46 protein-coding genes and 1 tRNA gene are annotated in these 45,483 nt (G+C 73.0%); 25 read left to right on the forward strand and 22 right to left on the reverse strand.

Features of this window, described 5'->3' with window-relative positions:
* Nucleotides 1-835: dienelactone hydrolase family protein (locus D0D15_RS20685; protein ID WP_482746740.1), on the forward strand; the 835-nt coding region annotated here is incomplete at its 5' end.
* 381 nt (nt 836-1,216) lie between these two features.
* Here D0D15_RS20685 and D0D15_RS20690 read toward each other — a convergent pair.
* The gene (locus tag D0D15_RS20690; protein ID WP_094008367.1) at nt 1,217-2,209 is read right to left on the reverse strand and encodes an SDR family oxidoreductase; all 993 of its coding nucleotides are present in this window, start codon (nt 2,207-2,209) and stop codon (nt 1,217-1,219) included.
* Nucleotides 2,210-2,313: 104 nt separating this feature from the next.
* On the opposite strand from D0D15_RS20690, the gene D0D15_RS20695 reads away from it, so the two are divergent.
* Both D0D15_RS20695 and D0D15_RS36360 read left to right on the forward strand, forming a co-directional pair.
* Nucleotides 2,314-3,312, forward strand: a complete 999-nt coding sequence (locus D0D15_RS20695; RefSeq protein ID WP_233157491.1) for an acyl-CoA dehydrogenase family protein — start codon at nt 2,314-2,316, stop codon at nt 3,310-3,312.
* Between the two features lie 142 nt (nt 3,313-3,454).
* Nucleotides 3,455-3,628, forward strand: a complete 174-nt coding sequence (locus tag D0D15_RS36360; protein WP_167481527.1) for a hypothetical protein — start codon at nt 3,455-3,457, stop codon at nt 3,626-3,628.
* Nucleotides 3,629-3,735: 107 nt separating this feature from the next.
* Here D0D15_RS36360 and D0D15_RS20700 read toward each other — a convergent pair whose 3' ends face one another.
* The gene (locus tag D0D15_RS20700) at nt 3,736-4,311 is read right to left on the reverse strand and encodes an NUDIX hydrolase (protein ID WP_094008366.1); all 576 of its coding nucleotides are present in this window, start codon (nt 4,309-4,311) and stop codon (nt 3,736-3,738) included.
* 80 nt (nt 4,312-4,391) lie between these two features.
* Between D0D15_RS20700 and D0D15_RS20705 the strand changes: the two genes are divergently transcribed.
* Together D0D15_RS20705 and D0D15_RS20710 are read left to right on the forward strand one after the other, a co-directional pair.
* Nucleotides 4,392-6,401, forward strand: coding sequence for an acyltransferase family protein (locus D0D15_RS20705; RefSeq protein ID WP_094008365.1), 2,010 nt, complete (start codon nt 4,392-4,394; stop codon nt 6,399-6,401).
* Between the two features lie 166 nt (nt 6,402-6,567).
* The gene (locus D0D15_RS20710; RefSeq protein ID WP_233157490.1) at nt 6,568-6,939 is read left to right on the forward strand and encodes a hypothetical protein; all 372 of its coding nucleotides are present in this window, start codon (nt 6,568-6,570) and stop codon (nt 6,937-6,939) included.
* Here D0D15_RS20710 and D0D15_RS20715 read toward each other — a convergent pair.
* Together D0D15_RS20715 and D0D15_RS20720 are read right to left on the reverse strand one after the other, a co-directional pair.
* Nucleotides 6,926-7,339 (reverse strand): STAS domain-containing protein, encoded by a 414-nt coding sequence (locus D0D15_RS20715; RefSeq protein WP_094008363.1) that lies wholly within the window; start codon nt 7,337-7,339, stop codon nt 6,926-6,928. The genes D0D15_RS20710 and D0D15_RS20715 overlap by 14 nt on opposite strands.
* A gap of 76 nt (nt 7,340-7,415) precedes the next feature.
* Nucleotides 7,416-8,618, reverse strand: coding sequence for an MFS transporter (locus tag D0D15_RS20720; RefSeq protein WP_094008362.1), 1,203 nt, complete (start codon nt 8,616-8,618; stop codon nt 7,416-7,418).
* Nucleotides 8,619-8,765: 147 nt separating this feature from the next.
* Here D0D15_RS20720 and D0D15_RS20725 point away from each other — a divergent pair, with 147 nt between their 5' ends.
* Genes D0D15_RS20725 through D0D15_RS20755 form a run of 7 tightly spaced genes read left to right on the forward strand, consistent with a single transcriptional unit; the run spans nt 8,766 to nt 14,989 of the window.
* Nucleotides 8,766-9,833: a FecCD family ABC transporter permease gene (locus tag D0D15_RS20725; protein WP_094008361.1), complete on the forward strand. Its 1,068-nt coding sequence runs from the start codon at nt 8,766-8,768 to the stop codon at nt 9,831-9,833.
* Nucleotides 9,833-10,615, forward strand: coding sequence for an ABC transporter ATP-binding protein (locus D0D15_RS20730; RefSeq protein ID WP_094008360.1), 783 nt, complete (start codon nt 9,833-9,835; stop codon nt 10,613-10,615). Before D0D15_RS20725 ends, D0D15_RS20730 begins: the two co-directional genes overlap by 1 nt.
* The gene (locus D0D15_RS20735; protein WP_369806839.1) at nt 10,612-11,598 is read left to right on the forward strand and encodes an ABC transporter substrate-binding protein; all 987 of its coding nucleotides are present in this window, start codon (nt 10,612-10,614) and stop codon (nt 11,596-11,598) included. The genes D0D15_RS20730 and D0D15_RS20735 overlap by 4 nt, the downstream gene beginning before the upstream one ends.
* A complete protein-coding gene (locus tag D0D15_RS20740; protein ID WP_167481528.1) occupies nt 11,595-12,350 on the forward strand; it encodes a class I SAM-dependent methyltransferase in 756 nt (251 codons plus the stop codon). Before D0D15_RS20735 ends, D0D15_RS20740 begins: the two co-directional genes overlap by 4 nt.
* Nucleotides 12,347-13,150: a Rossmann-like domain-containing protein gene (locus D0D15_RS20745; protein ID WP_094008357.1), complete on the forward strand. Its 804-nt coding sequence runs from the start codon at nt 12,347-12,349 to the stop codon at nt 13,148-13,150. Before D0D15_RS20740 ends, D0D15_RS20745 begins: the two co-directional genes overlap by 4 nt.
* A complete protein-coding gene (locus tag D0D15_RS20750; RefSeq protein ID WP_094008356.1) occupies nt 13,147-14,082 on the forward strand; it encodes a GHMP family kinase ATP-binding protein in 936 nt (311 codons plus the stop codon). The genes D0D15_RS20745 and D0D15_RS20750 overlap by 4 nt, the downstream gene beginning before the upstream one ends.
* Nucleotides 14,003-14,989, forward strand: a complete 987-nt coding sequence (locus tag D0D15_RS20755) for a pyridoxal-phosphate dependent enzyme (RefSeq protein ID WP_094008355.1) — start codon at nt 14,003-14,005, stop codon at nt 14,987-14,989. Before D0D15_RS20750 ends, D0D15_RS20755 begins: the two co-directional genes overlap by 80 nt.
* Before the next feature lie 315 nt (nt 14,990-15,304).
* On the opposite strand, the gene D0D15_RS20765 is transcribed toward D0D15_RS20755, so the two are convergent.
* A complete protein-coding gene (locus D0D15_RS20765; protein ID WP_094008404.1) occupies nt 15,305-15,982 on the reverse strand; it encodes a GNAT family N-acetyltransferase in 678 nt (225 codons plus the stop codon).
* Between the two features lie 16 nt (nt 15,983-15,998).
* Nucleotides 15,999-17,000, reverse strand: a complete 1,002-nt coding sequence (locus D0D15_RS20770; protein WP_115944672.1) for a Gfo/Idh/MocA family protein — start codon at nt 16,998-17,000, stop codon at nt 15,999-16,001.
* Between the two features lie 59 nt (nt 17,001-17,059).
* Between D0D15_RS20770 and D0D15_RS20775 the strand changes: the two genes are divergently transcribed.
* Nucleotides 17,060-18,031 (forward strand): magnesium transporter CorA family protein, encoded by a 972-nt coding sequence (locus D0D15_RS20775; RefSeq protein ID WP_094008353.1) that lies wholly within the window; start codon nt 17,060-17,062, stop codon nt 18,029-18,031.
* 30 nt (nt 18,032-18,061) lie between these two features.
* Here the strand turns inward: D0D15_RS20775 and D0D15_RS20780 are convergent, their stop codons facing one another.
* The gene (locus D0D15_RS20780) at nt 18,062-18,598 is read right to left on the reverse strand and encodes a L,D-transpeptidase (RefSeq protein WP_094008352.1); all 537 of its coding nucleotides are present in this window, start codon (nt 18,596-18,598) and stop codon (nt 18,062-18,064) included.
* 161 nt (nt 18,599-18,759) lie between these two features.
* On the opposite strand from D0D15_RS20780, the gene D0D15_RS20785 reads away from it, so the two are divergent.
* On the forward strand, nt 18,760-19,218 hold the full coding sequence (locus D0D15_RS20785; protein ID WP_094008351.1) for a carboxymuconolactone decarboxylase family protein: 459 nt from the start codon (nt 18,760-18,762) through the stop codon (nt 19,216-19,218).
* A 17-nt stretch (nt 19,219-19,235) separates the two neighbouring features.
* On the opposite strand, the gene D0D15_RS20790 is transcribed toward D0D15_RS20785, so the two are convergent.
* From D0D15_RS20790 to D0D15_RS20815, 6 genes are read right to left on the reverse strand one after another with little or no spacing between them, the layout of a single operon-like run.
* A complete protein-coding gene (locus D0D15_RS20790; protein ID WP_244214975.1) occupies nt 19,236-20,714 on the reverse strand; it encodes an aldehyde dehydrogenase in 1,479 nt (492 codons plus the stop codon).
* Nucleotides 20,701-21,432 (reverse strand): alpha/beta fold hydrolase, encoded by a 732-nt coding sequence (locus tag D0D15_RS20795; RefSeq protein WP_094008349.1) that lies wholly within the window; start codon nt 21,430-21,432, stop codon nt 20,701-20,703. Before D0D15_RS20795 ends, D0D15_RS20790 begins: the two co-directional genes overlap by 14 nt.
* Nucleotides 21,429-21,980 carry an amino acid synthesis family protein gene (locus D0D15_RS20800; RefSeq protein ID WP_094008348.1) on the reverse strand — a complete coding sequence of 184 codons (552 nt, stop codon included), beginning with the start codon at nt 21,978-21,980 and terminating at the stop codon, nt 21,429-21,431. Before D0D15_RS20800 ends, D0D15_RS20795 begins: the two co-directional genes overlap by 4 nt.
* Nucleotides 21,981-22,571 (reverse strand): amino acid synthesis family protein, encoded by a 591-nt coding sequence (locus D0D15_RS20805; protein WP_115944674.1) that lies wholly within the window; start codon nt 22,569-22,571, stop codon nt 21,981-21,983. It abuts the gene before it with no gap.
* Nucleotides 22,568-23,701, reverse strand: coding sequence for an LLM class flavin-dependent oxidoreductase (locus D0D15_RS20810; protein WP_094008346.1), 1,134 nt, complete (start codon nt 23,699-23,701; stop codon nt 22,568-22,570). Before D0D15_RS20810 ends, D0D15_RS20805 begins: the two co-directional genes overlap by 4 nt.
* A 25-nt stretch (nt 23,702-23,726) precedes the next feature.
* Nucleotides 23,727-24,371, reverse strand: coding sequence for a GntR family transcriptional regulator (locus tag D0D15_RS20815; RefSeq protein WP_094008345.1), 645 nt, complete (start codon nt 24,369-24,371; stop codon nt 23,727-23,729).
* A gap of 143 nt (nt 24,372-24,514) precedes the next feature.
* Here D0D15_RS20815 and D0D15_RS20820 point away from each other — a divergent pair, with 143 nt between their 5' ends.
* Nucleotides 24,515-25,000, forward strand: a complete 486-nt coding sequence (locus D0D15_RS20820; RefSeq protein ID WP_094008344.1) for a flavin reductase family protein — start codon at nt 24,515-24,517, stop codon at nt 24,998-25,000.
* Nucleotides 25,001-25,026: 26 nt separating this feature from the next.
* The gene (locus tag D0D15_RS20825; protein WP_094008343.1) at nt 25,027-26,583 is read left to right on the forward strand and encodes a BCCT family transporter; all 1,557 of its coding nucleotides are present in this window, start codon (nt 25,027-25,029) and stop codon (nt 26,581-26,583) included.
* 27 nt (nt 26,584-26,610) lie between these two features.
* Here D0D15_RS20825 and D0D15_RS20830 read toward each other — a convergent pair whose 3' ends face one another.
* The 4 genes from D0D15_RS20830 to D0D15_RS20845 are packed head-to-tail and all read right to left on the reverse strand — an operon-like array spanning nt 26,611 to nt 30,885.
* Nucleotides 26,611-27,492, reverse strand: coding sequence for a carbohydrate ABC transporter permease (locus D0D15_RS20830; RefSeq protein ID WP_094008342.1), 882 nt, complete (start codon nt 27,490-27,492; stop codon nt 26,611-26,613).
* Entirely contained in the window at nt 27,489-28,427 is a 939-nt protein-coding gene (locus D0D15_RS20835) for a carbohydrate ABC transporter permease (protein WP_115944675.1), read from the reverse strand. The genes D0D15_RS20830 and D0D15_RS20835 overlap by 4 nt, the downstream gene beginning before the upstream one ends.
* 1 nt (nt 28,428) lies before the next feature.
* Complete coding sequence (locus D0D15_RS20840; protein ID WP_094008340.1) at nt 28,429-29,466, reverse strand: ABC transporter ATP-binding protein; 1,038 nt, start codon at nt 29,464-29,466, stop codon at nt 28,429-28,431.
* 3 nt (nt 29,467-29,469) lie between these two features.
* Entirely contained in the window at nt 29,470-30,885 is a 1,416-nt protein-coding gene (locus D0D15_RS20845) for an ABC transporter substrate-binding protein (RefSeq protein ID WP_198958365.1), read from the reverse strand.
* Nucleotides 30,886-30,986: 101 nt separating this feature from the next.
* On the opposite strand from D0D15_RS20845, the gene D0D15_RS20850 reads away from it, so the two are divergent.
* Entirely contained in the window at nt 30,987-32,153 is a 1,167-nt protein-coding gene (locus D0D15_RS20850; protein ID WP_094008339.1) for a metallophosphoesterase, read from the forward strand.
* On the opposite strand, the gene D0D15_RS20855 is transcribed toward D0D15_RS20850, so the two are convergent.
* Nucleotides 32,150-33,676 carry an Nramp family divalent metal transporter gene (locus D0D15_RS20855; protein ID WP_094008402.1) on the reverse strand — a complete coding sequence of 509 codons (1,527 nt, stop codon included), beginning with the start codon at nt 33,674-33,676 and terminating at the stop codon, nt 32,150-32,152. The genes D0D15_RS20850 and D0D15_RS20855 overlap by 4 nt on opposite strands.
* A gap of 59 nt (nt 33,677-33,735) precedes the next feature.
* Nucleotides 33,736-34,959 (reverse strand): MFS transporter, encoded by a 1,224-nt coding sequence (locus tag D0D15_RS20860; RefSeq protein ID WP_425266794.1) that lies wholly within the window; start codon nt 34,957-34,959, stop codon nt 33,736-33,738.
* Between the two features lie 50 nt (nt 34,960-35,009).
* On the opposite strand from D0D15_RS20860, the gene D0D15_RS20865 reads away from it, so the two are divergent.
* Both D0D15_RS20865 and D0D15_RS20870 read left to right on the forward strand, forming a co-directional pair.
* Nucleotides 35,010-35,462 carry a winged helix-turn-helix transcriptional regulator gene (locus tag D0D15_RS20865; RefSeq protein ID WP_094008337.1) on the forward strand — a complete coding sequence of 151 codons (453 nt, stop codon included), beginning with the start codon at nt 35,010-35,012 and terminating at the stop codon, nt 35,460-35,462.
* 25 nt (nt 35,463-35,487) lie between these two features.
* Nucleotides 35,488-35,718 carry a hypothetical protein gene (locus tag D0D15_RS20870; RefSeq protein WP_162830623.1) on the forward strand — a complete coding sequence of 77 codons (231 nt, stop codon included), beginning with the start codon at nt 35,488-35,490 and terminating at the stop codon, nt 35,716-35,718.
* Nucleotides 35,719-35,725: 7 nt separating this feature from the next.
* Here D0D15_RS20870 and D0D15_RS20875 read toward each other — a convergent pair whose 3' ends face one another.
* Nucleotides 35,726-36,325 carry a TetR/AcrR family transcriptional regulator gene (locus D0D15_RS20875; RefSeq protein ID WP_094008336.1) on the reverse strand — a complete coding sequence of 200 codons (600 nt, stop codon included), beginning with the start codon at nt 36,323-36,325 and terminating at the stop codon, nt 35,726-35,728.
* A gap of 105 nt (nt 36,326-36,430) precedes the next feature.
* On the opposite strand from D0D15_RS20875, the gene D0D15_RS20880 reads away from it, so the two are divergent.
* On the forward strand, nt 36,431-37,480 hold the full coding sequence (locus D0D15_RS20880; protein ID WP_094008335.1) for an NAD(P)-dependent alcohol dehydrogenase: 1,050 nt from the start codon (nt 36,431-36,433) through the stop codon (nt 37,478-37,480).
* 39 nt (nt 37,481-37,519) lie between these two features.
* Here D0D15_RS20880 and D0D15_RS20885 read toward each other — a convergent pair whose 3' ends face one another.
* Entirely contained in the window at nt 37,520-38,536 is a 1,017-nt protein-coding gene (locus tag D0D15_RS20885; protein WP_094008334.1) for a LacI family DNA-binding transcriptional regulator, read from the reverse strand.
* A gap of 137 nt (nt 38,537-38,673) precedes the next feature.
* On the opposite strand from D0D15_RS20885, the gene D0D15_RS20890 reads away from it, so the two are divergent.
* The 5 genes from D0D15_RS20890 (at nt 38,674) to D0D15_RS20910 (ending at nt 45,279) form a co-directional block, all read left to right on the forward strand.
* Nucleotides 38,674-40,014 (forward strand): MFS transporter, encoded by a 1,341-nt coding sequence (locus D0D15_RS20890; protein ID WP_198958364.1) that lies wholly within the window; start codon nt 38,674-38,676, stop codon nt 40,012-40,014.
* A 34-nt stretch (nt 40,015-40,048) separates the two neighbouring features.
* Nucleotides 40,049-42,091: a hydantoinase/oxoprolinase family protein gene (locus D0D15_RS20895; RefSeq protein WP_094008333.1), complete on the forward strand. Its 2,043-nt coding sequence runs from the start codon at nt 40,049-40,051 to the stop codon at nt 42,089-42,091.
* Nucleotides 42,088-43,725, forward strand: a complete 1,638-nt coding sequence (locus D0D15_RS20900; RefSeq protein ID WP_094008332.1) for a hydantoinase B/oxoprolinase family protein — start codon at nt 42,088-42,090, stop codon at nt 43,723-43,725. Before D0D15_RS20895 ends, D0D15_RS20900 begins: the two co-directional genes overlap by 4 nt.
* 490 nt (nt 43,726-44,215) lie before the next feature.
* A complete protein-coding gene (locus D0D15_RS20905) occupies nt 44,216-44,953 on the forward strand; it encodes an HAD-IA family hydrolase (protein ID WP_233157488.1) in 738 nt (245 codons plus the stop codon).
* A gap of 83 nt (nt 44,954-45,036) precedes the next feature.
* Nucleotides 45,037-45,279: a hypothetical protein gene (locus tag D0D15_RS20910; protein WP_094008331.1), complete on the forward strand. Its 243-nt coding sequence runs from the start codon at nt 45,037-45,039 to the stop codon at nt 45,277-45,279.
* 98 nt (nt 45,280-45,377) lie between these two features.
* Here the strand turns inward: D0D15_RS20910 and D0D15_RS20915 are convergent.
* Nucleotides 45,378-45,451, reverse strand: a tRNA-Leu gene (locus tag D0D15_RS20915).
* Nucleotides 45,452-45,483: the final 32 nt, after the last annotated feature.

Genomic DNA, 45,483 nt, shown 5'->3' on the forward strand with positions numbered 1-45,483 from the left:
GGTGGTCGCGGTGCCGGTCGGGGCGCGGCAGGCGGTGACGGCGCTGCGGGCGGACGCCGACGACGTGGTGTGCCTGGAGTGCCCGGCGGCGTTCATCGCGGTGGGGCAGTGGTACGAGGACTTCACGCAGACCCCGGACGAGGAGGTCGCGCGGCTGCTGGCGGGCGAGCCCGGCGATCCGGACGCGGCGACCGGCGACGAGGAGGTCACCGTGTTCGCCGGGGCGGTGCCGCTCGGCGGGCGGCTGACGGTGCCCGAGTGCGCGGCGGGGATCGTGGTGTTCGCGCACGGCAGCGGCAGCGGCCGGTACAGCCCGCGGGCGCGGTCGGCGGCGGAACCGCTGCACCGGGCGGGGATCGCGACGCTGCTGGTGGACCTGCTGACGCCGAGCGAGGAGACCGACCGGGCGCGGGTGTTCGCCGTCGAGCTGCTGGCCAGCCGGCTGGTGGAGGTGACGCGGTGGGTGCGCGCGCGGACCGGCCCGCCGGTCGGCTACTTCGGCACGGGCACCGGGGCCGCCGCGGCGCTGCTGGCCGCGACGGACTACCGGGTGGAGGTGGCGGCGGTCGTGGCGCGCGGCGGACGCCCCGACCTCGCCGCGAAGCGCCTGGGATGGGTCCGCACGCCGACGATGCTCATCGCGGGCGCCCGCGACGCCGCCGCGCTGGAGCTGCACCGGCAAGCGCACAGCCGGCTCCCCGGCGAGGGGCACCTGGCGGTGGTACCCGGGGCGACGCACCTGTTCGAGGAGCCCGGCACGCTCGACCAGGCGGCCCGCCTGGCCCGCGACTGGTTCCGCAGGTACCTGACACCGGTGACCATCGAGGGCGGTTAGGGCGAGCAGCTGCCCCGGCCGCGCCGACCAGGCCGCGATGCTCACGGCTGCATCGAGCGCCACGTGGCAGGGCGGTCAGCCGTGCCCCGCGCGCCGCCCGGGGGTCGGCGGCGCCAGTGGTCACGGCTCCAAGGGGGCCGAGGAGTAGCCGGCTGCGCCGAGCAGGCTGGGTGCCCAGAAGCCACGGCCATGCCGTGCCTCGCGCCGCCTCGCGGTCAGTCGTGCCCCGCGCGTAGCCCGCGGTCGGCGGCGAGAGTGGTCCCCCCAGCGTGGCGCGCTGGAGCCCGGCGGCGCCGAGCAGGGCGTGGTGCGCCGATGCTCATGCCACGACCTGCCTCGCGCCGCCTCGCGGTCAGCCGTGCCCCGCGCGCCGCCCGGGCGTCAGCGGCGCGCGCGAGCGATCACGCCGCCCAGCGTGGCGAGCAGCAGCCCGGCCGCGCCGAGGAGGCCGTGGTGCCGCGAAGCCCACGGCTGCACCATCCGCCGCACCGCGCGGCGGTCGAAGCGGCCGTGCGCGCCGAAGTCGCGGCGCTCGTCGGCGGGCGACCACAGGTTCGCCGGCTGCGCGGGGTCGCGCCGCTGCCCGGCCTGCTGCGCTCCGTAGCCCGTGCGGGCCAGGTAGCGGTCCAGCAGCCCGGGCGCGAACTTGTCGCCGAGCAGGGTGGCCACCGTCGAGCCGCCGACCCAGTACTCGCGCCGCCCGGGGTGCTCGGCGGCGTGCACGATCGCCCGCGCCGCGACCTCCGGCTGGTAGACCGGCGCGACCGGCCGCGCCCGGCGCGGCAGCCGCGACAGCACCCAGTCGAACTGCGGCGTGTTCATCCCGGGCAGCTGCACCATCGTCACCCGCACCCCGGACCGCTCGTGCAGCAGCTCGCACCGCAGCGACTCGGTGAAGCCCTGGATCGCGTGCTTCGCCCCGCAGTAGGCCGACTGCAACGGGATGCCGCGGTAGGCCAGCGCCGATCCGGCCTGCACGATCACGCCCCGGTCCCGCGGCCGCATCCGGTCCAGCGCCGCCCGCGTGCCGTGCACGAACCCCAGGTAGGTCACCTCCGTGACCCGCCGGAACTCGTCCGGCTCCACCTGCGTGAACGGCGCGAACACCCCGCTGAACGCCGCGTTGACCCACACGTCGACGGGCCCCAGTTCCGCCTCGGTCCGGCTCGCCGCACGGTCGACGGCCGCGAAGTCGGCGACGTCGACCTGGATCGGCAGCGCCCGTCCACCGGCCCGCTCGACCTCCCGCGCGGCGGCCCGCAACCCCGCCTGGCCGCGGGCGAGCAGCGCGACGTCGTCACCTCGTTCGGCGAAGGCCCGTGCCGTCGCCCGGCCGACCCCGCCACTGGCTCCCGTCACCACCACGACTCCCATGCCTCCCGGCTACCCGGGCGGCGGCGGCCCTATCCGGTGGTTTTCCGGGAAGGCGGCCGGGTAGTAACGCTGTGTTCGCATCCCCGCACGCCAGGTGGTGGCCGGTGCTGGACCACACCGTTCTGCTCGACTCGGTGATCGAGTCGACGATCGCCCCGCAGGCCGACCAGGTCGACCGCGCCGGGCGGTTCCCGCGGTCGGGGATCGGCGCGCTCGGCGAGGTCGGGCTGCTGGGACTGGCCAGCGCGTCCGCGGTGGGCGGCGGGGGCGCCGGCCTCGCGGAGACCGCGCGCGTGGTGGAGCGCGTCGCCGGGGTCTGCGGCTCGACCGCGATGGTCCTGCTCACGCACTACGCGGCCACGGCCGCGGTGGAGGCGCACGGCCGGCCCGCGGTGCGCGGCGCGATCGCCCGCGGGGAGCACCTGGCCACGCTCGCGCTCGGCGAGCCGGGCGACCGGTGCACCCTGCGGGACACCGAGCTGGACGGGGTCAAGAGCTGGGTGGTCGCGGCGGGCGAGGCGGACAGCTACGTGTGGATCTGTGGCACCGGGGTCGCGCTGGTCGGTCGCGACGTGCCGGGCCTGCTGGTCGGCGCGCCGTTCGACGGGGTCGGCCTGCGGGGCAGCGCGGCCACGTCGGTCACGGCGGACCGCGTCGAGGTTCCGGCCGGTTCGGCGCTGGGGGAGGTCCTGGAGGCTGTGCTGCCGGGTTACCTGGTGCTCGGCACCGCCTTCTCGCTGGGCCTGATCGAGGCGATGCTCGCCGAAGCGGCCGGGCACCTTCCGGGGCGGCCGGAGCTCGCCGCGCTGCGCACGCGGACCGACCTGCTGCGCGTGTTCCTCGGTGACACCGTCGCGGCGGTCACCACGGGCCGGCCCGATGCGCTGGTGCGCGCGGTGCAGGCCCGGATGGTCGCCGCGGAGACGGCCACCGACGTCGGTGACCGGCTCCTCCGGCTGTGCGGCTTTGCGGCGGCGCGCAAGGAGCTGAGCATCGAGCGCCACTTCCGGGACGCGCTCACCGCGCGGGTGATGACCCCCACGGGTGAGATGCTGGCGGAGATCATCGGCCGGGATGCCGTCGGCCAGCCGCTATTCCGTTGAGCCGGGTGTCCTCAGTGGATGGTCGGAAGATTCCGCCGCCGGGACCGGCGTGTCGGCTTGCGTGTCGTCGAACAGGTGTTCTACTGTTCGACGCGGCCGGTCGGGGAGTGACGGGCCGCGAGAGAACGGCAGGGGAGTGGCGATGGCCTACAAGATCACACACGTGTCACGCGCGCAGGAGATCCGGTTCCCGACCCAGGCGGCGGCGGAGCACTACGCCGACCGCCTCGGCGGCGGACTGGAGAAGTGGCAGGTCCGCGAAGCGGGCGCCGACCTGTCCGGCACGACGGCGACGGAGCCCGCCCAGCGCGGCTGAGCCCGCGGGGGCGGTGCCCGGCCGGGGTTGTGGTGCGGGGCGTGGCTTTCCGGGAGCGGAGCTGCCCGGCGCAACCGTGGCCGAGGCAGCTCCCGCACCACCCGGCCTCACCGCCACGCGAACACCGGCTGCTCGAAGTGCGCGACCCGCGTGGTGCGGCCGTACAGCGCGGCCTCCCGGAACTGGTACAGCACCGCGGCCGTCGGGGCGTGCACCAGGTGTCCCACCAGCGGCAGCTGGATCACCGGCCGGTCCGACTCCGGGATCGTGAGGAACCGGGGCTCCACCGCCAGCTCCCGCACCCCGATCTCGTGCACGTGCGCGACTTCCTCCGGGTTCGGGCGCAGCCGCGCCGGGCCGGGCAGTCGCACGACCACCGGCGTGATCACGTACCCCGAACGCGTCGGGTAGTCGTCCAGCAGGCCGACGCAGTCCGCCCGCTCCGCGACCACCCCCAGCTCCTCCTCGAGTTCGCGCAGCGCCGCCCCGATCGCGTCCTCACCCGGGTCGACCCGGCCGCCCGGCAGCGCGAACTGCCCGGGGTGGGCGCGCATCCCGCTCGCCCGCCGGGTCAGCCAGACCACGGAGTCGTCCCCGGACACCACGATCGCGATCGCCGCCGCGCGCCGCCCGTCCAGCGGCACGGCCACCCGCGGGAACGCCTCGATCACGTCGGTCCGCACCCCACCGACCCTAGCCGGACCGCGCCACGGCCGTGGGTAATCTCGATCTCCCCGGGAACGCCGAGCGAGGAAAGGTGCCGATGACCCCGCCCCACCAGCCGACCCGGTCCCGCTACCGCCCCGAGATCGAGGGCCTGCGCGCGCTCGCCTGCGTCCTGGTGGTCGTCTACCACGTGTGGCTGGGCCGGATCTCCGGCGGCGTCGACGTGTTCTTCTTCCTCACCGGCTTCCTGATCACCGGGCAGCTCTTCCGCGCCGGGCAGCGCGGCCGCATCGACGTCCGCGCGCTGTGGCGCCGCACGATCACCCGGCTGTTCCCGGCCGCGCTCACCGTGCTGCTCGTGGTCGTCGCGGCCGCCGCGCTCGTGCTGCCGCAGGCCCGCTGGTTCGCCACCATCCGCGAGATCTTCGCCGCCGCGCTCTACCTGGAGAACTGGCAGCTCGCCGCGAACTCCGCCGACTACTTCGCCCAGCACAGCGACGCCAGCGTGGTGCAGCACTTCTGGTCGCTGTCCATCCAGGGCCAGTTCTACCTGCTCTGGCCACTGCTGGTGGCCGGCCTCGCCGCCGCCGCGCGGGGCCGCCTGCGCCCCGCCCTGACCGGCACCCTGCTGGTCCTGACCACCGCGTCGCTGGCCTACTCCGTGTGGCTGACCGCGGAGAACCAGCCGCTGGCCTACTTCTCCGCCCTCACCCGGATCTGGGAGTTCGCGCTCGGCGGGCTGCTCGCGCTGGTCATCGACGCGATCACCCTGCCCGCGGCACTGCGCGTCGCGCTCGGCTGGCTCGGCGTCGCCGGGCTCGTCGCCTGCGGGCTGGTGCTGCAGGTCGGCACCGTCTTCCCGGGCATCGCCGCCCTGTGGCCGGTCGCCTCCGCCGCGCTCGTGCTGCTCGCCGGTACCACCGGCAGCCCCGCCGGCGCCGACCGGCTGCTCACCGCCCGCCCGCTGACCTGGCTCGGCCGGCTCAGCTTCCCGCTCTACCTGTGGCACTGGCCGGTGCTGGTGCTCTACCTGGTGTACCGCGGACGGACCGAGGTGGGCCTGCTCGGCGGCGCGTTCGTCGTCGGCCTCTCGGTCGCGCTGGCGGTCGCCACGCACCACCTGGTCGAAACGCCGGTGCGCCGGTCACAGCTGGCCGTGCGCGGCGCGTACCGGTTCGCCGTGCTGGCGATGCTCCCGGTGCTCGCCGCCGCCGGCGCCTGGCAGGTCGCGGGCCTGGCCCGCTCCGGCACGCCCGCGGCCGGAGGTCTCGACCACCCCGGCGCACTGGCCCGCACGCCCGGGTTCGTCTACCAGGGCGCCGCCGACGTGGCGCCGGTGCCGTCGCTGCTGGCGTTGCCCGGCGACTGGGCCTGGATCGACAACTGCGCCGACTCACCGCGCGGCAGCGAGCTGCGGGTGTGCACCACCACCCCGGACGGCCCGCCGGAGAAGACGCTGGTCATCGTCGGCGACTCGCACCCCACCCAGTTCATCGCGGCCCTGGAACCGGTGGCGCAGCGGCGCAACTGGCAGCTGGTGGTGATGTCCCGGGGCGGGTGCCCGTTCTCCACCGAGTCCGAGATCGACCCGGACGACCAGGCCTGCCGCGACTGGAACGCCGCGGCCGCCGACGAGATCCTCGACCTGCGGCCGGACGCGGTGTTCACCACCGCCACCCGCGACGTGCGGGCCGGGCTCACCGAACGGACCCCGCCGGGGTTCGTCGCGCAGTGGCGGAAGATCGAGGCGGCCGGCATCCCGGTGCTCGCGGTGCGGGACAACCCGCGCTACGACTACGCGCCGTCGGAGTGCGTGGAGCTGCGCGGCGCGGACGCCCCCGAGTGCAACCCGCCGCGCGCCGACTTCTACGCCGACGAGCCGCCCTGGCTCTTCCTGGACGACGTTCCCCCGAACGTGTCGTTCCTGGACTTCAGCGACTACTACTGCGACGAGGCCGTCTGCCCGCCGGTGATCGGCAACGTGCTGGTCTACCTCGACGACAACCACGTCGGCGCGACCTACCTGGGCACCATGGACACGATCCTGGAACAGGCCATCGACGCCGCGCTCGGACCGCCGGACCCGGAGCCGCCCGCGCCGGCCTGATCGGCACCACCGGTAGAGCGGGTATCCGCCGTCCGGGTGGCCGAGTGCGCCCATCCGTGTGCTGCGCGCGGCCCCTCCGCGTGATTTCATTCGGTCCAAGGTTTGATGAACCCGCACGTGGGTAGCGACGGCGGCCGTTGACCAGACAGCGGAGGTGTCCGGGTCCTTGACCGACTCACTGGAGGAGCAGACGCCCGCCACGGCGGCGGTGCGGCTCGACGGCCCGGAGGGGCTGGCCCCGTTGCGCCGGCGGGTGCGCGCGATGCTCGCCGACTGCCCGGACCCGGTCGTGATCGACGTCGTCCTGCTGGTCGACGAGCTGGCCGCGTCGGCGTGCGTCACGGCGTTCCCGCCGTTCGAGGTCCGGTTGAGCCGGACCGCGGGCGTGCTGCGGGTGGAGGTCGACGGGGTGGGCGCGCCGCCGGAGCCGGGCATCGGCACCGGGGTGCTGGACACGATCAGCACCCGGTGGGGCACCGGGCCGGACGGGGTGCTGTGGGCGGAGCGCGAACTGGGCGCCGGGCTCAGCAGGAGCTGAGCGCCTCGTCGCGGGTGGCGTAGACCGGCAGGCGCTGGTCCAGACCGGTGATCGACAGCGGGCGCGCGGTCTGCCGCGTCGGGGCGACCACCCGGACGTCGGCATGTTCACTCGCCTGGGCGAGGGCGGCCAGGCCCGCGGAGCCGAGGAACTCCACCCCGCTGAGATCGACCACCGCGACCCGTGGCCGGTGCGCGGTCAGCTCGTCGAGCGCGCGGTTGAGCGGGGCGGCGGTGGCCACGTCCACGTCGCCGGCGACCTTCAGCACGGCGATCCCGGGCACGGGCCAGAACACCTGCAGGCGCAGGGCTCCCGGCGCGGCCCGTTGCGCGGGGACCCGGGCCCCGCGCCGGACGGCCGTGGTCACGGCACCGGTGGAGTTGCGCGCCGGGTGGGTCATGACTCTCCTCCCCGTCAGCCCTGTCTGGCCTGCTCTCTTCTCGTAGGGTAATCACCCTCGCACGGCGAGCACCAGTTCAGAGACGGTCACGCGGCTGGGCGAAATGTCGCGTGCCGGGCACCAGGGCGGCCGCCGCGGGCGCGAGCAGGCACACCAGCGCGCACGCCCCGAGCACCGGTCCGGGGCCGAATTCCGCCATCGCGGGGGCGATCAGGGCCAGTCCGGCCGGGGCCAGGCCGTAGGACAGCAGGAAGTCCAAAGCGGACACTCGGGCCAGCCGGGACGGGTCGACCTCGCGCTGGATCGCGGTGAACCACGGGACGTTGAACAGTTCGATGCCCACCCCCGCGACCGCGTAGGCCGCCACGACGACCGCCGGGTGCACCGGCAGCAGCAGGCTCAGCGGGGCGGCGGCGTAGGCGGCCAGGCCGGCCAGTGCCGTCCGGCCCGCCGCCGCGGGCGTCCACCGCGCGAGCAGCAGCGCACCGGCCAGCGCGCCGAGGGTGTAGGCGGTGGTCGCCGCGGCGAGCACCGCCTCCGAGCCGTACCGGTCGCGGCTGATCAGCGGCAGCGCCACCCCGGTGGCCGAGTAGCCGGTGGCGATCACGGCGGTCAGCGCGAACAGCCCGGCGACGAACCACGGGTGGCGGCGGGCTTCGCGGATCCCGTCGGCGAACTCGGTGACCAGCGACGCGCGCGCCGCGGGGACGGCCGGGAGCGGACGCCCGGCGGGCGGGACGACCGCGGCGGCCAGCCACAGCAGCCCGGTGCCCCACAGCAGGGCCGGGACCGGCAGCACGGTCGCCAGCAGCGCGGTCAGGCTCGGCGCGACGAGGGTGGTGACGCGCACCGACAGGGTGATCGCGGCGTTCGCGCGCTGCCGGGCGTCCTCGGCGACCACCTCGGCGGTCAGGGCCTGGAACGCGGGGCGGCACGCGCCCTGCCCGGCTCCGGCGACGGCGGCCGCCACCACGGCCACGGCGAGCGAACCGCTCAGCCCGGCCCCGATCACCGGGCTGGCCACGGCCGCGGCCACCCCGGCGGCGGCGACCACGCGCCGCCGCGCGAACCGGTCGGCCAGCACGCCGCCGACCGGGACGGCCGCGAGGAACCCGATCGTACGGGCGGCGAGGAGCACGCCCAGACCGGCCGGGGTGAGCGTGGAGTCCAGAACGGCCAGGCCGAGGACGAACGGCAGCGCCCAGGTCGCCAGCCCGGAGGCCGTGGTGCCGCACCACAGGCGCAGGAACGCGGGATCACGCAGGACGGGAGCGGTCACGGCGGCGGGGTTCCTCCTCGGTCGGCGGCACATCCGGACGAGACTCTAGACGAAAATGATTATCGTTTGTAACATCGGGTCCGGTTCACGAAGAGTAAGCGGTTTCCGCCGCCGTCCTTCGACGGTGGTGACGACAAGGGGGTACTCGTGACGGTCACCGCGACCGGCGCACCGCCGGCCCGAGCCGTTCCGGGTGTGCTCGCCGTGCCCGTTCTCGTCGTCGTGCTCGGGGTGTCCGTCGTGGTGGGGGTCGCTCTCGGTCCCACCGTGATCCCGCTGCCGGACACGCTGCGGTACCTCGCCGCCGCGCTGACCGGGGGTTCCCTCGACGCCGCGGAGATCACCGGGTACTCGATCGTGTGGCAGGTCCGCACACCGCGCGTGCTGCTGGCCGCCGTCGTAGGCGCCGGGCTGTCGGTGATCGGTGTCGCCGTGCAGGCCATGGTGCGCAACGCGCTCGCCGACCCGTTCATCCTCGGCGTCTCCTCGGGCGCGTCGGTCGGGGCCAGCGCGGTGGTGTCCTTCGGGCTGTTCGGTGCGCTCGGCGTGTACGCGTTGTCGGCCGCGGCGTTCCTCGGCGCGCTCGCGGCGTCGGTCCTGGTCTACGTGGCCGCCCGCGGCCGGGCCGGCCTCACCCCGCTGCGGCTCGTGCTCACCGGTGTCGCGCTCGCCTACGGGTTCCAGGCGCTGATGAGCGTGATCGTGTTCTTCGCGCCGTTCGGCGAGGCCGCCCGCTCGGTGCTGTTCTGGCTGCTCGGCAGCCTCGGCGGGGTGACCTGGGGATCGCTGCCGGTCGCGGTGGCCGCCGTGGGGCTCGCGGTGGTGGTGCTGCTGCGGCGCAGCCGGGCACTCGACGTGCTGGCTCTGGGTGACGAGTCCGCCGCGAGCCTCGGGCTCGACGCCGACGCCCTGCGGCGGGAGCTGTTCCTGCTCACCGCCGTCGTCACCGGCGCGCTGGTCGCGGTCAGCGGCGCGGTCGGCTTCGTCGGCCTGGTCCTGCCGCACCTGGTGCGGATGGTGGCCGGACCGGGCCACCGGCGGGTGCTCGTGCTCGCGCCCCTGGCCGGGGCGATCTTCCTGATCTGGGTGGATCTGGCCTCCCGCACCCTGTTCGCGCCGCGCGAGCTGCCGCTCGGGGTGATCACCGCGCTGATCGGGGTGCCGGTGTTCGTCGGCCTGCTGCGCGGCCGCGGCTACCTGTTCGGAGGCCGCTGATGGACCTCGCCCTCGACTCGGTCACCGTCGAGGTCGCCGGCCGCAGGCTGGTCGACGCGCTCAGCCTCAAGGCCGGCGACGGCGAGGTGGTCGGGCTGGTCGGCCCGAACGGCAGCGGCAAATCCACCGCGCTGCGCTGCGTCTACCGGGCGCTGGCCCCCAGCTCCGGCGCCGTCCTGGTCGGCGGGACCGACCTGAGTGGACTGTCCACCCGGGACAGCGCGCGGGTGGTCGCCGCGGTCACCCAGGAGGCGGGCAGCGACCTGGACTTCACCGTCGCCGAGATCGTCGCGATGGGCCGGTTCCCGCACCACCCCGGCAACCGGGCGCTGAGCGAGCGCGAGCACGACCTCGTCCGCCGGTGCCTGGAGCGGACCGGCGTCGCGCACCTGGCCGGGCGCGGCATCCTGTCGCTGTCCGGCGGCGAGCGCCAGCGCGTGCTCATCGCCCGCGCGCTGGCGCAGGAACCGCGGATCCTCGTCCTCGACGAGCCGACCAACCACCTCGACGTGCGTCACCAGGTCGAGCTGCTGTCGTTCCTGCGCACCTGCGGGCTGACCGTGCTGGTCGCCCTGCACGACCTGAACCTGGCCGCGGCCACCTGCGACCGCGTCGCCGTGCTGCACGAGGGGGAACTCGCGGCCGCCGGCCCGCCCGGTGAAGTGCTCACCCCCGAGCTCGTCCGCCGTGTTTTCGGCGTGACCCCGGTGCTGGTGACCCATCCGGTCACCGGGGTCCCGCAACTGCTCTGGACGTTCACCGATCGAGGAGGAAGCCCGTGAGAGGGCGTTGGACAGCCGTGCTCGCGATCGCGGCGGTGGCACTCACCGCGTGCGGCGCGCAGGTGCGGCCCGGCGGTGACACCGGCCCGGCGCCGGTGACCGTCGAGAACTGCGGCCACGCGATCACCTACCCGCTGCCGGAGCGCGCGGTCGCCTACGACATGAGCAGCACCGAGAAGATGTTCGCGCTCGGGCTGGCCGGCCGGATGCGCGGCATCGTCATGCCCCGCACCGCCGAACCCGCCGTGGCGCGGTCACCGTACGTGGCCGACTACCGGTCGGTGGAGACCCTGAGCACCGACGTGCTCAGCTTCGAAACCGTCGTCGCCGCGCGGGCCGACTGGGTGCTGGCCGGGTGGAACTCCGGCTTCAGCGAGGCCCGCGGCATCACCCCGGCCAAACTGGACGGTGTGGGCATCCGCAGCTACCAGCACACCGAGAGCTGCTTCAACTACGGCGACCGGCCGGTCAAGGTGCCGCCGCTGGAAGCGCTCTACACCGACCTGCGGCAGATCGGGCAGATCTTCCACGTCGGCGACCGCGCCGAGGCCCTCGTGGCGGACCTGCAGGCGCGGGCCGCCGCGCTGCGGGCGAACGCGCCGGCGGGGGAGGCCGCCCGGGTGTTCATCTACGACTCCGGCACCGACCAGCCGTTCACCTCCGGCAACCAGGCCGCGCCGGACACCATCGTGTCCCTGGCCGGCGGCCGCAACATCGCCGGGAACCTGGACGCCCGCTGGACCACCATCGGCTGGGAACCGGTCGTGCAGGCCCAGCCCGAGGTGATCGCCGTCGTCGACTACGGCGACCGCCCGGTCGCGGACAAGATCGCGTTCCTCAAGTCGTTCCCGCCCCTGGCGGACACCCCGGCGGTGCGGGAGAACCGCTTCCACGTCCTCGACTACGGCGAGGCCGTGAGCGGCCCGCGCAACCTCGACGCCGCCGAAAAGCTCGCCGCCTACCTGCGTTCGATCGGACGATGACCGGAAAGGCCGGAAAGGACACTGTGGACACCGTGGACACTGCCCGGATCGACCAGCTCCCGCCGCCCCTGCCCGCCGAGCGGATCATCGCGCTCAACCAGCCGAAGGCCGACCTGCACACCACCCGCCGCTACACCTGGCGGGGATGGGAGTTCACCGCGCCGCCGGGCGTGTTCCTGCCCGGCGGGACCAGCCGCATGATCCACGAGCGGGTCCTGGACGGCACCATCGAGGTGCGCGACCGCGTCTACGCCGCCATGGGCTGCGGGCTCGGCGTCGAAGCCGTCGCCGCCGGGGTGCGCGGGGCCCGGGAGATCTACGCGATCGACGTGCACCCGGACAGCGTCGAGGCCACCCGCCGGCACTACGAGCGGATCGCCGGGCCGCGCCAGGGCACCCGGTTCGTGCCGGTGGTCGCCGACCTCTTCGACGGTTTCCCGGACGGCGTGCGGCTGGACGTCGTCACCTTCAACCCGCCCGCGGTGAGCCAGCCGGTGAGCGACGACCCGGACGTCGTGCGCAACGTGTGCGCCGGAGCCCCGCTGCTGGAGCGGTTCTTCGCGCAGCTGGCCGGACGCGACCTGCTCGCGCCCGGCGGCGAGGTGTTCGTCATCGTGTCCAACACCGCGGACCTGCGCACGATCGTGCGGGACGCGGCCGGGCACGGGTTCACCACCGAGGTGGCGCACTGCCACGACTGGCAGGACGGCGTGCTCACCTACCTGTTCCGGCTGCGGCGGGAGGCGGCGTGAGCACCGTCGGCGCCCTGACCGCCGAGGTGCTCGCCGGCAAGCACGGCCCGGACCCGGCGGAGCTGACCGTCACCAGCGTCTTCTGGCTGCACCACGGCACCCGGCTGGCCGGCGGGGACGTGACCTACCGCAACTCCTACGTCCTCGTCCGGCTGGGCGCGGCGTTCGGGGCGTGTGCCTTCGAAACCGGTGAACTGGCGCCGGAGATCTGCGCGGAGTTCTCCGGGGCGCCGCTGGACGAGCTGCTGCGCCAGGAGCTGCGTCCACTGCGGATCGCCGCGCTGGACGCGTACCTGTCGGCGGCCGCGCCGCACGAGCAGCAGCCCGCGGCGGAGCCGGTGATCCTGCCCGCCGGCACGCCCGAGGTCCGGGCCCGCGCCCGGGACGCGGCGATCGCCGGGCTCCTGGACCTCGGGCCGGGCGCGCGGGTGGGGCTCATCGGCGTGGTGAACCCGCTGGTCGCGGCGATCCGCGAGCGCGGCGGGACCTGCCTGCCGTGCGACCTGAACCTGCGCCGCACCCAGTGGGGCGATCCGGTGACGCCGGAGATGGGGAAGGTGCTCGACGTGGCGGACGCGGTCGTGGCGACCGGGATGACGCTGGGCAACGGGACCTTCGACGAGATCGTCCGCCGCTGCCGGGAGCGGGCGGTGCCGCTGGTCGTCTACGCCCAGACCGGCAGCGCCGTGGCGCGGGCGTTCCTCGGTGACGGGGTCAGTGCCCTGTCCGCGGAACCGTTCCCGTTCTCGCAGTTCAGCGCCGCGCCCACGGTGCTGTACCGGTACCGGGCGGCGGCGTGACCGGTGTGGGGTACGCGCCCGGGCACCACGGGGAGATCCTGCAGGGCGTCTTCCGCGACGGTGATCGCCGTTGCCGCGGGCTGGTCACGCTGCCCGTGCCGGGGGCGGTGACGCGCGCCGAGTTCGTGCCCCGGCCCGGTCCGCTGACGGTGGTCCCGGCCGGCCGGGTCAAGGCGCGGCGGGCCGCCGAACTGGCGGCCGCCGCGTGCGGCCGCCCGGCGGGCGGGGCGTTGCGGCTGGACAGCGGATTGCCGGTGGGGCTGGGGCTGGGATCGTCCACCAGCGACATCCTGGCCACCGTGCGGGCCGTGTCGGCGGCGTTCGGCACGGCGCTCGCCCCGGAGGCGGTCGCGCGGATCGCGGTGCGGGCCGAGCACGCCAGCGACCCGATCATGCTCGGCGGTGGTGCGGTGCTGTTCGCGCAGCGGGAGGGGCGGGTGCTGGAACGCCTCGGCCCCGCGTTGCCGGCCGCGGTGGTGGTCGGGTGCGTGACCGGCGGTGGCGCGCCGGTGGACACGCTCGCGCTGGACTTCGCCGGTGACGTGGCGGCGTTCGAGCGGCTGCGGCGGATGCTGCGGCTGGCGATCGCGACCGGGGACGTCGCGCTGCTGGGCCGGGTGAGCACCGAGAGCGCGCGGCTGAACCAGCGCGTGCTCGCCAAGGACGAACTGCCGGAACTGGAACGGATCGCGGCGCTCACCGGGGCGGCCGGCGTGCAGGTCGCGCACAGCGGCAACGTGGCCGGCCTGCTGTTCGACCCGCGCGGCGGCGGGGACCGGTTGCGCCGGTGCGTCCGCGCGCTGCGGGCCGCCGGGTTGCCGGTGACGCGCCTGTTCACGACGGAAGGGAAGGATGCACGACCACATCGCCGAGGCGATCGCGCGGCCGGCCCTGGTCCGGACCGGCGAGCGGCTCGTCTGCCTGCGGTTTGAGACGATGAAGGTGGTCTCCGCGCTGGAGGCCGTGCGGCACCTGCTGCGGACCGGCGTGGTCGCGCCGGGGGACACCCTGGTCGACAGTTCCAGCGGGATCTACGCCTACGCGCTGGCCCTGGCGTGCCACCGGTTCGGGTTGCGGTGCCACATCGTCGGATCGACCACAGTGGACCACACGTTGCGCACGCAGCTGGCGGTGCTGGGCGCGACGCTGGAGCAGATGCCGCCGGCGGCCGATCTCAAGCTCGACCAGGACCGGCGGGTGCGGCGGATCGGGGAGATCCTGCGCGCGCACCCGGACTGGCACTGGATGCGGCAGTACCACGACCGCGTGCACTACCTGGGGTACCGGGCGGTGGCTGAGGAGATCGCGCGGGAGCTGGACGCGTCGCGGCTGATCGTGGTGGGCGGGGTCGGGTCCGGTGCGTCGACCGGGGCGCTGGCGACGTGGTTGCGGTCGTCGGCGCCCGGTGCCGGCCTCGTCGGGGTGCAGCCGTTCGGGAGCATCACGTTCGGCAGCGAGCACGTCGCCGATCCGGACATCATCATCGCCGGGATCGGTAGCTCGATCCCGTTCGGGAACGTGACGCACGAGCTGTACGACACGATCCACTGGGTGGGGTTCTCCGCGGCGCTGTCCGGAAGCGTGGACCTGTTGCGCCGGCACGCGATCTTCGCCGGGCTCTCCACGGGCGCCGCGTACCTGGCCGCGCGCTGGGAACGGGACCACTCGGACCGCACGGTGGTGTTCATCGCCGCGGACACCGGGCACCGGTACGTGGACACGGTGTTCGCCCGGCACGCGGAGGCGGCGCCGGTGGCGTCCCTGGCGCCGGTGGAGCCGGTCACCCGGGCGGGCCTGGCGTTGCCGTGGTCGCGCATGCACTGGCCGGCGCCCGCGTGATGCGTTTCGGGCGGGCGCGCACGCCGAGGGAGTCCTGACTTCGTCTCAGGCGGGCGCGCCTATCCCGAGGGAGTCGGTGCCGGGGCGGAGGTGGAAACCCCGGTGCGGGGCGGAGGGCGCACATCCGCCGCCGAGGCGGCGCCGGTGGCGTCCCTGGCGCCGGTGGAGCCGGTCACCCGGGCGGGCCTGGCGTTGCCGTGGTCGCGCATGCACTGGCCGGCGCCCGCGTGACCCCGGCTCGGGCGGGCGCGCGTACGCCGACGAAGTCCGGACCCCGTCTCAGGCGGGCCCCCGCGCGCCCACGAAGTCCCCGTCTCAGGCGGGTACCCGCACCCCGACGAAGTCGATCTCCCGTCGCAGGCGGAAGCCCAGCGCCGCGTACAGGCGGATCGCGCTCGTGTTGTCCGCCGCCGCGTGGAGGAACGGGGTTTCGCCGCGTTCCCGGATTCCGTGCGCCACCGCGAGCACCAGCCGCGTCCCCAGCCCCTGCCCGCGGAACTCCGCGTCCGTGCAGACCGCGCTGATCTCGGTGTACCCCGGCGGGTGCAGGCGCTCCCCGGCCATCGCGATCAGCCGTCCCGCGCGGCGGAAGCCGAGGTAGGTGCCCAGCTCGACCGTGCGCGGCAGGAACGGCCCCGGCCGCGTTCGCTCGGCCAGCGCCAGCATGTCCGGCACGTCCGCCGCCGTCAGCCGCACCGCCTCCGGGTCCGGCGCGGTCTCCATCGGCCCGGCCACCATCTGCACGCCCGGCACGGCGAACTCCACCGCCCAGCCCGCCGGCGCCGGCAGCCGCGGCCCGGGCAGCGACAGCACACCGCCCGGCCCGGCCAGCTCGGCCAGGTCCTTCCACGCCGTTTCGTCCGCGTCGTCCGGCATGCCCGCCCACGGCGAGACCGCGGGGTCGTACCGCACCGCGGTCCCGTGCGACTCGGCGAACCGCGCGTGCGGACCGGTCAGCGACGCGTAGGCCGGGTTGTCCAGGGGAGAACTCACGCCCCGACGGTACCGGTCACCCACCCGCCGCCGGCCCCACACGTGAGCGGGGACGCACACCGAACCCGGCGGCCCGGTAGCACTCGTCGACCAGCGTCATCGTCGCGACCGCGTCCGCCAGGCCGTTGCGCGGCGGCACACCCTCCCGCACGTACGCCGCGAACGCCTCCAGCTGGTAGGAATACGACGGGCGCCGCCCGAGGTGCTCGACCCGGTCGCCCACCAGGATCCGGTCGTCGGTGTCCGGGCGCACGAAGTTCACCGCGGTCGCCGCACCTCGGGTGCCGGTCAGCCGCAGGCCGAACCGGACCTCGCCCGCGGCCATGTCGCAGCGCACGGTTCCGGCCGCCCCACCGGGGAACGCCAGCCGCGCGTCCATCGCCCGGTCCACCCCGGGCCGCCGCGCCGTCCCGCTCGCCGACTCCAGCACCGGCGCGCCGCCCGCCCACGGCGCGAGCCCGCGCAGCGCGTGCAACCCGTAGCAGCCGACGTCCATCATCGTGCCGCCCGCCAGCTCGAACGACCACCGCGGGTCGCCGTCGGCGGGCGCGGGGATCAGCAACTCGGCCTCGGCGCGGCGCAGCTCACCCAGCTCGCCGGAGTCCAGGATCTCGTGCAGCCGCGGCAGAACCGGGTGGTAGAGGTAGTGGAACGCCTCCATGACGCACACCCCGGCCTCCTCCGCCGCCTCGGCCACCTCGCGGGCCTCTTCGGCGTTGGCGGCGAAGGGTTTCTCGGTCAGCACGTGCTTCCCGGCGCGCACCGCGGCGAGGTTCCACGGCCCGTGCAGCCCGTTCGGCAGCGGGTTGTAGATCACGTCGATCTCGTCGTCGGCGAGCAGCTCGGCGTAGGAGGCGGCGACCCGTTCCACACCGTGCCCGGCGGCGAACGCCTCGGCGCGGGCGCGGTCCCGCGCGGCGACGGCCACCAGCCGGTGCCCGGTTTCGCGGGCCGGCGCGGCGATGGCGGTCCCGGCGATGCGCGCCGCGCCCAGGATGCCGATGCGGAGTGGTTCCACCGAGAAACCCCCAGGTACTCCGGTGCGCGGTCGTCCGGCGCACAGCCTAGCGTGGGGGCATGGCTCGCACCCGCGTGTACCGCCACGGCGTTCTCGAGGCCGAGAACTTCCCGGCGGCCGAAATGTCCGAGTATCTCCAGGATCCGGCGACGGTGGTGTGGCTCGACCTCGCCGCACCGACCGAGGCCGACCTGGCGACCATCAGCGAAGAGCTCGGCCTGCACCGGCTCGCCGTCGAGGACGCGGTGCACGAGCACCAGCGGCCCAAGCTCGACCGGTACTCCAGCCACGCGTTCCTGACCGCCTACGCCGTGCGGCTGGACACCGGGACCGGCGTGCTGAGTTCCAGTGAGCTGGCCGCGTTCCTCACCGATCGCGCGCTGGTGACCGTCCGCAAGGACGAGCACTTCGACATCGAGGCGGTCGTGGACCGCTGGGACGCCTCCGCCGACCTCGCCAAGGGCGGCGTCGGCTTCCTCGTGCACGGGCTGCTGGACTACATCGTGGACACCCACTTCGAGGCGGTGCAGGCGATGGACGACCAGATCGAGTCGCTCGAGGACGGGGTGTTCGCCGAGCACGTCGACCACACCGGCATGCAGCGCCGGTCGTTGCGGCTGCGCAAGAGCCTGGTGTCGCTGCGGCGGGTCGTGCTGCCGATGCGCGAGGTGGTGAACTCGCTGATGCGCCGCGACCACCACCTCGTCGACGAGATGCTGATGCCGTACTACCAGGACGTCTACGACCACGTGCTGCGTGCCTCGGAGTGGACCGAATCGTTGCGGGACCTGGTCACCACGATCCGCGAGACGCAGCTGAGCCTGCAGGGCAACCGGCTCAACCTGATCATGAAGAAGGTGACCAGCTGGGCGGCGATCATCGCGGTGCCCACGGCCATCACCGGGTTCTACGGGCAGAACGTGCCCTATCCCGGCTTCGAGCAGCCGTGGGGGTTCTGGCTGTCCACCGCCGTGATCGTGGCGCTGTCCGGCGCGCTGTACGCGATGTTCAAGCGGCGCGACTGGCTGTGAGCCGTCCGGCCTCGATGCCGGACCGGGCGGTCAGAACACCGCGACCTCGGCGCCCACCGGCAGGGCGTCGTAGAAGAGGGCGGCGTCCCGCGCCGACAGGTGGACGCACCCGTGCGACGGGGTGTCCAGGCTGCCCTCGTGGAAGGCGATCCCGCCGGGGGCGAAGAACACCGAGTGGTTCATCGGGTCGCCGAACTCGGCGCTGGTGTGCTCGGCGTCCTTCCACTCGACGCGGAAGACACCGCGCGGGGTGGCGACGGAGTCCGGGGCGCCGGGGTCGCCGGGCATGATCGCGACCGGGCCGTGGGTGACCTCGCCGTCGTGCTGGAGCCAGGCCACGCGCCGCTCCTCGTCGACGCAGGCGCGGGCGGTGTCCGGGCACAGTTCGGTGCGCGGGGCCGGCGGCGCGGTGCTGGACAGCGGCATCGGCGGCGGAACCGGACGGGCGGCGGGCGCGGCGGCGGTCTCGGCCGGCGCGGCCTCCAGCACGGCCCACCCGGCGGCGAGGGTGAGCGCGGCGAGGGTGGTCCAGCAGGCCTGGCGCGCGGGGGAGCGAAGCGGTGCCACGGCCGCACCCTAGCGAGGGTGAGCAGTCCCGGACCCGGGAATGCGGCGGATTCCGGCCGATATCCACGAATTCGGGTGAAAGATCCCCGGGCGGGGTTTGGCGGCCTCCGGTCACACTTCCGGGCGGCCATCCGTCAGACCGGTGAACCGAGGAGGACACCATGACCACACGGATGAAGAACCCGGCCTACGTACTGCCCGACGGGATGAAGGGCATCGGCACGCTGCTGAAGGCTGTCAACGACAGCGGGCTGCCCGCCGCGGTGCGCGAGTTCACCGGGCTGCGGGTGAGCCAGATCAACGGATGCGCGGCGTGCGTGTACGGGCACGTCGCCGAGGCGCGCAAGGCGGGGGAGACCGACGAGCGCATCTTCAACGTCGCGGCCTGGCGCGAAGCGCCCTTCTACAGCGACGCCGAGCGGGCCGCGCTCGAGCTGGCCGAGCACGCCACCCGCCTGGCCGACCTCTCCCGGGAGGGCGTGCCGGACCGGGTCTGGGACGACGCCGCCGACCACTTCGACGAGCGGCAGCTGTCCGGGCTGATCCTGGCGATCGCGCTGACGAACCTGTTCAACCGCATCAACGTGACCATCAAGGAACCCGCGGGCACCACCTGGTAGGGACCGGCGCGGGACCCTCACGAGCGCAGCACGAACGGGTCCCGCGCCTCCTCTTCGCCGGTGTTGATCCACACGCTCTTCACGCGCGTGTACTCGCGCAGCACCTCGGTCCCGTGCTCCACCCCGAGCCCGCTCGCCTTGAAGCCGGACCGCGGGGACATCGGCGCCATCGCCCGGTAGGTGTTCACCCACACGGTGCCCGCCTCCAGCGCCGAGGCCATCCGGTGCGCCCGCGCCAGATCCCGCGTCCACACGCCCGCCGCCAGGCCGTAGCTGGTCGCGTTGGCCAGGCGCACGACCTCCTCCTCGGTGTCGAACGGCATCACCGTCACCACCGGGCCGAAGATCTCCTCCTGGCAGATGCGCATCGCGTTGTCGGTGTCCACGAACACCGTCGGGCTGTAGAAGAACCCGTCCAGGCCGGTCTCCGGGCGCCGGCCGCCGGCCAGCAGGCGCCCGCCCTCGGCCACCCCGATCCGCACGTACTCCTCGATCTTGTCCAGCTGACCGGCGAACGCGACCGGCCCCAGCTCGGTCTCCGGCTCCAGCGGGTCGCCGATCCGGATCGTCCCGGCCCGCTCGCACACCAGCTCCAGCACCTCGTCGTACACCGCGCGCTGCAGGAACACCCGGCTGCCCGCGATGCACGTCTGCCCGGCCGCGGCGAACACGCCCGCGATGATCCCCATCGCCGCCGCGCGCAGGTCGGCGTCGGCGAAGACGATGTTCGGCGACTTCCCGCCCAGCTCCAGCGTGACCGGCACGAACCGGGACCCGCAGGCGGCGGCGATCCGTGCGCCGGTGGCCGTGCTGCCGGTGAAGGTCACCTTCGCCACGTCCGGGTGCTCCACCAGCGGCGCCCCGGCCTCGGCGCCGAACCCGGTGACCACGTTGACCACGCCCGGCGGGAACCCGGCTGCGTCGAACAGCGGCGCCAGCTTCAGCAGCGACGCCGAGGTGTGCTCCGACGGCTTCACCACGACCGTGTTGCCCGCCGCGAGCGCCGGGGCCAGCTTCGCGGCGGTGAGCAGCAGCGGCGAGTTCCACGGCGTGATCGCGCCGACCACCCCGACCGGCTCGCGCATCGTGTAGTTGAGGATGTCCCGGCTCGCCGCGGGGATCACGTCGCCGGAGATCTTGTCCGCGTATCCGGCGTAGTAGTGGAAGTACTCCGGGATGCTCGCCAGCTGCGACCGCATCTCGCGCAGCAGCTTGCCGTTGTCGAGCGTCTCGGTGCGCGCCAGCTCCTCGGCCACCGCGCCGATCTTGTCCGCCAGCCGCCGCAGCAGCCGCCCCCGCGCGGTCTGCGACAGGTCCCGCCACGACGGCGCCTCGAACGCCGCCCGCGCCGCGGCGACCGCCCGGTCCACGTCGGCCCGGGTCCCGCGCGCGGCCTCGTACCAGGGCTTCGCGGTGGCCGGGTTGACGCTCGGGAAGTACTCGCCGCCGGCCGGGGCGGTCCACTCGCCGCCGATGTAGTGGTCAAAGCTGTCCACGGTCAGCCTCCTCGGTGTGGCTCAGGATCTCCTCGGTCAGCAGGTCCGGCTCCTCCAGCGGCAGCAGGTGCCGCGCGCCGGGCACGACCACCGCCCGCGCGCCGGGGATCCGCGACGCCAGCAGACGCGTCATCTCCGGGGTGGACCCCGGATCGGCCGCGCCGGTGACCGCGAGCGTGGGCGCGGTGATCCCGCCGATCCGCGGCCACAGCCATTCGTCAGCCGTGGCGAACACGCGATAGCAGGCCAGGTACGACGCGTGGTCGTTGCCCAGCAACGTCCTGCGCAGCTCACCGGCCAGCTCCGGCTCGCCCGCCCGCCACTCCGGCGACATCCACCGGCCGATCGCGGCGTCCGCGGTCTCCGCCGGTGATCGTTGCGCCGCCGCCAGCCGGGCCCGCACCGCGGCGGCCTGCTCCGGCGTCCGGCGCGCCACCGAGCTGACCAGGGTCAGCGACCGCACCAGCCCCGGCTCCTCGACGGCGAGGCACTGCGCCACCAGCGCGCCGAGCGAGAAGCCCACGACGTGCGCGGGTTCGGTGGGCCGTACCGCCGCGGCGAGATCGGACACCGTGATCCCGCCGCCGGCCGGTGCGGCGCTGCCGTGCCCGGGCAGGTCGGGCGCGCTCACCCGGTGCCGCCGCCGCAGCGCGGGCAGGCAGCGGTCCCACATGCGGTGGTCGAGCCCGACCCCGTGCAGCAGGAGCAGCGGGCTCATTGCTCGCTGGACAGCGGCGCCAGGCGCGCGAGCGGCCTGCCCTGCGCGGCGGCGGCGAGCCCGACGACGATCTCGTCCGGGCGCGGCGCGTCGGGCACGCGGGCCTCGACGGTCTGGTGGTGCGACCGGATCGTCGCGTCGGTGACGTGCTTGAGCGGGATGTCGAACACGACCCCGGCGGGCGCGCGCTTCTCCACCGCCGGCAGCAGGGTGGTCGCCTCGGCGACCTTGCGGAAGTGGTCACCGAACTTGAGCGTGTGGATCAGGCCGGAGCCGTGCTCGATCTCGCCGTCCAGGCCCACGATCGCGGCCTTGCCGTAGGCCTCGATGGGCGCGCCGAGCGCCTCGGCCACGCGCGGCGCGAGCAGCGCGCCCAGCTCGGGGGCCACCTCGTCGATGACCGGCAGCAGGTCGGCGACGTAACCGCGGCCCGCCCACGGGTTCTCGATCACGGCCAGCACCACCGCGGTGCGGGCGACGGGGTCGACCGGCCGCTCGCCCTCGCGGTGCAGGTCCTCGGTCAGGGTGACGATCTTGCGCAGTTTCACTTAGACGCTCTCCAGGTCCTCGAGGATGTCCAGGCTCACGGCCGGATCGGTGGTGCGGTCGCCGATGCGCGCGTGCGGTCGCGGCCCGGTCGCGGCCGCCGCGATGACGACGATCTCGTCGCCGCGCGGCGCGTCCGGCACCCGCACCTGCACGGTCTGGTAGTGCGAGCGGGTGGCCGCGGCGGTCTTGTGCCACACCGGCACGGTCAGCGCCGTGCCGGCCGGGCCGCGCTCGTCGGAGAAGACCACGATGGACGTTCCGTCGACGAGCTCCCGCAGGATGTTGCCGAAGTAGGGGGTGTGGATCAGGGCCGCGCCGTGCTCGATCTCGCCGTCCAGCCCGACGATCGCCGCCTTGCCGAACGCCGCGATCCGGCCGCCGAGCGCGGCCTCCAGCGCGCGGGTGAGGCGCTGGGCGAGCAGGGGAGCGGTGCGCGCGGCCTCCGGGCCCAGGTCGCCGCCGAGCCCGCGGCCGGCCCACGGGTTGGTGATCACGGCCGCCGCGGCGGCGCGCCGGGTGGGTGACGTGGCCGGCGCGCCCGCCTCGGTGACGATCTCCTCGGTGACCGTGACCAGCTTGCGCAGGGTCATGAACCCGACCCGGTGAACCGCGGCATGACCTTCTCGGTGAACAGCTCCAGGCTGCGCATCGCGTGGCGGTGCTCCAGGCCCGGGTGCGTGGTCCACAGCAGCAGGTGCTCCAGGTTCAGCTCGCTGCGCAGCTCCGAGATCTTCTCGGCCACGTAGTCGGGAGTGCCGACGAGCAGGTTGCGGTCGGCCAGGAAGTCGTAGGACAGCCGGTGGTCCGGGGTCAGCTCCTCGCCGGCCTCCATCAGGTTGCCCAGGCCGCGGAAGTGCAGGATCCACTGGTACGAGGTCATCACGGCCTCTTCGAACCGCGCTCGCGCCTGCTCCATGGTGTCGGCGACGAACACGTCGCGCACCAGGCCGATGCCCTCGCCCAGCGCGTACTCGCGCCCGCTGGCCTCGCTCGCGGTGTCCCGGTAGAGCGCGAAGCGGTCCTTGAGCGCCGACACCGGCGGCATCCAGAACAGGCCCTGTACACCCTGCTTGGCCGCGCTGACGATCGAGCGCGGGCTGTCGATGACCTGCCACAGCGGCGGGTGCGGGCGCTGGAACGGCCGCGGCGTGACCGCCAGCTTGGTGATCACACCGTCCGAGGTGTACTCCGGCGTGGCCGGCGACATGGGGTGGTTCCACTTCACGCCCGGCTCCGGGAACGTGTAGAACTGCCCCGAGTGCTCGAAGAACTCGTTGCTCCACGCCTTCTTGAGGATCTCCACGGTCTCCTCGTACAGCGCGCGGTTCTGTTCCTGGTCGCGCGGATCGGCCAGCGAGTTGAGGTTGAGCGCCTCCCGCCCGTAGAGCCCGCGGCCCAGGCCGACCTCGACGCGGCCGCCGGAGGCCTGGTCCAGGAACGCGATGTCCTCCGCCAGGCGCAGCGGGTGCCAGAACGTCGCGATGTTGGCGGCCTGCCCGATGCGGATGCGGGAGGTGCGCGCGGCGATGTCCGCGCCCATCAGCACCGGGTTGGCGGTGATCTCGAAGCCTTCGTGGCCGAAGTGGTGCTCGGTGTACCAGATCGACCAGTAGCCGCCCTCGTCGGCGGCCCGGGCGAACTCGCGGGCCTCGTTCATCACCTGGGCGTAGTCGTCGAGGCGGCCGGGTGCGCCGAGGTTGTGGAAGATCGAAAACCGCATGCGTGCCTCCGAAGTGGATGGTGGGTCAGTCGGTCATGGCTTCGCGCTGGGACGAGCGCACGTGATCGCGCATCGCCGCTTCCGCGCCGAAGCCGTCCTTTTCCAGGATTCGTTCCAGGACGAGGTGGTGTTCGTTGAGCGAGGCGCCGAGCCGGCCCGGGTGCCGCAGCGTGGACACGACGATCCGGTGGTATGCCAGCTGGTTCATCAGGATCTGGTAGTGGTCGGCGAGCTTGCGGCTGTCCGCGCCCTGGATGAGCAGGCCGTGGAAGTCGTGCACCAGCTTCGCGTACCGCTCCACGTCGCCCCGGGCCACGGCCAGCCGGGACTCCTCGACGTTGGCCTCGAGCAGCTCGGTCTCGGCGACGCGGCCGCGGCGGGCCAGCAGGTTCGCGCCCAGGCCCTCCAGCACCGACTTCAGCTCGAACAACTCGCCCAGCTCGCGCCGGGACGGCTCGCGCACGAACGTGCCCACCCGGGGGACGACCTCGACCAGCCCCTCGGACTGCAGCTGCTGGATGGCCTCCCGGATCGGGGTCCGGCTGGTGCCGTAGGTCTCGGCGAGCGTGCCCTCGGAGAGCGCGCTGCCGGGCGGGTACTCGCCCTTGATGATCGCGTCGCGCAACTGGTCGAGGACGCGGGCCCGCGCCCCGCGACGAACTTCTTGCATGGCAGAGACGCTAACCCGCGCCGGGCGGGCTCGTCAACGATCGCGGCGCAAACAGCTTGTGATCGCAGGCAATCCCGTGGTCACGAGCCACTTCACACGGAATCGTTGACATCTCAGTGTGGCCCCGCTTACCGTCCTCTGGCATGCAAGCTGACGTGGTACGCCAACTCCACCGGACCTTCACCACCGGAGTCACCGTCGTCACCACCCTCGACGACGGCCGGCCGCGCGGCCTCGCGGTGAACGCGTTCTGCAGCGTCTCGCTGGACCCGCCGACCGTCCTGGTGTGCGTGCAGAAGAGCTCCACCACCCACGGCGCGCTGCTGCGCGCCGGGCACTTCGCGGTCAACATCCTCGCCGCGGACCAGGCGGACGTGGTCGCGGTGTTCGCGAGCAAGGCCGCCGACAAGTTCGCCACGCTGTCCTGGCGTCCCGGCCCGCACGGCAGCCCGCTGCTCGACGGCGTCGCCGCGGCCGCCGAGGCCGAGGTGACCGAACGCCGGGACGCCGGCAGCCACACCGTGTTCTTCGGCCGTGTCGTCGAGGCGGCGGCCACCGACGCCCCCGCGCTGGTCTACCGCGCGGGACGGCTGTTCGACCCCTCCGGGTTGGTGCCGATCCCGGCCTGACCCCTCCTCCCTCCCAAGGAGCACCCATGGCTCTCCGGCGATCGGGCCCGCGCGCGAGCGGGAAACTCGGATCGGTGTTCTACGTCTCGGTCGGCATCTGCGCGTTGTTCGTCGTGTGGGCGAGCGTGTTCACCGAGAACCTCACGACGGTCAGCTCGATGGCGCTGGACTGGCTGACCGGCGGTTTCGGCTGGGCCTACCTGGTGGTGAGCCTGGCGATGCTGCTGTTCCTGGTGTACCTGGCCTGCTCCCGGCACGGGCGCGGGCGGCTCGGCGGCCCCGGCGACCGGCCGGAGTTCAGCCGCTGGTCCTGGTACGCGATGATCCTCGCGGCGGTGATGGGCGTCGGGCTGATCTCCTACGGGGTCGCCGAGCCGATCGCGCACTTCGCCGCGCCCCCGCACGACCTGGCCGCGCCGGGCAGCCGGGAGGCCGCCGTGCTGGCGCTGCAGTACTCCTACTTCGACTGGGGCCTGCACGCCTGGGCGATCTTCGGGGTGTTCGGACTGGCGATCGGGTTCTCCACCTACCGCAAGGGCCGCCGCGGCCTGGTGAGCCCGATGCTGCGGCCGGTGCTCGGGCGCCGGGTCGACGGGTGGCTGGGCAAGGCGATCGACGTCCTGGCGATCTTCTCGACGATGTTCGGCACGACGACCTCGCTCGGCCTGGGCGCGGTGCAGATGAACAGCGGGCTCACCACGCTGTGGGGCGTGCCGTCGACCACCCTGGTGCAGGTGCTGATCATCGTGGCGGTCACCGGGTTGTTCACGCTGTCCGCGGTGACCGGCGTGCACAAGGGCATCCGGTTCCTGTCCGAGACGACGATGGGCCTGGCGGCGCTGCTGTTCGTGTTCCTGCTCGCGGTGGGGCCGACCGTGTTCGTGGTGAACCTGTTCGTGGAGTCGGTCGGCGCCTACGCCGACGGGTTCTTCGGGATGAGCCTGAAGACCAGCGCGTTCGGTGATCTGCCGTGGATGCAGAGCTGGACCTACTTCATGATGGCGTGGTGGATCTCGTGGGGCGCCTTCGTCGGCGTGTTCCTGGCGCGGATCTCCCGCGGCCGCACCATCCGCGAGTTCGTGGTGGCGGTGCTCGCGGTGCCCAGCACGGTGTTCTTCGCGTGGTTCGCGGTGTTCGGCGGATCGGCGATCGAGCGGGACTACTTCCACGGCGCGGACATCGCGGGATCGTCGGCGGGGGACGCGATCTTCGCGACGCTGGGGCAGTTCCCGCTGGCGGGGGTGACGTCGTTCGTCGCGATCGTGCTGGTGGCGCTGTTCTTCGTCTCCGGCGCCGACGCGAACACCTACGTGCTGGCGATGCTGTCCTCGCACGGGGTGGAACGGCCGAAGCGGGCGGTGCTCGTGGTGTGGGGCGTGCTCACCGGGGTGACCGCGGTGGTGCTCCTGCTGGCCGGCGGACTGAACGCCCTGCAGACGACGGTGATCATCACCAGCGCGCCGTTCGTGGTGCTGCTGGTGCTGCTCGCGGTGTCCTTCTGGAAGGAGCTGCGAGCCGAGCCGCGGGAGGAGGTTCTGGCGGAGGAGCTGGAGACGGAGCTGGAACGGACGCCGGTCAGCTAGGGCCACCGCCCCGCCGCGAGGTGACGATCACTCCTTGACCGCGCCCATCGTGAACCCCGCGACGAAGCGGTCCAGGAACCAGTTGAACACGAACGCGATCGGCACCGCCACGAGCACCGTCGCGGCCTGGAGTGACTGCCAGAAGAACACGTCGCCGCGGATGAGTTGCGTCGGGACTCCCGTGCTGACCGGCATCTGGCCCGTCGGCGCGACGAACGCCAGGGCGTAGATGAACTCGCTGGCCGTCAGGGTGAACGCGAACACCACCACCGCGACGATGCCGGGGAACGCCAGCGGCACCACCGCCCGCAGGAACGCGCCCACCCGGCTGTACCCGTCGACCATCGCCTGTTCCTCGATGTCCTTCGGGATCGTCTTGAGGAACCCCATCAGCAGCCACATCGACACCGGGATCGTGATCGTCGGGTAGACCAGCACCAGCGACCACGTCGAGTCCTGCAGCCCGACCGCCACCACCATCCGCGACAACGCCAGGAACAGCAGGCTCGGCGGCACCAGGTACACGAGGAAGATCCCGATCGCCATCGGACCGGACCACGGCCGGTCCAGCCGCGCCAGCGCGTACGCGGCGGGCAGCCCGAACGCGAGCGTGATCAGCACGACCAGCACCCCGACCAGCAGGGTGTTGAGCACGAACGTGCCGAACGCGGTGTCGGTGAACAGGTAGGTGACGTGGTCGCTCGTCGGCGGCCGGTTGAACAGGAACGGGTTGTTGAGCGGGTTGTACAGGTCCCGGTTCTGCTTGAACGCGGTGATCAGGCTCCACAGGAACGGCGCCGCGCAGACCAGGGCGGCCAGCACCGCCGCGAGGTACAGCCCGATGCGCGCCGAGACGTGCCGCCGCGCGTAGCGGCGCCGCTGCCGGCCGGCCTCCTCCGCGGTCGTCATCGCACCTCGATCCGGCGCACCGCGCGCAGGATGAGCACCGCGGCGGCGAGCAGCAGCGGGAACAGGAACAACGCGATGACCGCGCCCTGGGCCACGTCGCCGCCGTCGATGCCGCGGTAGAACGCCCAGCTCGCCAGCACCTGGGTGGCGTCGTTCGGCCCGCCGCGGGTGAGCACCCGGACCACGGCCATGTCGGTGAACGTGAAGATCGCGCCGAACAGGGCGGCGATCGCGGCGACCGCGAGCACCAGCGGAATCGTGATCTCGAACATCCGGCGCCAGTACCCGGCCCCGTCGACGCGGGCCGCCTCGTCGATGTCCTTCGGGATGGACATCAGCCCGGCCATCATGATCACCGCGGCCAGCGGCGTCAGCCGCCACACGTGCACCGCGATCAGCGACCCCATCGCCAGGTCCGGCTCGCCCAGCCAGTACACGTTCTGCGCCGGGCCGAGCGCGCCGAACTGCCGCAGCACCCAGTCGATCGGCGAGTAGATCGAGTCCAGCAGCCACAGCCAGGAGATCGACGACAGCGCCACCGGCGTCGTCCACGGCAGCAGGACGAGGAACCGCACCACCCACTTGCCGCGGAAGTCGGCGACGAGGATGTTGGCGAGCACCTTGCCCAGCAGCACGATCAGCACCATCGACACGACCGTGAACAGGAACGTGTTGCGCAGGCTGCGCCAGAACACCGGGTCGTCCAGCACGGCCTCGAAGTTGCGCAACCCCACCCAGTCGAACGACGGGTCGCCCGCGCTCACGTCGGAGAACGCGAACGCGATGGCGAGCACGAACGGCACGCCGATCAACGCCACGATGTAGAGGATGCTCGGCACCAGGAACGCCCACGCCAGCACGCCGTCCCGGTCGGCCATCCGGCGCCGCGCCGGAGTCACCCCGGGCCGGGTGGCGGTGTCCGCGGTGGTCGCCATGTCAGCCGTCCAGCCGGACCGGGGCCGCCCGCTGCCCGGTCCGGGAGTCGAAGAACCGCAGCCGCCGCGCGGGCACGGCGAAGGAATGCGTCCGCCCGGCGGTGATCGGGGTGTCCACAGTGGCCGGCAGCCGGGCGACCACCCGGGTGCGCTCGCCGATGCGCGACACCGTGCCGTAGACGTGCCGGTCACCGGAGAGGTACTCCATGCGGTCCACCTCCAGCGGCACCGTCACCCGCTCGCCGGGCACCACCTCGGCCGGCAGCAGGTGCTCCGGGCGGAACCCGACGAGCCTGCCGTCGTGCGGGATGAGGTTCATCGGCGGGGAGCCGATGAACGTCGCGACGAACGTGTCGGCCGGGTCGTCGTAGACCTCCACCGGCGGGCCGGTCTGCACCACCCGGCCCGCGTTGAGCACCGCGATCCGGTCGCCCAGGCCCATCGCCTCGGCCTGGTCGTGCGTGACGTAGATCGTGGTGGTGCCCAGGTCCTCCTGGAAGCGCTTCAGCTCGTCCCGGGCGCTGGCCCGCAGCTTGGCGTCCAGATTGGACAGCGGCTCGTCGAGCAGGAACACCTGCGGATCGCGCACCATCGCGCGGGCCAGTGCCACCCGCTGCCGCTCGCCGCCGGAGAGCTGCCGCGGCTTGCGGTTCAGCAGCGGCTCGATGCCCAGCAGCCCGGCCGCCCACCGCGCCTTGCGCTCCCGCTCCTCCCGCTCCATCCCGGCCGCGCGCAGCGGGAAGACGATGTTCGCCAGCACCGTCTTGTGCGGGTAGAGCGCGTAGCTCTGGAACACCATCGCGATCTGCCGCGCCCGCGGCGGCAGCCCGGTCACCACGTGGCCGCCGATCAGGACGTCGCCGCTGGTCGGCTGCTCCAGGCCGGCGATGGTGCGCAGCAGCGTCGTCTTGCCGCACCCGGAGGGGCCGAGCAGCACCAGGTACTCGCCGGCCGCGGCGGCCAGGCTCACGCCGTCGATGGCGTGCACCCGCCCGCCGTCGAACTCCTTCACCAGCTCCCGGACCTCGACGACGGCCATGGCTCAACCGCCGACGAGCCCGGCCGCACGCCACTTCGCGAAGATGGCGTTGACCTGGTTCTCGGCCTCGGCCACCGACTGCTGCGGCGTCATCTCCCCGCGCGCCGCCCTGGCGAACATGTTGGGCACCACGAACGTGCTGAACACCTCGCCGATCGCGGTGCTCGCCGGGCCGGGGTGGCCGATGTTGGCGCTCCACGGGACCGCGTCGGCCAGCAGCTTCAGCTTGTCCGGCGGCTTCGAGCCGAACGGGTCGCTGGCCAGCCAGCCCGGCAGCTCCGGCGTCAGACCCGACCACGCGCAGAAGTCGTAGAGCTTCGAGGCGTACGTGGCCGCCTTGAAGTTGGCGGTGTAGTGCAGCAGGAACTCCTTCGCCGCGTCGGCGCCGGTGGCGTGCTGCGGGACGATCCAGTTGTAGAGCACGTGCTGCGCGGCCAGTGCGGCCCGCGGCCCGCGCAGCGCCGGGACGAAGAACGTGTCGTCGGCGACGTCCGGGTTGGAGGTGGCCGCGGTGCGCCAGGCGGAGATCGAGTTGACGATGTAGGACAGCTTCCCGGCGACCAGGCCCTGGTTGTTGCTGGCCGCGTTCCAGGAGAACACCTCTGGCGTCATCGCCTGCTGGTAGAGCCGCGTCATGTACTCGATCGCCGCGATCGTCTCCGGCGAGTTGATCACCACGCGCTCGTTCTCGTCCTGCACCGACGCGCCGTAGGACCACATCAGTGCCCGCAGCACCATGTTCGAGTCGATCTCCTGCGACATGCCCAGGCCGAGCGGGACGCCCTTGCTCCGCTTGATCTCCGCGGCGCCGGTGAGCAGCTCGTCCCAGGTGGACGGTCCGTTCGGCAGGCCGACCGGTTCCCACAGCGAGCGGCGGTAGTTGCCCGGGTCGGGCACCCAGCCGGGGGAGTAGGCGTAGAACTTGCCGGTGGCCGGGTTGCGGCTGGACTTCTCGCACAGCGGCAGCTGCCGGCCCCAGCGCCGGTTCGCCTCGGCCACCAGGTCCTTCATGTCCAGCACGCTCGGCTCGAACTGGGACAGCGTCGCGATGTACTGGATCAGGTCGTGTCCCTGCCGGGCCTGGATCTCGGCCGCGATGCGGGTCGGGATCTGGGCCTGGTCGATGTGGTCCACGGTGACGTTGACGCCGACGCGGGAGCCCCAGTCGCGGGCGAACCGGTCGAACCACTCGTCGTGGCTGGGCACGAAGTGGCTCCACAGCAGGATCCGCAGGTCACCGGAGAGCCTGGTGGCGGGCTCGGTGAAGACCTCCTGCGGCGCCTGCCCGGGAGCGGTGCCGGTGCCGCCGGGATCCTCCTCCGAGGCGCAGGCGCCCAGCGCCGCCGACCCCAGCGTCAGGGCTGCCGCCGCGCGCAGCACGTCCCGCCTGCTGTGCCGTGAACCGAGGAAGTCGTTCATCTCGACTCCTCCCCGTGGGGGTGGCTCGGGAAGCGTAGCCAGATAGTGTAGCGGTAATGTGATCCGTAACACACTCCGTAACCGATCTGGGATGCTTTCGCGTGGTCGTGATCATCGCCCTGGTGTTCGTCGTCGTGCTGGCGGCGGTGGCCGCGTTCCACTGGTGGGCCTGGCGCCGCCTGGTCCGCGACGCGCTGCCCCGCGGCTCGGTGTGGCGACGGGTGGCGACCGGGGTGCTCGTGGCCGGGCCGGTGCTGATGGTGGCCGCGCCCCTGAGCGAGCGGGCCGAGGCGCCGTACTGGCTGGTGCGGGTCGTGTCCTGGCCGGGGTTCGTCTGGATGGCGGTGTGCGTGTACCTGCTGCTGGCCCTGCTGGCCGGCGAGGTGGTGCGGCCGCTACTGCGCCGGTGGCTCGCCCGCCGCGACGCCGGGCCGGTGCCGGAGGAGACGGCGGTGACGCGGCGGGTGTTCGTGTCGCGGGTGGTGGGCGGCGCAACGGTGGCCGCGGTGGCGGGGACCGTCGGCTACGGCGCGCACAGCCTGTTCAGCGGTCCCCGGGTGCTGGACGTGACGGTGCCGCTGGCGAAACTGCCGCGCAGCGCGGACGGGTTCCGGATCGCGGTGGTCAGCGACATCCACGTCGGCCCGCTCCTCGGCCGCGGGTTCACGCAGCACGTCGTCGACACGATCAACGCCACGTCGCCGGACCTGGTGGCGGTGGTGGGGGACCTGGTCGACGGGGACGTCGAGGACCTCGCGCCCGCGGTGGCGCCGCTGGCCGGGCTGCGGTCGCGGCACGGCACCTTCTTCGTGACCGGCAACCACGAGTACATCTCCGGCGCCGGGCAGTGGGTCGGCCACGTCCGGACCCTGGGCATGCGGCTGCTCGCCAACGAGCGCGTCGAGCTGCCCGGCTTCGACCTGGCCGGGGTCAACGACGTCCGCGCCGGCGAAGGGGAAGGCCCGGACTTCGCCAAGGCGCTCGGCGGCCGCGACCCCGCCCGGGCCGCGGTGCTGCTCGCGCACCAGCCGATCGTCATCGACCAGGCCGTCGCGCACGGCGTCGACCTCCAGCTGTCCGGGCACACCCACGGCGGGCAGTTCTGGCCGGGACACCTGGTGGTGGACGGCATCCAGCACACGCTGGCCGGCCTGACCCGCCACGGCGGCACGCAGCTCTACGTCACCCGCGGCGCGGGCGCGTGGGGACCACCGGTGCGGGTCGGCGCCCCGCCCGACATCACGGTGGTCCGCCTGGCGTCGCTCTAGAACTTGACCAGGGCGCTCCCGGTGAACAGCTCGTACACGAAGTTGATGAAGAAGAACCCGAAGAACGCGAAGTTCAGCAGCAGGATCACGTAGTGCCACGGCCGTGGCCGCGCCGCCTTCGGCAGCCGCGAGTTCAGGTACATCAGCGCGAACGGGAAGATCAGCGCGCCCAGGTTCGACATGTTCGCCGAGGTCTGGACCAGGTCCGTGGGCAGGGCCAGGTGCATCGCCCCGGCGATCACCGCCAGCACGACCAGCATGAACGGGAAGTAGAACCGCCGCGGGTCGCCCTCGATGAGGCGGCGGATGCGCGGGCTGCTCGCGTGCGTGGCGTCGGTGAAGTTGCGCACCAGCGCCTCGAAGATGCCCAGCTGCGTGGAGAACAGCACCAGCACGCCGACGACCAGCATCAGGTAGAACATCCACGACCCGTACTGGGCGCCGAGCTGGGTGGCGGTGAACGTCGGGACGTTGGCCGACGTCGGCCGTTGCCCGCTGGTCGCCACGATGTGCGACATCAGCACGGTCGGCAGCAGCATGCCGACCATCGCGCCCACGAAGAACACGCCCCACAGGTCGATCAGCAGCAGCCGGTACCACCGCTTCCACCGGCTGGTGTTCGCCGCGTCGTCCGGGAACGTCACGCCGGAGTGGCGCAGCTCGGTCCGCCCGCCGCGCAGGCCGGAGATGAACCCGACGCGGTAGCCCATGCCGTAACCCTTGTCGCGGTAGTGGTTCATCACGTACCAGTTCAGCCCGGACGCCAGCGCGGTGAACCCGGCCAGCCCGCCGAGCTGGGTCGCGGTGATGCCCTCCGGGGGCGCGGCCGGCGTCACCAGGCCGCGCACGCCGTCCCACCACACCGATCCGGGCACGACCGTGATCGTGACGACCAGCAGGACCAGCAGCAGGGTGCCGACCATCAGCCAGTTCGCCAGCTCCAGCGTGCGGGAGATCTTGCGCGCCAGCACCGTGATCAGGAAGACCACCAGCAGCAGCCCGATGCCCAGCAGGCGGACGTACTCCAGCTCGCCGGGCCGGTGCGGCCGCCCGGCGATCAGCGCGAACAGCCCCTGGCCCGCGCCGGCCGCCCAGCCGCCGAAGATGAACGCGAAGTACAGCACCAGCAGGGAGAACGGGATCCACAGCTTGGCGCCCGGCGGCACCCGCCCGAAGCCGACGATGGGCACCTCTCCGGTGGCGACGACGTAGCGGGAGACCTCGACGTTGTAGAAGGTCTGCAGCAGCGCCGACACCGTGATGACCCAGCCGACCCCGACGAACCCGAACGTGCCCACCGCCTGCGGCCCCAGCAGCCACTCGCCGCTGCCGATGGAGATGCCCAGCGCGATGAGGCTCGGGCCGATCACGAACTGGACGATCTGCACCGCGCCGAGGCGGCGGACCCGGAACACCTCCTCCGGCTCCGGCAGGTCGTCCACCGCGAGCGGGGGCCTGCTGACGCCGATCTGGTACTCACCGACCGCGGCCGGGGGAACCGGCCTTCCGGATGCGTCGACCATGACCACCTCCGAGCCCGATACGGACTTTCCGGGCAGTAAGCACCCGGGTGTGCGCCGGGTCAAGGGGTCGCGCGCAAGTCGTGACCTTCGGCTCCGGAGGCGTGCTCAGGTGGCTGCTCGCCGGGTCGCGATCGCCCAGCCCGCCGTTCGGCGAGTGCCCACGTGACCAGGGCGCACAGCGCGAACGCCGCGCCGAGCAGCGTGGGGCCGCTCCAGCCCGCGGCGTCGAACAGCGCGGTCGTCGCGGCGGCGCCGAGCGCCGAGCCGAGCGAGTAGAAGACCATGTAGCCGCCGATCGTGCTGCTGGTGCGGCTGGGGAAGGCGCTCGTGAGGACGTGCTGGTTGCCGACGTGCACCGCCTGCACGGCGAAGTCGAGCACGATCACCCCGGCGATCAGCAGCGGCAGCGACCAGCCGAGCTGCCCGATCGCGAGCACGGAGCCGATCAGCAGGACCAGCGCGACGCCGCCGACCCGGCCCGCGTGCCCGGCGTCGGCCCAGCGCCCGGACCGGGCGGCGCCCAGCGCGCCGGCGAGCCCGGCCACCCCGAACAGCCCGATCTGCGCCTCGCTGAAGTGCCACGGCGCACCGGCCAGGGGCAGCGCCAGACCGCTCCACAGCGTGCCGAAGGAGGCGAAGAGGAAGAACGCGATCAGCCCGCGGCCGAGGAACACCGGCCGGGTGAACAGCCCGGCCAGCGACCGGAGGATCCGCCCGTACCGTTCGCCGCCGGCGCGGACGTCCGGCGGCAGCGCGACCAGGGTGAGCACGCCGAGGACGGTGGCGAGGACCGCCAGGGCGAGGTAGCTGCCGCGCCAGCCCCAGGCGTCCGCCACGCTTCCGGTGACCACCCGGGCGCCGAGGATGCCGACCACCACGCCGGAGGTGACGACGCCGAGGGTGCGCCCGCGCTCGCCGGGCGGGGAGATCGCGGCCGCGTAGGCGACGGCGGTTTGCACCACCACGGCGAACGCGCCTGCCAGGGCGAGGCCGCCGAACGCCATCCACGCGACCGGCGCGGCCGCGGTGATCGCCAGCCCGGCCGCCACCAGCCCGAGGTGCGCGGCGATGAGGCGCCTGCGGTCGAGCAGGTCGCCCAGCGGCACCAGCAGCACCAGCCCGGCGAGGTAGCCGAGCTGCCCGGCGGCCACCAGCCAGCCGACCGAATCGCGGGGGACACCGAGGTCGTGCCCCATCGGCCCGAGCACCGGCTGCCCGGCGTAGACCCCGGCGACCGCCACCCCGCACACCACCGCCAGCAGCAGCCTCGTTCCCCTGCCCACCCGCGCCTCCATTCGGTTTCAAATTGCAACTCTTTGGAGAGTAGGGCAGAATGGTTTCACAATGCAACTCAGGGGAGGGTCACGTGTGGACGGATCCGGACTGCCCGGTCGCGCGGGCGGCGGACGTGGTCGGGGACCGGTGGAGCCTGCTGATCATCCGGGACGCGATGGACGGCGCCCGCTCGTTCACCGAGTTCCAGCAGCGCACCGGCATCGCCCGCAACATCCTCGCCGACCGGCTCCGCAGGCTCGCCGCGCACGGCCTGATCACGCAGGTCGAGGCGTCGTCGGGCAAGCGCCGGGTGTACGCGCTCACCGCGGCGGGCAAGGACCTGTTCCCGGTGATCGTCACGCTCCGGCAATGGGGTGAGCGGCACGCCTACGGGCCCGGGGAGACGCATTCCGTGCTGGTCGACGAGGAGGGCGCGCTCGTGCCGCCGGTGGTCCCGGTGGCCGCGGACGGACGGCCGCTGACCAGTGACACGACCTCGGTGCGCAAGTAGTGTGCGAAGCGTGCGGCGGGTCGGCGTGACGGACGAGGAACTGCTGGTGGAGGTCGCCCTGACGCGGCTGGACCACCCGGACCTCGACCTCGAGGAGATCGCCGAGCTGGTGGTGCGCAAGGCCGGCCCGGGCACCGTGCTGGAGTTCGCCTCCCGCAACCTGGCCGAGCGGCGGGAACTGCGCGGCACGATGTTCGCCGCGGCCGTCGAGCACGTGCTGCGGGTCGTGCTGACCCTGCGGGGCCCCGCGGACTGACCGGCCGCTACCGGCCCGTGGTGGCGCGGTGGCCTTCGATCATCACCCGGGCCGCCGCGATCGACTTGGCGACCACCTGCTCCGGCGGGTAGCCGTGTTTGACGAAGACCCCGTCGAGCCAGAACATGCCGTAGCCGTGCGCCTGGGTGAACAGCTGCTCCATCAGCTCGAGCGCCTCCGTAGGCTCGTCGCACAGGCGCAGGCACAGCATGAGGAACTGGTCGGTCAGCACGCGGGTGTTCTCGTGCAGCTCGGTGTACCCGGGGCCGTGCAGGCCCTCGGCGTAGATCAGGTTCATGCCGGCGCGCCGCCGGATCAGGTAGGCGGTGTAGGCGCCGGCCGCCGCGGCCAGCGCGTCGGCCGGGCCGGCCTCCCGCTCGATCGCGGCCCGCACCTCGCCGGCCAGCTGGCCGGCCACGGTGGCGGCGACGGCGGCCAGCAGGCTCTCCCGCTCCGGGAAGTGCCGGTAGGGCGCGCCCGGGCTGACCTTGGCGCGCCGCGCGACCTCGGCCACGGAGAAGCCGGCCACGCCCCGCTCGGCGATCAGGTCGAGGGACACCCGGACGAGCTCGTCACGCAGGTTGCCGTGGTGGTACTTGCCGCCCATGGCGTGGATCACATCCCCCGGCCGGAATATGTAAGAGCCCTCTTACGTCGTTGATGTATGAGGGCTCTTACAGTATGCCCCGAAACGGCGTTTCCCGGAGGATTCATGACCACGACCACGCACGCTATCGCTGTCCCGTCGCCGGGCGCGCCCCTGGCGCCCACCACCATCGAGCGGCGGGACCTGCGACCGGACGACGTGCTGATCGACATCGCCTTCGCCGGCATCTGCCACAGCGACATCCACCAGGCCCGCGAGGACTGGGGCGAGGCGATCTTCCCGATGGTGCCCGGCCACGAGATCGCCGGTGTCGTCGCCGCCGTCGGCCCCGAGGTGACGAAGTACCGGGTCGGCGACCGCGTCGGCGTCGGCTGCATGGTCGACTCGTGCGGCGAGTGCGAGTACTGCCGGGCCGGCACCGAGCAGTTCTGCGTGCGGGGCAACGTCCAGACCTACAACGGCGTCGGCTTCGACGGCGAGAAGACCTACGGCGGCTACAGCAGGCAGATCGTCGTCAAGGAAGCCTTCGTGTGCCGGATCCCCGAGGGCATCGGCCTCGACGTCGCCGCACCCCTGCTGTGCGCCGGGATCACCACCTACTCGCCGCTGCGGCAGTGGGGCGCGGGCCCGGGCAAGAAGGTCGCCGTGGTCGGGCTCGGCGGGCTCGGCCACATGGCGGTCAAGCTCGCGGCCGCGATGGGCGCCGAGGTCACCGTGCTCAGCCAGAGCCTGAAGAAGCGGGAGGACGGCCTGCGCCTGGGCGCCACCGGCTACTACGCGACCAGCGACGAGGGCACGTTCGAGGCGCTGCGCGGCCGGTTCGACCTGATCCTCAACACCGTGTCGGCCAAGCTGCCGGTCGACGCCTACCTGGGCCTGCTGCGCGTCGGCGGCGCGATGGTCAACGTCGGTGCTCCCGGCGAACCGTTGTCCTACAACGCGTTCTCGCTGCTGGGCGGCAACAGGGTGCTGGCCGGTTCGATGATCGGCGGGATCGCCGAGACCCAGGAGATGCTCGACTTCTGCGCCGAGCACGGCATCGGCGCCGAGATCGAGACGATCTCCGCCGATCAGGTCAACGAGGCCTACGAGCGCGTGGACAACAGCGACGTGCGCTACCGCTTCGTGATCGACGCGTCCACGATCGGCGCGTGACGATCCGCCCCGGCGCGCCTGACCGTCCTACCGGGACGGTCACGCGCGCCGGGTGGACGCGCGCAGGTGCAGCACCGGGGCGATGACCAGTGGTTCCCGGGGTTCCCCCGCCCCGGACAGCCGCGCGAGCATCAGTTCGACCGCGTGCTCGGCGAGCTTCTCGTGGTTGAGGTCCATCGCGGTGATCGGCGGGGACGCGGTGCGGGAGTGCTCGGTGTCGGTGAGCGAGGCGACCATCAGATCGTCCGGAACCGCCAGCCCCTCGGCGGCCGCGACGCGCGTCACCAGCGCCGCGAAGTCACTGGTGGCGATGATGACCGCGTCCGGGCGGCTTCGGCCGGTCAGCAGCGGACGCACCGCCGCCGCCGCGTCGTCCGGGGTCAGGCCCTCGCTGAGCACCTCGACCCGCGGTGTGCGGCGGCGCCGGGCCGACCACGCGAGGTAGGTCTCCCTCGTGCGCCGGTTCCACGCGTTGTCCTCGGTGCCGGTGAACAGCGTGATCCGGCGCGCGCCCTGCTCGCGCAGGTGGTCCAGCAGCGCGGTGACGACCGCCGGGTAGTCGAGGCGGACGGCCCACGGGAAGCCGGGCCGCTCCGGGTCCTCCTCGACGGTGACCACCGGGATCCCGCGGCGCGTCAGTTCCGTGAGCACCGAGTCGTCGCCGTACGGGTGGGCCACGATGCAGCCGTCCATGGGCACCCGCGCGACCGACGGGTCGTCGATGTCGGGCACGTGGATCAGCCCGGTCTTGCGCCGCAGCATCTCGGTGGCGATCGAGCCCACCAGGCGGTTGAACGTTTCGGCCCGGTCCGGGGTGCCGGTGACCGCGTAGCGCGGCCGCAGCACCAGGCCGACGATGCCGGACCGCCCGGTGCGCAGCGAGCGCGCGCTCGGGTTCGGGTCGTAGCCCAGCTCGGCGGCGGCGCGCAGGACGCGTTCCCGGGTGGCCTGCGAAATCGGCCTGCTGCCGGAGAACGCGTGCGACACGGTGCTGATCGCGACCTGGGCGCGTTCGGCCACCTCCCGGATCGTGACCTTCGCGGCCGGTCTGCTCACCCCGCCCACCCTCCTGTCCGGACACCCTGGACCCGGCACCCAGTATCGCCCACGACCCGTCCGGCTCTTGACAGTCCCGGCCGCGGGCGCGTTTCATGGCCCGAATCATCAAATCGTTTTGACGAAGGTGGTGGGCGATGACCTCCGAGGGCGGAGCAGCCATCCCGGACAGCGACCGCGCCGCGCCGGTGTCCGTCGGCGACGTGTGCGACCGGATGACCCTCAGCCGCGCCCACCTCGTCGCGGGCGCGGTCCTGTTCTTCACCTTCGTCATCGAGGCGTGGGAGCAGGTCGGGCTCGTGTACGTCTCGACCGGCATCGGCGACGACTTCGGCGTCGACAACACGCGGCTGGGCTGGGCGCTGTCGGCCGTCGCGTTCGGCATGGTGCCGGGCGCGCTGCTGTGGGGCGTGATCATCGACCGGCTGGGCCGCCGCCGCGTCACCGTGCTGAGCCTCCTGATCTACGCGGCGCTGGCCCTGCTGGCCGGGGTGGCGCCGGAGTTCTGGATGTTCCTGGTGCTGCGGTTCGCCTCCGGCATCGCCTTCGGCGGCGTGTACTCGGTGACGTTCCCGTACTTCCTGGAGCTGCTGCCCACCCGGTGGCGTGGTCAGGGCGCGGTCGCGCTGTCGATCGGGTTCCCGGTCGGCACGTTGCTGTGCATCCTGGTCAGCCAGACCCTGGGCGCGGTCAGCTGGCGGGCCGTGGCGATCGTGGCCGCGCTCGCCGGGCTGTGGGCGCTGGCGGTGCTGCGCTGGGTGCCGGAATCCCCGTACTGGCTGGCCAAGCAGGGCCGCCACGCCGACGCCGCTCGCGTGTTGCGCCGCCTCGGCGCCGGAATCGGCGAGGACACCAGGTTCCGGGTCGACCACGAGGGCCGCGGCGGGGACCTGCGCGGGCTCTTCCGCGGCCGCGTGCGGACGCGGTTCCTCCTGCTGCTCGTCGTCTCGTTCACCTTCAGCTGGGGCTACTGGGGGTTGCAGACGTGGCTGCCGGTGCTGTTGCAGGGCCGCGGCATGAGCGTGTCCGGCGCGCTGTGGTTCGTCGCCGTCACCCAGCTGGTGTCCGTGCCCGGGTACCTGCTGGCCGCGTGGCTGACCCGGCGGCAGGGCCGCAAACGCGTGTTCCTCTGGTTCGTGCTCGCCTCCGCCGCCGGCGGGGTGCTGTTCGGGATCGCGGCGAACGCCGGCCAGATGTACGCGGGCAACCTGGTGCTGGCGTTCTTCTCGCTCGGCGCGTGGGGCATCTGGAACACCTGGGCCGGCGAAGCCCTGCCGACCAGCCTGCGCGGTCTCGGCTACGCGTGGATCACCTCGGCGATCCTGCTGGCCAACACGGTCTCGGTGCCCGTCATCGGCGCGATGATGGACCACGGCGTCCCGTCCGTCGCCGTCATCGGCTCGATCGTGGCGTTCCTCGTCGTCGCGCTGCTGGCCGTGCTCCCGCTCCCGGAGACCGAGGGCCGGGCCCTCGACTGACGCCGTTTCCGCCGCAACGACAAGGAGTTTCCACATGACCTACCGGGTCGCCATGGACATCGGGGGCACGTTCACCGACGTCGTCACCTACGACGAGACGACGCGGGAGCTGCGTGCGGGCAAGGTCCTCACCACCCCGGACGACCTGGCCCGGGGCGTGTTCGACGCGCTGGAGGGATTCGGGCTGCCCTTCGAAGACATCGGGTTCTTCGTGCACGGCACGACGCAGGGCCTCAACGCGCTGCTGGAACGGCGCGGCGCGCGAGTGCTGATCCTGACGACGCAGGGGATCGGGGACGTCTACCAGATCGCCCGGGGCAACCGGAACCGGTTGTTCGACCTGCACTACCGCAAACCCGAGCCGCTGGTCCCGCGCAACGCCGTCGCCGAAGTCGCGGGCCGGTTCTCCGCCGCGGGCGAGGAGCTGGAGCCGCTGGACGAGGACGCGGTGCGGCTGGTCGCCAAACGCGTGCGCGCGGAAGGGTTCGACGCGGTCGCGGTGTGCTTCCTGTTCGCCTACCTGAACTCCGGGCACGAGCGCCGCGCCGGCCGGATCCTGCGCGAGGAACTGGGCGAGGACGCGCTGGTGGTGCTGTCCCACGAGGTCGCCCCGGAATGGCGCGAGTACGAGCGGACCTCCACCACCGTGATGGAGGCCTACACCGGCCCGTCCGTGCACCGCTACCTGGACAAGATCGAGACCCGCTTCGCGGACAAGGGCCTGGCGGTGCCGGTGCACGTCATGCAGTCCTCCGGAGGGCTGGTCAACGCCGGCTTCGCCCGCGAGCACCCGTTGCAGACGCTGCTGTCCGGCCCGGTCGGCGGCACGATGGGCGGTGTCGCGGCGAGCAGGCTGCTCGGCAGGCCCGATGTCATCTGCATCGACATGGGCGGCACGTCGTTCGACGTCTCGCTGGTCATGGACCACCGGCCCGACGTGTCCCCGGACGGCGAGTGCGAGGGCTTCCCGCTGCTCATGCCGCTGGTGAACCTGCACACCGTGGGCGCGGGCGGCGGTTCGCTCGCCTACGCCGAGGGCGACGGGCTGCGCGTCGGTCCCGAGTCGGCGGGCGCCGTCCCCGGTCCGGCCTGCTACGGCCGCGGGGGCACCCAGGCGACCGTGACCGACGCGAACTGCGTGCTGGGCCGCGTGGATCCGGAGTCCTTCGCCGGCGGTGGCATGCGGCTGGACACCGCCGCGGCGCACCGGGCGGTGACCGCGCTCGCCGCCGAGTTCGGGATGGACCCGGTGGAGCTCGCCTCGGGCATCTGCGACGTGTCCAACGCCAAGATGGCGCAGGCGATCCGCACCCTGACCGTCGAGCACGGCCGCGAACCGGCCCAGTTCGCGTTGCTCGCCTTCGGGGGTGCCGGGCCGATGCACGCGGCGTTCATCGCCCGCGAGATCGGCGTCCGCGAGGTGGTCGTGCCGCGGTTCCCCGGCGCGTTCTCGGCGTGGGGCATGCTCGAAGCCGACGTGCGCCGCGACTTCACGCAGCAGTTCTTCGCCACGAGCCAGAGCCTCGACACCGCCGCGCTCGCGGCCGCACTGTCCACCTTGGACAGCCAGGCGCGGGCCGCGCTGGGGGAGCAGGGCATCGCCCCGGAGCGCCGCGAGGTCACCCACGGTCTGGACATGCGGTACGAGAGCCAGGACTACACCCTCACCGTGCCGATCCTGCCCGGCGAGGACGTGACCGCGCCGGAGTTCCCCGCCGCCATCGAGGACCGCTTCGCCCAGGCGCACCACCAGCGCTACGGGCACGCCACCCCCGGCGCCCCGGTCCAGTTCGTCACCATCCGCACCACCGCCCGCGGGCTGGTGGACCGGACACCGGGCGAGCCGCCCGCCGTCGCGGACCCGGGCGAGGAGGTGGTGCGCGCCGTCGTCTTCGACGGCACCGCGGTGCCGACCTCGATCGTCGCGCGGTCCACGCTGCCCCTCGGGGCCACGCTGGCGGGCCCGGCGATCGTGCACGAGGAAACCTCGACCACCGTCGTGCCCCCGGGCGCCCTGCTGCGGGTCGACGACCACGGATTCCTGATCATCACCCTGGACGCGGAGGAGCTGGCATGACGCCGAGCCCGGTCACCACGGAAATCATCCGCTCGGCGCTGATCCAGGCCGCCGAGGACATGAACATGACCCTGATCCGGTCCTCGTACACGCCGACCATCTACGAGGGCAAGGACTGCGCGGTCGCCCTGCTGGACCGCGAGCACCGGGTGCTCGGCCAGTCCTCCGGCCTGCCGATCTTCCTCGGCAACCTGGAGGAGTGCACCCGCTACACCGAGGCCGAGTTCGGCGCGCGGGTGTGGCAGCCCGGCGACGTGTGGGTGCTCAACGACTCCTACATCGGCGGCACCCACCTCAACGACTGCACCGTGTACGCGCCGATCTTCGTCGGCGGTGAGCTGGCCGGGTTCGCCGCGTCCCGCGCGCACTGGATCGACATGGGGTCCAAGGACCCCGGCGGGTCGATGGACTCGACCACGATCTACCAGGAGGGCCTGCGCATGGGGCCGACCCGGATCGTGGTCGGCGGCGAGGAGAACCCGGACGTGCTGCGCCTGATCGCCTCCAACGTGCGCTTCCCGTACGTCACGCTGGGGGACATGCGGGCGCAGGTGGCGTGCGCGCGGATGGGCGTGCGCCGGCTGGGGGAGCTGTTCGAGCGGTTCGGGGCGGAGACCATCGAGGCCGCCCGTGCGGAGATCTTCGCCCAGACCGAGCGGCTGGAACGCGAGCGGGTCGCGGCGATCCCGGACGGCACCTACGAGGCGACCGGGTACCTGGACAACGACGCGATCGACCTGGGGACGCCGCTGGAGGTCACCGTCCGGGTCACCGTCGACGGCGAGCGGATGACCATCGATCTCACCGACTGCGCCGACCAGACGACCGGGCCGGTCAACTGCGGGCGGTCCCAGGCCGTCTCGGCCGCCCGCGTCGGGTACAAGCTGCTGATCTCCCCGTCGATCAGCCTCAACGGCGGGTCGTTCGCGCCGCTGGAGGTGAAGGTCCGCGACGGGTCGATGCTGGGCGCCCGCGAGCCGGCGGCCTGCCAGTACTACTACTCCAGCCTCGGCATGCTGATCGACCTGGTGGTGCGGGCGCTCGCGCCGGCGATGCCGGAGCAGGTCGCGGCGGCCAGCTACGGCGATTCGATGATCGTCCAGTTCGCCGGCGACAACCCGCGCACCGGGGAGCCGTTCGTGACGCTGGAGGCGACGGTCGGCGGATGGGGCGCCTGGCGCGGCGGTGACGGTGAGACCGCGCTGATCAACAACGTGAACGGGTCGTTGCGCGATCTGCCGATCGAGGTGGTCGAGACGCTGTACCCGGTGCGGGTCGACGAGTACCGCATCCGGCCCGACTCCGGGGGTGCCGGCCGCTGGCGCGGTGGGAACGGGGTGATCCGCGAGTACACGATGGAGGCCGATCAGGACCTGTCGCTGTGGTGGGAGCGGTCGGTGACCCCGGCGTGGGGCGTGTTCGGCGGTGAGGCCGGTGCGCCGCCCCGGGTCGTGCTCAACCCGGGCACCCCCGGCGAGCGGGAGATGCTCAAGGTGAACAGCCTGCGCGTCCACAAGGGCGACGTGCTGCGGTGCGAGTCCGGGGGAGGCGGAGGCTACGGTGAGGCGGCCGATCGCGACCCGGCGGCGGTCGAGTCGGATCTGGCCCAGGGGCTGATCACGCGCCGGCCCTGACCGGCGCCACCCGGCCGCCGGCGACGGTCGCCTTGGCTGGTGGACCACCACGAGCGGCGGCCCGTGCTCCGGTTGCGGATGGAGACTCGAGCCAAGGGGCCTTCACGCCCGACCCCTCCGCTCGTTCCGGCGCCGCGATCTGGTCGCGCGGGCCGGGTGCATCTCACCAAATCGGGACGAGCCACCGTTGCACGCTGGTCTCGGCGTCCTTCGTTTCGCCACGCGGAATCAGGGCCGCGGACCGGTTCTCCGTCCCAAACCTCCAACTCGACCGTCGGCTCGCTGACGTCGTGATGCGTGAAGAACAGGACGCCGCCCGGTCCGTGAACAGGCTACCCACCAGGGTGGGGCCCGCTTCAGCTCAACGTGTCGTAGTTGTTTCGGAGCGAGCCGAGCCGGTGAACCCTCCGCCCGCCGGGCTGCGCTGCGGCCCGGACTTGGCCAAGCTGGACTTCGGCGTCGTCCCTCCGTATCACTAAGGAGCCGCACCATGACCGGCCTGGACCTGACCGCGTACGAGGCCCTCAGCTTCGACTGCTACGGCACCCTCATCGACTGGGAGACCGGAATCGCCGCGGTCCTGGCGCCCTGGGCCCGGGAACAGGGACTCGGCCTGACCGACGAGGAACTGCTGCTCGCCTACGCCGACAACGAGGCCGCGGTGGAGCGGGAAACCCCGGCCGCGCGCTACCCGTTGGTCCTCGCCACCGCGTTCCGCCGGACCGGGGACCGGCTCGGGCGGCCGGTGAGCGACGAGTGGGCGCGGCGGCTGGGCGACTCGGTGCCGGACTGGCCGGCCTTCCCCGACTCCGCCGGCGCGCTGGCCCGGCTGGCCCGGCACTACCGGCTGATCATCCTGTCCAACGTGCACCGCGACGGCTTCGCCGGCAGCAACCGGCACCTGCGCGGTGACTTCGCGGCCGTGATCACCGCCGAGGACGTCGGCGCGTACAAGCCCGCGCCGAACCACTTCCGGGCGCTGGACGCCACCCTGCCCCGGCTCGGTGTGCAGCGCGACCGCCTGCTGCACGTGGCGCAGAGCCTGTTCCACGACCACGTGCCGGCCAGGCGCGAGGGTCTGCCGTCGGTGTGGATCAACCGCCGGCACGACCGGCCCGGCTGGGGCGCGACCCCCGAGCCCCGCGAGGAGTGGAGCTACGACCTCGAGTTCACGTCGATGGCCGAGTTCGCCGACGCGGCCGACGAGGCCTTCGCGCGCGCGTCGTAACGAGGTGAGCCGGACCGGAAACGCCGGTTCTCGGGGGATCCGAAGGGGCCCATGCCCGCGGCGTGGGGAGGATGGAGTGCCAAATGGAGATCGAACCCGTCATGAAGGAGCTCGGCCGACGGGGCTTGACGGTTCTGCTCAAACTGGATCACGAGAGGCTGGCGGACGGCGGAAGACCCTGGATGGTGTTGGCTTCCGGCCCGGCGCTGGGAGACGGAAGGTTCGTCCGGACGGACTCGGCGTCGATTGAAGCGGGTTTTGCGGAAATCTTCCGGCAACTCCGAGAATCGGAAGGAGCCTGGGACTGGCTTCCGCCCCTTGCGTGACAAGTGTCGTTCCCGCGCGGTGGGCAGGACGGCAGGATCCTCGCCGAGGCAACTGCCCGTCGAGCAACCCAGGTCAGGGCCTGTGTGCATCCCGCGAGTGCCCCCGGTGAGATTCGAACTCACACTGGACGGGTTTTGAATCCGTTGCCTCTGCCAGTTGGGCTACGGGGGCGGCGCAGCCAGACTTTACGCGCCCCGCCCACC

This window comes from Amycolatopsis thermalba (assembly GCF_003385215.1).
In the GTDB taxonomy this organism is placed as follows: domain Bacteria; phylum Actinomycetota; class Actinomycetes; order Mycobacteriales; family Pseudonocardiaceae; genus Amycolatopsis_E; species Amycolatopsis_E thermalba.

Coding starts and splice junctions, on each gene's coding strand:
- D0D15_RS20690 (WP_094008367.1), bottom strand. CDS start 2,209: ATGGGAGTCGTGGTGGTGACGGGAGCCAGTGGCGGGGTCGGCCGGGCG.
- D0D15_RS36360 (WP_167481527.1), top strand. CDS start 3,455: ATGGCCTACAAGATCACACACGTGTCACGCGCGCAGGAGATCCGGTTC.
- D0D15_RS20705 (WP_094008365.1), top strand. CDS start 4,392: ATGACCCCGCCCCACCAGCCGACCCGGTCCCGCTACCGCCCCGAGATC.
- D0D15_RS20715 (WP_094008363.1), bottom strand. CDS start 7,339: ATGACCCACCCGGCGCGCAACTCCACCGGTGCCGTGACCACGGCCGTC.
- D0D15_RS20730 (WP_094008360.1), top strand. CDS start 9,833: ATGGACCTCGCCCTCGACTCGGTCACCGTCGAGGTCGCCGGCCGCAGG.
- D0D15_RS20740 (WP_167481528.1), top strand. CDS start 11,595: ATGACCGGAAAGGCCGGAAAGGACACTGTGGACACCGTGGACACTGCC.
- D0D15_RS20755 (WP_094008355.1), top strand. CDS start 14,003: ATGCACGACCACATCGCCGAGGCGATCGCGCGGCCGGCCCTGGTCCGG.
- D0D15_RS20775 (WP_094008353.1), top strand. CDS start 17,060: ATGGCTCGCACCCGCGTGTACCGCCACGGCGTTCTCGAGGCCGAGAAC.
- D0D15_RS20785 (WP_094008351.1), top strand. CDS start 18,760: ATGACCACACGGATGAAGAACCCGGCCTACGTACTGCCCGACGGGATG.
- D0D15_RS20795 (WP_094008349.1), bottom strand. CDS start 21,432: ATGAGCCCGCTGCTCCTGCTGCACGGGGTCGGGCTCGACCACCGCATG.
- D0D15_RS20805 (WP_115944674.1), bottom strand. CDS start 22,571: ATGACCCTGCGCAAGCTGGTCACGGTCACCGAGGAGATCGTCACCGAG.
- D0D15_RS20810 (WP_094008346.1), bottom strand. CDS start 23,701: ATGCGGTTTTCGATCTTCCACAACCTCGGCGCACCCGGCCGCCTCGAC.
- D0D15_RS20815 (WP_094008345.1), bottom strand. CDS start 24,371: ATGCAAGAAGTTCGTCGCGGGGCGCGGGCCCGCGTCCTCGACCAGTTG.
- D0D15_RS20820 (WP_094008344.1), top strand. CDS start 24,515: ATGCAAGCTGACGTGGTACGCCAACTCCACCGGACCTTCACCACCGGA.
- D0D15_RS20825 (WP_094008343.1), top strand. CDS start 25,027: ATGGCTCTCCGGCGATCGGGCCCGCGCGCGAGCGGGAAACTCGGATCG.
- D0D15_RS20830 (WP_094008342.1), bottom strand. CDS start 27,492: ATGACGACCGCGGAGGAGGCCGGCCGGCAGCGGCGCCGCTACGCGCGG.
- D0D15_RS20835 (WP_115944675.1), bottom strand. CDS start 28,427: ATGGCGACCACCGCGGACACCGCCACCCGGCCCGGGGTGACTCCGGCG.
- D0D15_RS20840 (WP_094008340.1), bottom strand. CDS start 29,466: ATGGCCGTCGTCGAGGTCCGGGAGCTGGTGAAGGAGTTCGACGGCGGG.
- D0D15_RS20845 (WP_198958365.1), bottom strand. CDS start 30,885: ATGAACGACTTCCTCGGTTCACGGCACAGCAGGCGGGACGTGCTGCGC.
- D0D15_RS20855 (WP_094008402.1), bottom strand. CDS start 33,676: ATGGTCGACGCATCCGGAAGGCCGGTTCCCCCGGCCGCGGTCGGTGAG.
- D0D15_RS20865 (WP_094008337.1), top strand. CDS start 35,010: ATGGTTTCACAATGCAACTCAGGGGAGGGTCACGTGTGGACGGATCCG.
- D0D15_RS20875 (WP_094008336.1), bottom strand. CDS start 36,325: ATGGGCGGCAAGTACCACCACGGCAACCTGCGTGACGAGCTCGTCCGG.
- D0D15_RS20880 (WP_094008335.1), top strand. CDS start 36,431: ATGACCACGACCACGCACGCTATCGCTGTCCCGTCGCCGGGCGCGCCC.
- D0D15_RS20890 (WP_198958364.1), top strand. CDS start 38,674: ATGACCTCCGAGGGCGGAGCAGCCATCCCGGACAGCGACCGCGCCGCG.
- D0D15_RS20895 (WP_094008333.1), top strand. CDS start 40,049: ATGACCTACCGGGTCGCCATGGACATCGGGGGCACGTTCACCGACGTC.
- D0D15_RS20900 (WP_094008332.1), top strand. CDS start 42,088: ATGACGCCGAGCCCGGTCACCACGGAAATCATCCGCTCGGCGCTGATC.
- D0D15_RS20905 (WP_233157488.1), top strand. CDS start 44,216: ATGACCGGCCTGGACCTGACCGCGTACGAGGCCCTCAGCTTCGACTGC.
- D0D15_RS20910 (WP_094008331.1), top strand. CDS start 45,037: ATGGAGATCGAACCCGTCATGAAGGAGCTCGGCCGACGGGGCTTGACG.